Raw genomic sequence first — 57671 nt, forward strand, 5'->3', positions numbered from 1 at the left:
CTCCTGCTCGGCACGCCGTCGGTCGGTGATGTCGATCCCGAAAGAAACGGTCCCGACTTCCTCCCCGCCTTCACGGATCACGCCGTTTTGCCAGACGATGAAGCGCTCTTCGCCGGACTTGGTCAGAATCGGATTCTCATAGCGCGGTCGCAGCCCGGGGGACTCCGGCCCGATCGCCGCCACCACTTCCGGAAAGCGATCGCGCGGAACGAGGGTTTCCCAGCAATTCCGGCCCTTCAGCTCCTCGAAAGTGTAGCCGGTGATTTCCTCCGCCGCGCGGTTGAAGATGGTGAAGTTGCCCGCCTTGTCGAGACCCACGACCATCGCATTGGTCGTCTGGATCAGTTCCTCGGCGAATTCCTTGGCGCTGCGGATCGTTTGTTCGGACTGCCGGCGTTGGGTGATGTCGGTGTGTGTGCCGACCATGCGGGTGGGGGCGCCTTTTTCATCGCGCGTGACGACCTGGCCGCGGGCCAGAATCCAGCGGTAACTCCCGTCTTTCGCCCGGACGCGATGCTCGACCTTGTAATCCGGCGTCTCGCCGCGCAAATGCTGCTGGACCGCGTCGAGCGTCCGGTCGAGGTCGTCGGGATGCACCCGGCTGGTCCATTCGTCGAGCCGGTTGGCCAATTCCTCATCGGTGAAGCCGAGCATCGTCTTCCAGCGTTGGGAGAAGAATACTTCGTTGGTCTTCACGTTCCAATCCCATACGCCGTCGCGGCTTCCCTCGAGGGCGAAGTTCCACCGTTCCTCGGTCTCCCGGAGCACCGCTTCCGTTTGTTTGCGCTGCGCGACCTCCCGGGAAAGTCGCCGGTTGGCCATGAGCAGAGTGAGCACCACGCTGCCGATCAGGATCGGCAGCGCATAGATGAGCACGCGCTCCCAGGAGAGGCCTTCGCTGCGCATGACGATCCATTTGTGATGGATCGCGGCATGTTCCTCGGGGGTGATGGTCGCGATGGCCTTGTTGAGCAAGGCGACGGCTTCGGGCCAGTCTTTGCGCACTGCAATGCGAAAGGGAAATTGGTAAGGCGATTCGCCGGCGACTTTCAGGTTGCGGATACCGAGCCGGTCGATGGCTTGCGTCGCGGAAGCGAGATCGCCCACATAGGCGTCGGCATCGCCGAGGGCGACTGCTGAGATCGCACCTCCGACATCCTCCCGCGGCAGCAGCGTGATTTCCGGGTGATCCTTGACCAGCAATTCGTGAATGGGCCAATCGCGGGCCACGGTGGTTCGTTTGCCGGCCAGGTCGGCGAGTGTTTTGATCTGCCGATTGTCCACCCGCGTGATGATGGCGGGTGGAAGCACGATCAGCGGTTCGGTGAAGAGCAGGAAGACGTCGCGATCCGGGGTCTCGGCCGTGAGCAGCGAAATGTCGCACTCGTGGTGGCGCAATTGTTCGAGGCTGACCGGCCAGGAATCCGCCCGAACCGGCTCCAGCCGGATGCCAAGGCGGCTTTCGAGGATCGCCCGGTAATCGGCACCGATGCCGCGGAAAGTGCCCTTGTCATCGATCCATTGGAAGGGCGGCGCCGGTTCCCCCGCGATGCGCCACACCGGGTGCGCGTGCAGGAAGGCCTGCTCCGCCGGAGAGAGATTGAGTGCCGGCGCAGGCGCGGCGTGAACCGACACCGCAAGCACCAGCAGAGCGAGGAGAAGAAGCAATCGTGGCATGACGGTAAACAAGCAGCGCGACACCTGGATCATAGGCAATGCTGCTGGCAAAGTCATACCTGGATCATTTTAGTCCCTTCGCTAAGGAGCAGCTACGCGCAGAAAGGGAACTTCGAGCAGCGATTCGATCCCCGGTGTGAGGGCGATCTCTCGTTTGGAAGCGACAAAGGAAAGCGTTTCCCGGGCACTCCACCCGCGAGTGCGCATGAGGTGTGCGACTACAACGATGACCGAGCGACTGCGTCCTGCGTGGCATTGCACCAGAAGCTTGGGATGGAGCCTGGAGAGACGCCCAACGCTCTCAACCGCCCGGCGAAAGATGTCCGGATTATTGCCTGGCCCATCCTGCAAATCGTAGGTATCCAAGGCGTCCAGTTGGATGGATTCCGGCCTGACTCCACGCCACTTGCCGTTCAGACAAAGCATGGACCGAATATCGTTGGCACGGCGCAATTCCTCGTTTTCAGCGTCCAGATAGTTGCCGATGGCGATGCTTTCCGTGATCCAGTCCATACCGCCGCTGAGTAAACTACACTTCCGTCTCCGAACGCAAGGCGATGCAGTTGCCCTCGGAATCCAGCACTTCCGCGCGAAAGCCGTAGGGGTCGATCGAATGGATATCGCTCTGCACCTTGCCGCCGTTGGCTCGCACCGCCTCGACGGCGGTTTTGAGTCGGCCATTTACGCTTAGGTAAATCATCACGCCACCGGCCGAAGGCTTGAAATCCTTCGCCACGCACACGCATCCCATCTGCCCGCCATCCTCGGCGGGCAACCATCCGAGTGGGATATCCCCGACGGTCTCTTTCTTCACCGGCGCGCCGAGCACCGCGGAATAAAATTGGATGGCCCGATCGAGATCGAGCGCGGGAATGTCGTACCAGACGATGTTGGGTTTCATTGAATTGAAGATGGGAAAATTTCTTACGAAGTACGCGCGGCTCGCCCAGCAACATAGTCGTCAAAGATCCGACGATAACGTTCGACCAGTTCAGAGCCATGCCGTCGTCCCAAGCGCTCGATGCCCTGCCAGAATTTGTGTTCGTCGAAGTTTTCGAAGCGCCAGACCGAGAACAGGGCGAGGTTATGAAAGTAGTCCGCGAGCGCTTGGTTGAGCCGCAGTCGGGAAGTAGCCCGCCGCCATGCGAGCGGATTCCATCCGATTGTTTCCGTCCGGCCGGCACGCAGGTGAAGAAACACCGTGTAGAGCAAGTGCCGATAAGCTTCCTGACGTTCTGCATCCATAGGGGCTTTGGATACGTTGGCAGGAAGCCGACGAGACCGCCATCGCGTTTTCCCTGGCTCGACCGTCGTAAAATTATGCGCGAACGCAAAATTCCCTTCGCACCTCTCGCGATAATGCGCATGATGGGCGGTCACAATTAATGCGCGCTATTCTTGCACTTGAAGACGGCCGGTACTTTGTCGGCGAATCCTTTGGCTCTCCGGTTTCGGCGGTCGGGGAAGTGTGTTTTAACACTTCCATGACCGGCTACCAGGAGGTGCTCACCGATCCTTCGTATCGTGGCCAGATCGTGGCCATGACGGCGCCGCAGATCGGCAATTACGGCGTGAATAACCTCGACGACGAGAGCGCGGCGGTGCATGTGCGCGGATTTGTGATCGAGGAATTGAGCCCCGTGGCCAGCAGCTGGCGCTCGCGCGGCACGCTCGACGAGTATTTGAAGAAATGGGAGGTGCCGGGCATTCAGGGGATCGACACCCGGGCGCTGACCAAGCATCTGCGCTCGCGTGGCGCAATGCAGGGCTGCCTCACCACGGACAACATCACGCCCGAGGAAGCCGTGGCCCGCGCCAAGGCCGCACCGCCGATGGCGGGTTCGGATTTCGTGAAGGAAGTGACGCCCGAAGCGCCGTACGCCTGGGATCCCGAGGATCGCGAGAGCCGGGCGTGGACCATCGTGAAGGGGGATGGCGCGGCGACGGAAGTCACGGAAAACGGCGAAGTCTTCGAAAAGTTGCCGCCGGTCAAGCATCGCATCGTGGCCTACGATTTCGGTATGAAGCGAAATATCCTGCGGCGCTTGCGGCAGGAAGGCTTCCAGGTGCAGGTCGTGCCGGCCGATACCAAGGCGGCCGATGTGCTGGCGATGAAGCCGGAAGGCGTTTTCCTTTCCAATGGCCCCGGCGATCCCGCGGCGCTGACCTACGTGCATGAGAACCTGCGCGGGCTCATGGGCAGGACGCCGATCTTCGGCATCTGCCTCGGGCACCAGATGCTCGGCTACGCCTTCGGCGGCAAGACCTTCAAGCTGAAGTTCGGTCACCGCGGCGGCAACCAACCGGTGCAGGATGTGGCCACGGGTAAGGTGACCATTACTTCGCAAAACCACGGATTTGCCGTGGATGCGGATTCGCTCCCCGGCGAGGTGGAGGTCTCGCACATTAATCTGAACGACCACACCGTGGAAGGCCTGCGGCACAAGTCGCTGCCCATTTTCAGCGTCCAATACCACCCCGAGGCCGCCCCGGGGCCGAACGACGCCGGCTATTTTTTCAGAGAGTTTGCCAAACTCATTGAAACCTCCCAGCCGGGCCGTTAGTTTTCCCCGCCATGCCCAAGATCATTGTTTCCCTCCCTGAGTCCGGCGCCATCACCCATGAATTGACCGACGCCGAGGTCACCGTAGGTCGTGTCCCGGACAATTCTCTGCAGATCGAAGACATTTCCGTCTCCAGCCACCACGCGACTCTCACGCTGGGGGAAGGCGGTGATTACGTCTTGCGCGACATTGGCTCGACGAATGGCACGGAGCTGAACGGCAAGGAAATTCCCCGCGAGGAAGATCACAAGCTGCAGGACGGCGACAAGATTGTCTTCGGTAAGATCGAGGCGAGCTACGTTTCGGAAAATCCGGCGGAAGCGCGTCCGCTGCCGGAAGCGGAAGAAGTCAACGCCGTGGTGGCGTCTTCGAGCAAGCGTCCCGCGGATTTTGCCAATGCTTCGCCCTTCCAAAAGAAGAAGAAGAAGAAGGATCCGGTGGGCACGGCGCTGATCGTTCTCGCTGTCGTGGCCATCATTGGTTTCGGCGGGGTAATCATGGCGATCCTCAATATTCAGCCGCCGTCGCTGTAAGGGCGGACGCGCGGTCAAGCAGCTTGGGCTCGCTTTTTCGCGGCAGCGTTTTGAAGTGCGGTAGTCCTCTCTCAGCATTACCCACATCTTTGTGCGAAGCTTTGGTGCCGATAGCGGGTGACGCCACAGGGAGCGGCGACTTCCTAGTCGCTGACCGAAAAATCGGTGCGCGCAGCGCCTCTCTTTTTGGGCATCGCTACGGGACGCAGGGCGACTAGGAAGTCGCCCCTCCCAGTTGAGCCGCGGCCGACCTCTTCACTATTCCTGAAACCGACAAAAAGATGTGGGTAATGCTCAGAGTCCTCTACCGCTTTGGGACACAACTTTCGAAAGCGCCAGCGGACTGGCGCGCTCCAAAACGCAAGCGACTGCCTGGCGCTAGCTTTTAGCAGATGCTCCCGATGATGCGTTGCCAGCGGCGCGTGCTTGGTGAAGTAGCCGCGGAGCCGTCAGCCACGATATGGCAGGGGATCGAAGCGCACCCGTTTACCCTCGCCGCAGATGGCCGCGCTCCGCAGCAGGGCACGATGGTCAAGTCGGTCTGGAATGCCGCTGAGTGGCGCGTGCTGTTTGAAGTCGCCGATACGCATGTGTGGGCGACGTCGACGGAGCGCGGAGCCATGCTCTACGAGGAGGAAGTGGTCGAGGTCTTCGTCGATCCGTTCGGCGATTTGGAGCACTATTTCGAGATCGAATTAAACCCTCTGAATGCCGTCCTCGAGGTCGTGGCACGGCGGAGTCGCAGCGGTTACAAAAAGGATTTTGCCTGGCGCTGTGAGGACCTGCGCACGGCGGCGAGACGGACATCGACCGGTTGGTGCGGAGAACTCGCCATCCCTTTCCGCAGCCTGGTCGCCGAACCGCCTGTGGTCGGGGCGAAATGGCGGGCAAACTTTTGCCGCATCGACCGTCCGCCGGGAGTGGAGCGTGAACTCACTGCATGGTCCTCACCGCGTCGCGCCAATTTTCACACCCCCGAGCGATTCGGTTACGTCGAGTTTGTCGGCTAACCAATCGGAGCGGGAAAGGGGATGTTGGTGTTGGATGTTTTTCACAAATCCTTGTCGCCCGCGCGCCACGCTGCTAGCACAGGCACTCTCTCTTTTCTCCTGACCCCATGAGCAACAATATCGAGTCGCACCTGATCGAAAACCGCGTTTTTAAGCCGTCCAAAGAATTCTCCAAGAAAGCCCGGATCCAATCCATGGCTGAATACAAAAAGCTGTGGGAGGAATCAATTAAGAAACCGGACAAGTTTTGGGCGCGGGAAGCGGCCGAGCTGAAGTGGAATAAGAAGTGGTCAAAGGTGCTGGAGTGGAAGGAGCCGTTTGCCAAGTGGTTTGTCGGCGGCAAGCTCAATGTCTCCGAGAACTGCCTCGACCGGCATCTCGACGGGCCGCACAAGAACAAGGCGGCGATCATTTTCGAAGGCGAGCCCGGCGAGCGCCGTGTGATCACCTACCAGCAGTTGCACCGCGACGTCTGCCGCTTTGCCAATGTGCTCAAGCGCAACAAAATCAAGAAGGGCGATCGCGTCATCATTTACATGCCGATGATCCCCGAAGCCGCTGTGGCCATGCTGGCCTGCGCGCGTCTGGGCATCGTCCACTCCGTGGTGTTCGGCGGCTTCAGCGCCGAGTCGATCAAGGACCGCGTGCATGACAGCGGCGCCGTGGCGGTGATCACCGCGGACGGCGGTTATCGCCGTGGTGCGATCGTCCCGCTCAAGGCGAATGTCGACGCCGCGCTCAAGGATGGCGGTCATCCGGTGAAGCGCGTGATTGTTTTCAGGCGCGCCGGCAATGAAGTGCATATCGAGGAAGGCCGTGACGTGTGGTGGCATCGCGAGTTGGAGTACGTCGACGCGAATTGCCCGGCCGTGGAACTCGATAGCGAGCATCCGCTCTTCATTCTCTACACCAGCGGTTCGACCGGAAAGCCGAAGGGCATCCTGCACACCACGGGCGGTTATCTGCTCGGCGCCTACACCACTTGCAAATACGTCTTCGATCTGCGCGATGAAGACGTCTACTGGTGCACCGCGGACGTCGGCTGGGTGACCGGCCACAGCTACGTTGTCTACGGGCCGCTGGCCATGGGCGGCACCTCGCTCATGTATGAAGGCGCGCCGAACTGGCCCGACAACGGCCGTTTCTGGAAAATCTTCTAGGATTACGGCGTGACGATCATGTATACCGCGCCGACCGCGATTCGTGCGTTCATCAAGTGGGGCGACGAGTGGCCGAAGAAATACGATCTCAGCTCGCTGCGCCTGCTCGGCACGGTCGGCGAACCGATCAATCCCGAGGCGTGGATGTGGTACCACAAAGTCATCGGCGGCGGGCGCTGCCCGATCGTCGACACGTGGTGGCAGACGGAAACCGGCGGCCACATGATCACGCCGCTGCCGGGCGCGACGCCCACCAAGCCGGGCACGGCCACGCTGCCGTTCTTCGGCGTGGATGCCGCCGTCGTGGATGACAACGGCAAGGAAGTGCCGGCGAACGTCGGTGGCAAGCTGGTTATCCGCAAGCCGTGGCCGTCGATGCTGCGTTCCATCTGGGGCGACAAGGCGCGCTACAAGAAAACTTACTGGAGCGAACTCAAGGGCATGTATTTCGCCGGTGACGGCGCACGCCGCGACAAGGACGGCTATTTCTGGATCGTCGGCCGCATCGACGACGTGCTCAACGTGGCCGGGCATCGTCTCGGCACGGCGGAAGTCGAGAGCGCGCTCGTTTCGCATGCCTCGGTTGCCGAGGCTGCGGTTGTCGGTCGCCCGGATGAACTCAAGGGCCAGGGCGTCGTTTGCTTCGTCACGCTCAAGCAGGGCGTGGAGGCCAGGCAGGAATTGCGCGAAGAATTGAAGAAGCACGTCCGCACGGTCATCGGCCCGGTGGCGACGCCGGACGAAATCCGCTTCACCGAGGTCCTGCCCAAGACGCGCAGCGGCAAGATCATGCGCCGCCTGCTCAAGGAAATTGCCGCGGGCAAGGCCGTGAGCGGCGACACCACGACACTCGAAGACTTCAGCATCCTTGCCAAGCTGAGCGCCAGCCAGGAATAGGTGAACTACATCGCGCCGGGCCTGCGGGAGCTGGGCCGAATTTACAATCGCCAGTATCGCCGAGCTCGCCTCGTGCGGGAGCGGCGCAGGCTGGCGCACATGGAAAGTCAGCTCGGCCTGCTCGGCTGGCAGCAGGCCGATTTTGGCACCGACGCGCAGTTGCACGTCGATCGCCTCGCCGGCGTCGAGCGGGATCAGGTGCTCTTGACCAATGAGAGCGCCGCCCTGGGCCTTACCTTGCAGCAACTGGAAGAACGGCGCACCGCCGAGCGGGCGACCTACGAGACGCAGCGCGCGGAACGCATCGCAACGCGCGACCCCCTCGTGCCACCGGTGGAGGAGAGCGAGAAGCTGCTAAGCGCCAGGCAGAAAGAGCGCAAGGATGCGGAGGAGCACTTGAACGCCCTGGATCGCGAGAAGGTCACCAACGAGGAAAAGTACCGCGAGTTGCTGGCCAAGGGAAACCACACCTCGCAGCAGGAAGCCGAGGTGCAGCGCTTGCGCGCCCGCGTGATGCTGCTGCCGCAGGAGACCCATGAATGGCATCAAAAGCTCATGGCCACGCAGGTGGAGATTCCCCGGGTGGAGACGGAATTGGAACAGCGCCGGGCCATGCTCGCCGTGGAGACGGATGCATTGCGGATGCTGGAAAAGAACTTTGCCGAGAGCGACAAGGCATTCGCGGATGAGATCGCCAAACAAAAGCGCGACAAGCAGAAGCTGGAGCAGCAGATCAATGCGCTCGAGAAGTCGAAGACGAAGCCGTACCGCGAAATCGGCAGGATCCTAGCCGACCACGGAATCGAGCCCGCCAATCAACCCGAAGCGCTGGCCGGCGTGCTTGGTCAACGCGGACACATCGCCGCGGAGGAAGCGCAGATCATCGAATCGCTCGAGGCGAGCCGGCGGGAAAATCCCGTCGAATTGTGGGGCTCATGGTCGCTGCTCTTCACCCTGCTCGTGCTGCTCTGGGGAGTACTCTGGTTCACCCTATTGAGGGGACGATGAGATCAACGAGCTTGGCGTGGTGGGCCACGCTGCGGCAAGATTCCTGGGAATCGAAATGAACGAAGCTCCATCCACGGAAAATGCCCCCGAGTTCACGGGCCGTCCTGCCGCCGTCTACCTCGGTAGCGCACTGCTGCTCGCGTTCTTTCTCGTCCTCGTCTTTGCCTGGCGGGATAACGGGCAGCGGAAGACTTTGGAAACGACCGCTGAGTTAACCGCCGTCGGCGACGCACATTATTTCCCGATGCCACCGGTGCCCGCCCCTCCGGTGGAACCACCTTTTCCGGCAGTGGCGGCTTTCCACGGCCAGTCGTTATATCTGGCCGATTATCGGAAGCACACATATCAACCTGACGACATGACCCGCGTGGGTGTGACGGACGAGGGCGGCTACATCGTCTATCAAGCACCGAAGCGCGAAAAAGATGCCGACGAACGGAAGAAGGGAGAGATGTACTACCTCAGGCTTTCACCGTTGGAATATCTGAAGACTCGCGTGGTGAAGGCCGGGCAGGAGGAGAAGGAAGCAAAATGACGAATGACGAATGACGATTGCGTCCGATTCGGAGCGTTTTCTCCTTAGTCCTTCGTCATTAGACCTTCGTCATTTTTCAAGCCAGCGCCTTCCGGTGCACCCAGACACTGTTCACCAAGCCGAGACCGAACATCACCATCACGAGGAACGTGCCGCCGTAGCTGATCAAGGGCATGGGAATGCCGGTGATGGGCATGAGCGCGATGGTCATGCCGATGTTTTGGTAGACGTGGAAGAAGATCTGGCCGGTGAAGCCGACGGTTAAGAGCAGGCCTAATTCATCTGCCGCGACATGGGCGGTGAGCAGCATGGTGATGAGCAGCAGACCGAAGATGGAGATGAGCGTCGCCTCCCCGATAAAGCCGAATTGCTCGCCGATCGCCGTGTTGATGTAGTCCGTGTGCACGGTGGTGCCGGGGATGAAGCCCTGCTCCACTTGCGTGCCGGTGGCCATGAAGCCCTTGCCCGAAAAGCCGCCGGAACCGATGGCGATGAGCGCCTGGTTGATCGCCCAGCCGGCGCCCAGTCGATCGATGTCCGGGTCGACGAAGGCGATGATACGCGCCCGCTGATACGGCTTGAGACCGAAGTTCATTTCCACCGGGATGGCCGCGGCGGCCATGAGCAGCAGGGCGATGATGTAACGCTTCGGCAACCCATTGAGCATGAGCATGGCCATGATCGTCGGGATCCACACCAGCGTCATGCCGAGATCGGGTTGCTTGAGAATGAGCAACATCGGGCCGCCGACGATGGCGCCGGTGAAGACCAGCTTCAGCATCGGGTGCATCTTGCGGAACTGGCTGAGGAAGAGCCCCACCGTGAGTACGCCGGAGATCACCGCCATCTGCGCCGGTTGGAAGGTGCCGACGCCGGGCACGCGCAGCCAGCATTTCGCGCCGCCGTGCTCTTCACCCAGGTGTGTGTAGGTGAGGATGAGGAAAAAGACACTGGCGATATACATCGGCAGCGCCGCCCATTTCACCCAGCGGTAGTCGATGAGGCTGGTCACAATGAAGATGACGATGCCTGCGATGGCCCAGATGAACTGCTTGTGCCAGTATTCATCCGTGTGGAAAGCCGAGGCGCTGTAGACAGCGATGACCCCCAGCACACAGAGCGTGAACGCGGTGGCCAGAAGCAGCCAGTTCATGCCAAGCAGTTTTCGAATCAGTGGAGTCATGCGGAAAAGAGGAGCGCCGACAGTGCGATCACCGGGGAATTAACCGTGCTCCGGGGCATTGTCGAGGGGAATGAGAATGACGAAAAGTCGGGCGAGGAGGGTGGATCGTATCATCCCAGGCGACGGATCGCAGGCCCGGGCGGAATTATACCCCGATGCGGCGCAAATCGGGCACCGCCGCGAGGAGCTTTTTCGTATACTCGTGCTGCGGGTTTTCGTAGATGGCCTCCGCGGAGGCGGCTTCCACGATCTTGCCGCGATACATCACCAGCACCTGGTCGCTCATGTGTTCCACCACCGCGAGGTCGTGGGCGATGAAGAGATAGGTGAGGCCGAGCTCTTCCTGAAGGTCCTGCAGCAAGTTGACGATCTGGGCCTGCACGCTCACGTCCAGCGCGCTGACCGGTTCGTCGCAGACGATGAACTTCGGCTTCACCGCCAAGGCACGGGCGATGCCGATACGCTGCCGCTGGCCGCCGCTGAATTCATGCGGATAGCGCTCCATCATTTCCGGCTTGAGGCCGACCTGCTTGAGTAATTCCGCCACGCGGTCGCGCCGGGCGCTGCGGTTCATCTCCGGGAAATGGATCTCCAGCGCCTCGCCAATGATCTGCACGATGGTATGGCGGGGGTTCAGCGAGCCGAAGGGATCCTGAAAGATCATCTGCATCTCGCGTCGCAGCGGACGGAACTCGTCCTCCGACATCGGCAGGATGTCCTTGCCTTCAAACATCACTTCGCCCGAAGTCGCCGGAATCAGTTTGAGCAGTGTCTTGCCAATGGTCGACTTACCGCTGCCGCTCTCACCCACCAGTCCTACTGTCGTGCCCTCCTCGACATCGAAGCTGACATCATCGACGGCCTTGATGTCATCGATATGGCTACGAAAGACGCCGCCAGTGACCGGGAACCACGTGCGAAGATTGCGAACGGAGAGGAGGGGCATGGGAATGACGAATGACGGATGACGAATGACGAAGGAAGCCCGAATTATTCCTTCTTCGTCATAGGATGGTTCTATTGGCTCAGAAACGCCGTCAACGGACTGGTCGGCGAAGCCGTATCCAGCTCCGAGCCGAGGCCGAGGAGGAACGCTTCGCGGCCCGCCTCGACTGCCATCTTGAAGGCGCGGCCCATCCGCGAAGGATCGGGTGCAATGGCGATGGCGGTATTCACCAGCACGGCATCCGCGCCCATTTCCAACGCTTCGGCCGCCTGGCTCGGGGCGCCGAGGCCCGCGTCAACCACCACCGGCACGGTCGCTTGTTCGATAATGATCTCAATCTGCGCCCGGGTCTCGATGCCGCGGTTGCTCCCGATCGGTGAACCGAGCGGCATCACCGTAGCGGTGCCAACATCCTGCAGTCGCTTGGCCAGCACCGGGTCGGCGTTGATGTAGGGCAGCACCGTGAAGCCTTCGCGCACGAGTTGCTCGGCGGCCTTGAGCGTCTCGATGGGGTCGGGGAGCAGGTAGCGCGGGTCCGGGTGAATCTCCAGCTTCACCCATTTCGGCAATCCCGCCGCAGCAGCGAGGCGGGCGAGGCGCACCGCTTCCTCGGCGTTCAACGCGCCACTGGTATTCGGCAGGAGCAGGTATTTCTTCGGGTCAATGAAATCGAGGATGTTGGCGAAAGGATCGCCCTTGCCGGTCAGGTCCGCGCGGCGCAGGGCTACTGTAACGATCTCGCAACCACTGGCTTCCAGCGCGGAGGCCATCGCTTCATTCGATGAAAATTTGCCTGTGCCCAAGAGCAGGCGGGAATGAAATTCGCGGCCGGCGATGAGCAGGGGATCTGGCGTATTGGGCATGTCGGCGGCGACCGTAATGGAAGACCGCACGCATTTCCACTCCCGACGTAAGGAGAAAACTTGCGGATTTCTAAGGTGTTCTTAACTTTTAGTCGTGCGCGAATTTGCCTCATCTTCGATCAGCCTGGCGGGATCGCTGCTCATCGCGCACCCCGGATTGCTCGATCCGAATTTCCGCCGGTCGGTGCTCTTCATTTCGAGCAACGATGCGCAGGAAGGTTCCTTCGGACTCATCATCAATCGTCCCGCCAGCCGCACCGTGGCCGAATTGCTGCCGAACAAAGACCTCGGGATGCTCAGCCGCGTCCCGGTGTTCCTCGGCGGCCCCGTGGCCACGGATCAACTCGTCTTCGCCGCCTTTCAGTGGCACGAAGAAACCGAGCGGATGGTCTGCCGTCCGCATCTCGTCATCGATGAAGCCGCCGAGATCGTGCATGACGAAACCACCATCGTGCGCGCCTTTGTCGGCTATGCCGGTTGGAGCAAGGGCCAGCTCGAGGGCGAACTCGCGCAGCGCACCTGGCTGGTCCGCCCCGCCGCGCGCGATACCCTGGACCTGGAGCGTTGCCCCACGCTCTGGCGTGAAATCACCAGCACCTTTGGCCCTTGGTTCCGGCTGCTCGCCGAGGCGCCAGACGATACGACCTCGAATTAAAAATCATGATTGTTGGCGTTCCGAAGGAGATCAAAGCGCAGGAGAACCGCGTCGGCCTGTTGCCATCCGCAATTTATCAACTCGTCCAGCGCGGACACAAGGTGCTCGCGGAGAAAAGTGCCGGGGTCGGTGCCGGTTATCCCGATGAAGAATATGTCCGGGCCGGCGCGGAACTCGTCAACAAACACGCCGAGATCTTCGAGCGCGCCGACATGGTGGTGAAAGTGAAGGAGCCGCTCCCCGAGGAATATGGACTCCTCCGCGAAGGCCAGATTCTTTTCACCTACCTGCATCTCGCCGCGAGCAAGCCGCTCACCGAGGCGCTGGTGAAATCGCGCGTTACCGCCATCGCTTACGAAACGGTGGAGGTGAATCGCCGTCTGCCATTGCTCGAGCCCATGAGTGAGATTGCCGGCCGCATGTCCATCATCGTGGGCGGCTATTTCCTGGCGAAACATTGTGGCGGAAAAGGGGTGCTTCTCGGTGGCGTGCCGGGAGTGTTGCCGGGCAAGGTCATCGTCATTGGTGGCGGCACTGCCGGGGTGAATGCCGCCCGCATGGCCACTGGACTCGGTGCGGATGTGACCATTCTCGAGGTCGACGTGGAGCGGATGCGTTTCCTCGACATCACCATGCACACCGCGCACACGCTGTATTCCAGCCCCGCGCATGTCACCGAGCTGTTGCCCTCGGTTGACCTGCTCATCGGCGCCGTGCTCGTGCCGGGAGCGAAGGCACCGAAGCTCATCAGTCGTGACATGCTCAAGCTCATGAAACCGGGCAGCGTGCTCGTGGACATCGCCATCGACCAGGGCGGCTGCGTGGAAACTTCCCACCCGACCACGCACGAGAAGCCGACCTTCGTCGAGGAAGACGTCATCCACTATTGCGTGGCTAACATGCCCGCCGCCTACGCGCGCACCGCCACGCAGGCGCTCACCAATGTCACCTCGCGCTATGTCGAGTTACTCGCCGACCACGGCGTCCCCGGCGCCTTCCACCGCGACCCGCACCTCCTCGGCGGCCTGAATCTCATCGATGGCCACATCACGCTCAAAGCCGTCGCCGAAGCGCACAACCTGCCGTTCATGGATTACGGTAAGGGCTCGGGCATTCCGCCGCTGCGGTTGTAAAAGAAGTGTCGAAAGAATGTGGGTGCGCGGCCGCGGTTTCTTGGGAGGGGCGATCTCCAGGTCGCCCTGCGTTGTGTAGCAACGCCCCGAAAAATCGGGCGCTGATTTCGGTCGGCGACCTGGAGATCGCCGCTCCCAGAGCGCCTTCCGCAGCAGCGTTCAAGTGCCGTGAATAAAGGTCAGGGCATTGAACCCGGTCCGACTTCTCAGTGAGGACTATAGCGTGCCCGCTGGCGCCGCTACTTCCCGCACCAATTTACCTGCGATCCAGAACTTGCGTATCTCGCTGAGAACGAAGCCAATTCCGAGGATCCAAAAGAACGGAATCCAAATATGGCGATGGTGTTCCGGTGAGAGGTAAAAGCCACTGATGAAAATGAAACCGGCCCAGGTAAGAAAGATCCACAGGCCCCAGCTTCGCCAGGAAAGCGGCTTGGGCGTCGGATATCCAGGCGTCCGTTCGCACCACCTCCGCAGCAAGAGCATAGGAATGTAGGAAACGAGCAAGACGAAGGGAAAAGGCCAGTGCTGATAGTGAAGAAGAAACCAAAGTAATGCGACGATCGCGGTCAAACCAACCCACGAGAGAACGATGCGCCATCGCGCGCCACGGATGACCGCTTTTTCTTCGGCAGTGGGTTCCGGAAGTGTCATTGCGTCGCCCGGAGGAATCCGGATTTTCCTTGGGGGTGCAAGCCTTCATTAGAAGGGCAGAAAGAGATGCGTTGGCCCGCGAATGACAGAGATGGCACGAATGAAAGGCACCCTATTCGTGTCATTTGTGTAATTTGCGGGCGCTTTTCGCAATCTCTTGGAACCGCGGCAGGTTTTGTTGGTTCAAATTGAACCAATTAACCGCCAGCGCCATTGCCGAATGACGGCAAGTTGTTCTAGAAGACCCGGATGTCTTCCCCCGCCGTGCGTCTGCCTTGGTATCGCATCCTGTATGTGCAGGTGCTCATTGGCGTGGCGTTGGGTATTCTGATCGGACACTTTTTTCCGGCCCAAGGGGTGGCGCTGCAGCCGCTGGGCGATGGGTTCATCAAGCTGGTCAAGATGATCATTGCCCCGATCATTTTCTGCACGGTGACTCATGGCATTGCCGCGATGAGCGACTTGAAGAAACTGGGGCGGATCGGCGGCAAGGCGTTGCTTTACTTCGAGGTCGTGTCGACCTTTGCATTGCTCATCGGCCTGGTGGTGGTGAATACACTGAAGCCGGGTGAAGGGTTCCAAGCGGGCGCGCTTGATCCGGCGGCGGTCGCCAAGGCGCAACATTTTGCGCAGCAGGCGCATACGCTGAATACCGTCGATTTTCTGCTGAACATCATCCCCAAGACCTTCCTTGGCGCCTTCACCGGGGACGACTTGCTGCAAGTGCTCCTCGTGGCCGTGCTCACGGCCTTTGCCATCGGGGCGATGGGAGAACGCGGCAAGCCGATCCTCCACGGCATCGAACTGGCCTCGGAGGTCTTCTTCGGGATCATGCGCATCGTGGTGCAACTCGCCCCCATCGGCGCGATGGGCGCCATGGCCTACACCGTGGGCAGCTACGGCCTGGGTGCGCTGCGCAACCTGCTCGAGCTCATGCTGGGCTTCTATTTCACGGCTGGCGTATTCGTCATCGTGGTCCTGGGAGCGATCGCCCGGATGTGTGGCTTCTCGATCTTCCGCTTCATCGGCTACATCAAGGAAGAGCTGCTGCTGGTTTTGGGGACGAGTTCCTCGGAAACGGCGCTGCCCGGGATGCTGCGCAAGATGCGGGCGCTGGGCTGCGCGGAGAGCACGGTGGGGCTGGTCATCCCCACCGGCTACAGCTTCAACCTCGACGGCACGAACATCTACATGACCATGGCCACGCTCTTCCTCGCCCAAGCGACGAATACCCATCTGAACCTGCGTCAGCAGCTCACCATTTTGGCGGTGGCGATGCTGTCCTCGAAAGGAGCCAGCGCGGTCACCGGAGCGGGCTTTATTACCTTGGCGGCAACGCTTTCCGTCGTGAAAGAGATCCCGCTCGAATCGCTGGCCATGCTGGTGGGGATCGACCGTTTCATGAGCGAATGCCGGGCCCTGACCAACCTGGTGGGCAACGGGGTCGCCACGGTGGTGATCAGCCGCTGGGAAAAAGAGGTCACGCCCGAGCAACTCCGCGAGAACCTGCAAGCCAGGCGTTCGATCGCCACAACAGTGGAAGAAGAGCCCGCTCCTGTGTAAAGTGTCAGCGGAGATGTGCTTGAAAACAAAATTTCACATAATTCGAACAGTGCGTAAATCTGGCACGCCGTGTGCAGCTTTTCGCACTGTTCTCCATGCCCATGGCCGACCTTAAATTCTCATGCCCGGAATGCCGGCAACGCATCGCCGTCGACGATGGCGCCGCTGGTATGCAGGTGGATTGTCCAAACTGCCGGAGCACTCTCATCATCCCACAAGCCACCGACGGACCGGTGAGTATCACCGTGCGGAGGCGCCTGGTTTCGGCCAGCGGCCATGCGGATAGCGCTTACGAAGAACTGGAACGCAAGCAGCGCGAACTCGCGGTCGCTTTGCAAGAGACGGCCAAGTGGCGGGCGGATACGGAGAACTCGCGGGCGGAGTTGATCAAGCTGCGGGAGGATCTCGCGGCGACAGCGAGGGAACGCGATGGCTTGCGGGCCACGGGTATGGAGTTGAACCGGCTGAAGAGCGAGGAAGGCAGTGTCAGGACCAATCTGGAAAGGGCGCAGCAGGAATTGGCTACGGCCCGTGACGAACGGGAGAAGCTGGTCAAGGAACTGGCCAAGCGGGGAAGCGAGCCTCCTCCCAGCGGAACGAAACTGGGGCCGGGTCATACTGTCTTGCAGGACCGGCTCATCGAGGGGGAAAGAGAGCGCTCGGAATTGCGGGCGCAACTCGCGGATGCGTTGAAGCGCTCGGGACCCATTGGCGATGTGGATGTCCAGATCGCGCGGCTGCGGGAGCAATTGGCAGCGGTCTCCACCGAACGGGACAGTCTGCGGCACAGCGCGGGCAAGGATGAGGATGAGCTGAAGCATTTGCGAGCTGCGGCGACCGAGATGCAGCGACTTCTGGAGGCAGAGCGCACCAGGGCGGCGGAGGCTGCCGGGAACCTGACGGTCGCGGAGCAGAAGATCGCCAATTTCCAAACGGAATTGGAGAAGGCGCGGACGACGACCCTGGAGCAGGGGACATCGCAGGGTGAAAAGACGGGGCTGCAGAGCCAGTTGGAAACCGCGGCCGCGGAGCATGAGGAGACGCGCCGCAAACTGGGCGAGCAGCAGGCCGAGTTCAGCCGGATTTTGGAAATGCATTACACCGCGCAGGGCGAGTTGGAAGGCGAGCGGCAAAGGACAGCGGAGAAGCAGGCCGAATTGGAGCGCGTGCGGGAGTTGCACACCGCGGATCAGCGGGAACTGGAAAGCGTCCGGCAAAAGGCCGCGGATTATCAGTCCGAATTGCACAAACTGCATGACTCCCAGTCCGCGGCGCAACGCGAACTGGAAGGAGCGAAGCAGGAGCTGGCCAATTTGCGCGAGCAGCGAGGCAAGGGGACCAACGAACACGAGGAAGCGGTACGCAAGATTACCGAGCAGCACACCGAGATCGAGCAACTGCGCGCATCCCACCAGAACGCGCAGGGTGAAATCGAAGGGCTCAATCAGCGGCTGAGCAGCATGCGCGACAGCCATGCCAAGCTCAGCGCGGATCACGAAGAGACGGAGCGCAAACTTTCCGAACAGCAGAACGACCTGAATAGCATTCGCGAGGCGCACACGACCGCGCAGCGGGAACTCGAGAGTGTGCGCCAGGAGTTCACGAATCTGCGGGACGAGCACGCGAAGGTTTCCACGGAACGCGGTGAAGCGCAGCAGAAGGCTGGCGAGCAGACGGTTGAATTGAACCGTATGCAGGAAGCGCACGGCGCCTTGCAGCGCGAGCTGGAAGGCATGCGCCAGGAACTCACGAGCCTGCGGGACGAGCACGCAAAGGTTTCCACGGAACGCGGAGAAGCACAGCAGAAGGCCGGCGAGCAGACGGCGGAATTGAATCGCGTGCAGGAAGCGCACGGCGCCTTGCAGCGCGAGCTGGAAGGCATGCGCCAGGAGTTGACCGGTCTCAAGGACGAGCACGCCAGGGTCTCCACCGAACGGGATGAAGCGCGCAAGCAGGTGACGGATCGCGAGGAAGCGTTGCGCACTGCGTCGCTCACCATGGAGGCGGCGAAGAATGAATTCGATCGCACGAAGCTGGAGACGGCGGAGGCCGTGGCGGAGCACGACCGGCTAAAGGCCGCGGTGGCCGAGGCGGAAGACGAGGCAAAGGATTTGCAGCACCGCGTGGATGGGCTGCTCGATGATTTGCATCAGCGCGAGCACGAGCTTTCCGAGGCGAAGAAAAAGATCGAGGTCAACAAGGTCGAGCAGGAGCAGGTCCGCCAGCAATTGGTGGCCCGGGAAAACGAGTTGCGCACCGCGCAGGAGAAGATCGAGGCGGCGGATCGCGAGATTGAAGAACTAAAGTCGCGCACCGCGACCGATGGCGAGGCACACCAAGGGGAGGTCACGAAATCCAAAGCCCGCATCGAGGAGCTCGAGGGGCGAGTGGCGTCGTTGCTCTCCGAATTGCAGAACGCCAACAAGGATGCCGGCGACCTGCGGATGAACTGGCAGGCGGGGCGCAGCGAACGCGAACAACTCGTCGACAAGATTTCGGGCAAGGAAGCGGAGATCCGGCAATTGCAGGGCGAACTCGAGAAGGCTCGCGAACTGGAGAAGTCGCTGCGCGCGAAGACCGAGGACGCCGTGAAGGCGATGGTCGCCGCGCAGGAGAAAGGCCAGACGCTGGGCGGCGAACGCGATCGCCTCTCCGCCAATCTCGCGAAGGTCAATACCGAGCTGGGCGTGGCGCATGAGCAATTGCGCCAGGCGCGCTCGGAGCGTGAGGTTATGCGGTCGAGTGTCGGCTCGGTTGAGATTCAGCTCGAGCAGGGGCTCGATCAATTGCATGCCGTGGAATCCGAACGCGATGCGCTCAAGACGGAACTCGAAGCGGTCAAGGCCGGTCTCGAGCGCGCCAAGCAGCACGTGACGGTGTTGCAATCGCGGCGCGACCAGATGCGCGATGAAATCGCCAAGCTCAAGGTCGCCTTGGGTCAGGCGCCGGATGCGATTGGCTAATAGGGGGTACCGGAACTCCCTTCGAACAGAAAAATGGACCACCGATTTCACGGATTACGCGGATTTTCTGGAGGCCACGGAATCCGTGAAATCCGCGTAATCCGTGGTCAAACTCTCTTCAAGTCTTGAAGACGCCGCTCATCTCCATCGTCTTCTTCCTGCTGGCGGCACTCTTCGGTGCGGTTGGGCAGTTCCTTTACAAGTCCGGCGCGGAGCGGACGGGCGGGACGATCGCCGGGTATCTGTTGAATCCGCGATTGTTGGGCGGGGTGATTTGCTACGTCGCGGTGATGGTGCTCTTCGTGGCAGCTTTCAAGAAGGGCGGAGCGCTAGCCACGTTGTATCCCATCTACGCCACGACTTTCATCTTCGCCGCGCTGATTGCCCTCTGGGCTTACGGCACGCCGATCAAACCGGTGAATGTGGGCGGCATGCTTCTGCTTGTCGCGGGGATGTATTTCATGGGACGTTAGTTAATGCCCATTGAAACATCGGGACGCCGTCCGTTAAAAACGCGCGACTGGCTGTTTTTCAAAAATCTCGCCACCTGGCTGGCGAGCCATCGGGCGACGCCGAATGCGATTTCGTTCATGAGCATCGTCTTCGGCTGTCTCGCCGGAGCATCGCTGGCGGCGACGGCGCATGTGGAAGGCTGGGCGGTGCGCGCTTGCTGGCTCGGCGCCGCGGTGGGCGTACAATTGCGGCTCATCGCCAATTTGCTCGATGGCATGGTCGCGGTGGAGGGACGCAAAGGTGGGCCGGTTGGGGGATCTTTGGAACGAGGCGCCGGACCGCGTTTCCGATGCGGCGATTTTCATCGGTGCCGGTTATGCCGCGGGAAGTTGCCCCGCGCTGGGATTCAGCGCCGCGGTGGTTGCGCTCTTTGTCGCTTACGTTCGCGCTTTGGGTGCGAGTGTGGGCGTGGGGCAGATTTTTCTCGGTCCACAAGCCAAGCAACAACGCATGGCCGTGACCACCGGGGCGAGTGTGCTTTCCGCGCTGGTGCCCGCTGCGCAATGGGACGTGGGCGGATTTTCGCTGACCCTCATTCGCCTGGCGTTGGGCATCATCGTCCTCGGAGGGATTGTGACCGCCTGGCGTCGATTGACTCGCGTTGCCACACTGCTGCGAGAGAAAGCTCATTGATATGTTCGGAGTTGCACCCCGTCGCTTTTTGGATTGCCGCTGGCATCGCCGCTGGACTCGCGGTCACGCCGTTGATTTTCCTCATCCTCGACAAAACCGGAAAGCTGAAGCCCGCCCTCCGCAGCGATTTGTGGACGCGCTACAAATCGTGGCTGGTGCTCGCGCCGTTGATGGTCGGCCCATTGCTCGCCGGACGGTTGGCGGCGATCATCGGGGTCGGCGTGCTTTCGCTGGCGTGTTACCGCGAGTTTGCGCGGGCCACGGGCATGTTTCGGTATCGGGCGATCAGCGCGGTCGTCGCGCTTGGCATTCTGCTGCTCACCTTTGCCGCGGCGGATCAATGGTACGGCTTCTTCGTAGCCCTGAGTTCGTTGACTATCTCGCTCCTCGTCATCATCGCGCTCTTCGCCGATCAACCGAAAGGTTACATCCAGCGTGTGGCCCTCGGTATATTTGCCTTCTCGCTCTTCGGCGTGTGCCTGGGTCACTACGGCTATTTCGCCAATGACAAGGACGGGGCGGGGCAGGCTTTCCTCCTGGCCATCCTGCTCTGCGTCGAACTCAACGATGTCTTCGCCTACTGCACGGGCAAGATGTTCGGCCGGCGCAAGCTGGCTCCGCAGACCAGCCCGAACAAGACCATTGGTGGGGCGCTCGGTGCGCTGATCCTGACCAGCGCGCTCTTCGCCACGCTCGTGCACGCCATCGTGCATGGCAGCGCGCTCGATCAACCCGTGCATCTCGTCGCGATGGGCATGCTCCTTTCACTCACTGGACAATGGGGCGATCTCGTGATGTCGAGCATCAAGCGCGATCTCGGGGTGAAGGATCTCGGCGTCACCATTCCCGGACACGGTGGCTTACTCGATCGGTTCGACAGCCTCATCTTCGTCGGCCCAGCCATGTTTCATTACGTGAATTACTTCCTCGGGCTCGGCCTCGATCAACCGGTCCGCGGCATCACCGGGCATTGATGGACGACTGGCAATACAAACCGGCGGGGGACCACGGTCTCAAGCACGAGGAGAGCTTCAAAAGCTTGCGCCGCGAGGTGGGGCTCCTCGGCACGATCACGCAAACGGCGTGGCGCCTGGCGGTGCGCGGTTATTTGCGCGGCTATCATCGGCTGCGAGTGGATGGCGTGGAGCATGTGCCGGCGAAGCCTTCATTTGTCATGGTGGCGAATCACACCAGCCATCTCGATGCGCTCACCCTGGCGGCGGCGTTGCCGTGGCCGTTGCGGCGCTTCGCGTTTCCCATCGCGGCGGGCGATGTGTTTTTCGAGACGCCGGCGGTGGCGCTCTTTTCCGCGATGATGCTCAATGCGCTGCCCATGTGGCGGAAGAGTTGCGGCCCGCATGCCATGCAGCAACTCCGCGATCGTCTCCTCAGCGAACCGACGATCTATGTGCTCTTTCCCGAAGGGACGCGCAGCCGCGACGGCAGCCTGGGTCGTTTCAAGCCTGGCCTTGGGATGATCGTCGCCGAGAGCGAAGTGCCGGTGGTGCCTTGCTACCTGCACGGCGCCCATGCGGCCTGTCCGGCGAATCGGAAAATGCCGCTGCCGCTACCGCTTCACCTGCGGATCGGAGCGCCGTTGACGTTTGGGGCGGTCAAGAACGAGCGCGCCGGTTGGCAGGAGATCGCAGCCAAGCTCGAAGCCGCGGTGAGTGCCTTGCGTGACGCCGGGCAATAGGAGAACAGGAAGGATAGGCGCGATAGGAGTCCTATATCTCCTATTCCTCCCATACCTCCTATTGATTGTCCGGCGGCTTGTCCGCGGAAGAGCCGTCCGTCTTCTGGCGAAAATCGCCCCGCAAACCGCTGACCAACAACCCGACCCCCGTGCCGACAAGCGCGCCGAAGGGCCCGAAGAAGACCGCGCAAACGACCACCCGGGTGATCTTGGCGCTCACCGGAGGTGGTGTCCCCGCGGGGATCCCCGGCGCTTCGGCCAGCGGAGGAGCGGGCAACGGCGCCCGCTCGTGCCCATAGCCTCCGAGGACGGTGAAGAGCATGTAGATCTCCGCGAGGATAAATCCGGCGATGGCGAAAGGTTTGGCAAGGTTACGGCCCGGCATGGGTGCGAACTAGAGCCTCGAGGTGGTCCTGTGTCGAGAATGTGACGAAGAAAATTGAGCCAATAGGCAAAGTTCGTGCTATTTCGTATTTGCAATGAATATGACTTTTCGCCCCTTGAACTGCGCCACCGTGATGACGGGCCTCGCGCTGGCTTTGGGAGCGTGCGGCCATGTGCAACTCACCCACGTTCCACCCGGCGAATCCCTCGGGGGTCGCCATGGCTCGGAAGCCGGATCTGGTCCGTCTGCCGGCGCCGCCGCCTGGAGCCGTCGTCCAACAAGCATCTGCCTCCAATCCCAACGCCGGGATGCGGGAAGGCGACAGGATCTCCCACGTGGCGGACGCTTATTCCCGCGGCGAATTCTGCATGAACGCGGGCAAAGACGACGAGGCCATCGCGGCTTTCCAGGAAGCGGTGAAAATCGACCCCACTTTTACGGATGCCTGGGCGCGTCTCGCCGCTCTTTACGAGAAGAAGGGCGATAACAAGAAGGCCATCGACGCCTTCCGTCGTTCGAAGAAAGTCGCCAAGGGGTAAGCCCGCGATCGGAGTCAGACCTCGCGTAAGGCGCGTTCCACCGCCGTGGGGAGCGCCATCGCGCCATCACCACCCAGCGAGCGGTCGATGTCTTCCAGCCGGCGAATGAGGTCGACGACCTCGCCGCGCGCGTACGGGCCACCGGCGGCCGCGCAAAAGTGGGTGCGGCATCCGAATGGACGCCCTTCGTAGATGAGACAACGCCCCGTGGCGTGATTGAGCAGGGGGCAGGCGCCCTCGATGCTCTCCGGCATTTGCTTGCGCCCGGATGCCCGCACCGCTTTTGCCGCGACGAGCGCTTCGCCCTTGGTGAGAAAGGGAGTGCGGCCGGTGAGCCGGAAGCGGCAGCATTCGGTGCGCTGGACGCACTGGCGCTCGATGGGGCGCTCCGCCAATTCACGATAGATCGCCTTCACGGCCTCCACGGCGGAAGAGGGAGTCAGCGGAGCAGTGCGGCGTTTCATGGATTTCAAACGAACTGGCCGGCGGCATTGCCGGAGGCCCAGGCCCACTGGAAGTTATACCCGCCCAGCCAGCCCGTCACATCCACGACTTCGCCGATAAAAAAGAGTCCCGGCACCTGGCGCGCTTCCATCGTCTTCGAGGAGAGCGCAGCCGTATCGACGCCACCGAGGGTCACTTCCGCTTTCGCATAACCCTCGGTGCCTGGAAACGTGACCGGCCACGCATTCAAGGCCGAGGCGAGGTCCTTCAACTCATGCGCGTTGAGATGGGGCAGCTTCTTCGCCGGCGCATAGCGGGCGCACCACGTTTCGGCAAACCGTCGCGGCCAGAACCGGCTCAACAATGCCTCCGGTTCAATTGACTCGCGGCGCGCTTCGGCCAGCACCTGCGCGGCCTGCCTGCCCGGCAATAGATCAAACGCCACGGCTTCCCCCTCACGCCAGAATGAGGAAATTTGCAGCACCGCCGGTCCACTCACACCACGGTGCGTGAAGAGCAGGTTCTCCTCGAAAGACGTGCCATTGCTGCGCGCGACGACGGGCACCGAGACGCCGCTCAAATCACCCAGGCGCGAGTCTCCCGAGGCGAAGGTGAGGGGAACCAGCCCCGGCCGAATTTCCGTGAGCGGCAAGCCAAACTGCCGCGCCAGGCGATAGCCAAAATCGGTCGCTCCCAATTTGGGAAACGACAGCCCTCCGGTGGCGATGACCAGCGAATGACACTCCAGCGTGCCGGTGTTGGTGGCCAGGGAAAAGCGGTCCGCCTTCCGCACCTCGTTCACCCGGCAATTCAACCGAATCTCCACGCCCACCTGTTCACATTCCGTGAGCAGCAGATTGATGATTTCTCGCGAGCTACTGTCGCAGAACTGCTGGCCCAGCTTCTTCTCGTGGTAGGCAATCCCGTGCTTCTCCACCAGCGCCACGAAATCCCACGGCGTGAACCGGGCCAACGCCGACTTACAGAAGTCCGGCTGGCGTGACAGATAGTTTCCCGGCCCGGCGTTGAGATTGGTGAAGTTGCAGCGGCCGCCACCGGAAATGGTGATCTTCTTGCCTACGCGGTCGTTGTGCTCGATCACGGTGACACGCCGGCCGCGTTTGCCCGCCTGGATGGCACACATCAGCCCGGCCGCACCCGCCCCGAGGACGATCACATCGCGAAATTCCGGTTCAGTGCTCACTCGGAAAGAAGATCGATCTGCGGAGCATGGGTCGGCTTCCACGGGTTGCGTTCGTATTCACCGGCAATGATCTCCGCGCTTTGCCGCTCGCACAGTCGCAATACCGCGGCGACGTCCAGTTGCAGATGCCGCGGGGCGAAGGCGCCGAGGTTTTTTGCCGCCAGCTGAAAGAGCCGCACCGCCGGCCGCAAGCGCCGCCCATGCTTGGGATGCGTCGGATGCAGGAACTGCTTCTGCAGATGGACAAAGGCGCCCGCGACTTGGATCAGGCCTTTGAAAAACGGGTAATTTTCGTCGCGCCGCTCCAGCCACAGATTCTCCAGCACATCGTGGGCTTCGTAGTATTGTTGCTCGTTGAAACACGTAAAAAAGCCCTGGTAACGCGGGTCGAGCGCCAGCGCCGGGTTGGCGCCGAGCTGCTGGACAAAGGCGGAAATGCGTTCGTTTTTTTTCATCGCGCGGGCGGAGGGGCGAACTATTCTGTGTGGTCTTGTGTCTAGCAAGTTGCGATTGATTATAGAGGTGTCCTTCTCGGATGCGCCACGATGACCACGGGCGCGCTGGTAGTCATCGTCATTATCCTGCTCATCCTCGTCGCCGCCTCCGCGGTGTTCTCGGCTATTGAGACGGCGCTCTTTTCGCTGCAGCCCTATCACGTCGAGCGCCTGCGGAAACGCCGGGCGGATTTCGCCGCGGCTCTCGCTGAACTGCTGGAAAACCCGCGTCGCCTCCTCAGCGTCATCCTGCTCTGCGATGCGCTCAGTAATTTTCCGCTGATCCTCCTGTGCCTTTTTCTGTTGCGCGGGATGGAGGGGGCGGTCGTGCCGTTCTGGGTCGCGGCGCTCCTCATCTTCACCCTCGTCGTCTTCGTCTGCGACCTGGTTCCGAAGGTCGCCGCGCTGGTCGATCCCTATCGCTTTACCCGCATCGGCGTGCGGATCCTGCTTCCGCTCATGCCGGTCGTCGACCCAATCTCTCGCGTGCTGCAGCGCATCAGCGAGAAAATCGCCGAGGCCATCACGCCTGCGCCGCTCAAGACCGCCCACTATCTCAGTGAAGAAGAACTCGGCACCCTCGTGGACCTGAGTACGGAACAGGGGGCGCTGCACGAGACCGAGAGCGAAATGATCCATGAAATCATCAAGCTCGGCGACAAGACAGCGCGGGATTGCATGACGCCGCGCGTCGATACTTTTAACCTGCCCGACGACCTGACCAACGAGGAACTCATCCCGCGTCTCCGCGCCAAGCGTTATCGCCGCGTCCCGGTCTACGGCGAAACGCCCGATGACATCGTTGGCATTCTCGATGCCCGCGATTTCCTGCTCGATCCCAGCGCGCCCTATACCGAGCGGCTCCTCCCTCCGTCGTTTGTACCGGAGACGATGAAAGCCCTCGATCTGCTACGCAACTTCCTCAATCACCCGCAGGGCATCGCCATTGTGGTGGATGAACACGGGGGCACCGAGGGCGTGGTCACGCTGGCCGACATCGTCGAGGAAATCATCAGCGACGCCGTGCCCCTCGCCGAGCACGGGCTCTACATCGAGGCCATCGGTGACGGGCAACTCATCGTCAATGGCAGCGCGCGTCTGGAGGACATCAATGAAATGCTCGGTTCGGAGTTGTACGAGGAAGGTATCGATACCATTGGCGGTCTCATCTTTAATCGACTCGCCAGCCTGCCGCGTCCGGGCACGCAACTTGACATCGACGGCTTGAAAATCACCGTGCGCCGCACCTCGCGCAAGCGCGTGGAGGAAGTGCTCATCGTCCGCGAGACGCCGTCCGAAGGCAAAGTGACGGCGGAAGAGGAGGAGGGCAAATGATCTGGCTCGCGGTGTTGATTTGCTTTGTTGTCTCGTTCTGCTTTTCCGGCATCGAGGCTGGCCTGCTTTCCGTGAACCGCGTGCGCCTCAAGCACCGGATGAAACACCGCGACAAAGCGGCGATTACGCTCAACCGGCTGCTCGAGCAACCGGAACGCCTGCTCGTGACCGTGCTGCTGGTGACGAACCTGATGAACATCTTCGCCATGACCCTGGCGACGCAGCAGTTCGTCGAGCACTTCGGCAATGCCGGCTATTTCATCGCTCTAGTCGTCTTCCTGCCCATTTACCTCATCGGTCTGGAGCTATTGCCGAAATCGCTCTTCCGCCGTTTTCCCTATCGCTCGCTGGCGGCGATCAGCGGTCCCTTGCGCCTGGCCGACTTGATTCTTTCGCCTTTCCATTTCGTTGGCTGGCAAATGTCGAAAATGCTGCTCGGTGAGCGGGCCGGAGAAAGGCAAAAGCTCTTCGTCGCCCGCGAGGATTTCAAATATCTGACGATCGAAAGCGAGCGGCAAGGTGCCATCGGCAAGGACGAGCGCCAGATGATTCACAACGTCGTCGACTTCCGCGCCATCAAGGCATCCGACGTCATGCTGCCACTGGCCAATGTGCAAACCATTGCTGCCAGCGTTCCCGTTTCGGAACTCACCGAGCGGAGCCGCCGCTGCAACACCGACCGCTGGCCGGTGACCAATGAAGCTGGTGAGATCGTCGGCCTCATCAACGTGCTCGACATTGCTCTCGATGGCCGCTCCCAGAGCATGATCGAGTCGTATCAACGCCGCATCGTGAAAGTGAACTTCGACGAACCTGCCTACAGCATCGTGCGCAAGCTGCGCGCCGCTCGCGTGACCATGGCCGTCGTCCTCGACGCCACCGGCAAACAGATCGGTGTGGTGACGTGGGAGGATCTGATCCGCCGATTGGTGACGGTTGCCGTGGCGTAGGGACACTGGTCAAGTGAATTGACCAGGCGACGGAGGAAGCGCATGATGCTTCGCCGTGAGCCTGGCCATTCCACGTCCCTCCCTGGTTGAGCAAGCGGCGGAGACGTTGCGCCGGGCGTTGCGCGAGGGCGTGTGGGTGGAACGGATGCCGGGTGAGCGGGAACTGAGCCGGCAGCTCAACGTCAGCCGGCCAACGCTCCGCGCGGCGCTGGAGGTCTTGCACACGGAGGGCTGGGTGAAGGTGGCGCAGGGGCGGCAGCGCCAGATCGTCGGCCGGGCGAAGGGTGCGGCGGTGGAGCGGTTGCGCACGGTCGGTGTGCTCACGCCGTTACCGCTGCAGGAGATACCGCCTTTTGCACTGTGCTGGATGGATCGGCTGCGCGAATTGCTGGCCCAGGCGGGGCTGCAACTCGAAATCCACAGCGGACGCCGCTGGTATTCGCGCCGGCCGGAAAAAGACCTCGCGGCGTTGACCCAGCAGGCGCCGGCGGGAGCGTGGCTGTTGCTCATGACGAACGAGCGCATGCAGCGCTGGTTTATGAAGAGCGATCTGCCGGCGGTGCTTCTAGGTTCGACGTATCCGGGAATCGAACTGGCGTCGGTGGATTTCGACTACCGGGCGGTGTGTCGACACGCCGCCGGGCAATTTTTGCAACGGGGTCATCGTCGGATCGTGCTGTTGATGGAAAGCGAGGAAGGAGCGGGGGATCGCGAGAGCGCCGCGGGGTTTCTGGAAGCCTTTCAAACCAGGACAGGCAGGGTGGCGACGCCGATAATCGTGCATCACGCCGGCACGCCGGAGAGCATTCGACATCATTTGCAGCGGCTCTTCTCGGCCACCGAAACCCCCACGGCATTTTTGGTCGCGCGTTCGATGCCGGCGCTGATGACGGCCAGTGAATTGATGCGACGAGGTCTGCGCGTGCCGCGCGACGTCGCGGTCATCTCTCGCGACAGCGACTACTTTCAAGAATACTTTTCACCACAACTCGCCCGCTACAACGCTGACCCGGAAATCCACGCCCGCCGTCTCTCGCGCATTGTCTGCAAGATGGTCACGGGAGATACGAGCCGCTCGAATTGCGTGCGCATCATGCCCCGCTTTTTTCCCGGCGAATCGCTTGGCGAAGTGAGACGCGGCGCATGATATCGCATTGAATGTGCAGCTTCCCCCAGAACCCATGAGACAAGCTAATTTTCGCTCCGCTTCCGTCACGAATCCGACCAGCGAGGCGAGCAACTATTGTTTACATCCTGTATGTGGTGAATGACGGCAGGAGATTTTTTTCATTGTTCCGTGAAGAAGTTCACCGTACGGGAAAGGGCGAGATTTAAAGCCTAGGTATTTCATGGATCAAAGTCCTCCCAAGACGGTGCGCCGGAGAGAGACGACGAATGGAGTCATCGCCGTCATCTTAATTGCCTTGATCCTCCTCGTCGCTGGTTTCGCGTTCTGGAGCACCTCGCGCATGCTCGACACACTGCAATGGGTGGACCGCACGCGGGAAGTGCGCCTGGAGTTGGAACGCGCCACCGTCCAGATCGTCGACGCGGAAACCGCCGAGCGCGGTTTTCTACTCACCGGCAAGGCGGACTTTCTCGAGACGTTCGAGCCGAGTTTGCAGGCGGCGCACGCCTCGCTGGAGAGGTTGCGGACGTTGACCACGGACAATCCGGAGCAGGTGAAACATTTGGATCATCTGCAGCCTTTGCTGGAGCAAAGGATTACGCGGCTGCGAGACCAGATCAAAGCACGGGAATCGGGTGGACCGGACGCCGCAGTCGGCATGGTCGGAGGGTCGGAGGGACGTCAACTCATGCAACAAGTTCGCGAGGAGATCCGGCAGATGGGCGACGTTGAGGAAATACTGCTCGCCAAACAATCGGAGGCGACACGTTGGGCTTCGCGCACGACGCTCACCGCCGTGGTGCTGGGCAGCGCGGCGATGGTCGTTCTGATGCTGGTGTCGGTGATCACCACCCGCCGTGAATTGCGGGCGCGAAAGACGTCCACGCAGTTGCAGCAAGCGGCCCGGGACTATGCCGAAAGCATTGTGGACACGGTGCGGGAGCCTCTCGTGGTGCTCGATCGGGACATGCGGATCGAGCGCGCCAATCGCGCTTACTACGGCACCTTTGGCTCCAACCCGGAAGAGACGGAACATCACCTCCTGGTCGAAGTTGGCAGTGGTCAATGGAATGGACCGGAACTCGGGAAACTGCTGCAGGAGGCCTTGAAGTTCGACAAGCGCTTCGACGATCTGGAGTGGGAATATCAGCACGCCGACGGCAGCCATAGGACGATGTTGCTCAATGGCTGCAAGCTCTCCCGGCCTGAGAGTCAAAGCGAGGCCGTGCTGCTGGCGATGGAGGACATCACCGTGCGCAAAAAGGCCGAGCAGGAATTGCGGACGAGCGAGGAGCGCTATCGCACGATCGTGGATTCGGTGACCGGCTACGCCATTTTCATGCTTGATCCCGACGGCAAGGTGGCCAACTGGAGCCGCGGCGCTGAGCGCATCAAGGGTTACAAATCGACGGAGATTATCGGGCGCCACTTCTCCCGATTCTATCCGGCGGAAGATGTTGCCGCCGGCAAACCGGAACGCGAACTGACTGAGGCGCGGGAAAAGGGGCGCGTGGAAGATGAAGGCTGGCGCGTGCGCAAGGATGGGACGCGCTTCTTTGCCAATGCGATCATCTCCGCGGTGCGCGACGCCAATGGACAATTGAAGGGCTTCGTGAAACTCGTCCGCGACGTCACCGAGCGCCACCGCATCGAGCAGATGCACGTGCATTTCCGTGCACTGTTCGATTCGTTGCCGGGGCTCTACGTCGTGCTCACGCCCGATTTCGGCATCGTCGCGGTGAGCGATGCCTTTTTGAAAGCGACCATGACGGAGCGCGAGGGGCTTCTCGGTCACAAGTTCTTCGACGTCTTCCCGGATAATCCGAACGATCCGAACGCCACCGGTGAGACCAATTTGCGGGCGTCATTGAATCGGGTATTGAAGAGCCACCGCTCCGAGACGATGGCCATCCAGAAATACGATATCCGGAGGCCCGACGGAACCTTCGAGGAGCGTTACTGGAGTCCGGTGAATTCGCCGGTCCTGGGCGCGGACCGGCGCATCGAGTACCTCATCCACCGCGTCGAGGATGTCACGGATTTCGTGAAGCAGAAACGGGAGGCGGGACAGAACGTGGAAATCAAGAATCGGCTCGATAACATGGAAGCCGAGGTATTCCGCAGTTCCCAACGCGTGCAGGCGGCGAATAACCAGTTACGGGCGGCCAATTCGGAATTGGAAGCTTTCTCTTACTCGGTATCACATGACTTACGGGCGCCGCTGAGACATATCGATGGCTTCGCCGACTTACTCGGTAACCATGCGGGCTCGACCTTGGATGACAAAGGAAAGCGCTATCTCAAGACGATCTCCGATTCGGCCAAGCGAATGGGGGCGCTGATTGACGACCTGCTCGTATTCTCACGCATCGGTCGCGCGGAGATGAAGCGGACAAACGTTAATTTGAATGCGCTCGTCGACGAAGTCATACAGGAGCTGCGTATCGAAACCAGTGCTCGCAATGTCGTCTGGAAGCGACAGGAATTACCCGCTGCAGATGCCGATCCCGCCTTGTTGCGCCAGGTCCTTGTCAATCTTTTGGCCAACGCGGTAAAATATACACGTCCAAAAGACCCTGCCGTGATCGAAGTAGGATATGTGAAAAAAGGTGATGAAGATGCGCTGTACGTTCGCGATAACGGCGTTGGGTTTGATATGACGTACGTGGGGAAGCTTTTTGGTGTTTTTCAACGGTTACATCGGGCGGAAGAATTCGAAGGCACCGGCATTGGTCTCGCAAATGTCCAGCGGATCATCGTCCGACATGGGGGCCGGGTATGGGCGGAAAGTCAGCTGGGAGAGGGAGCTACCTTTTATTTCACCTTGCCAATTGCGAGCGGCTCTAATTTATCCATTGCCGAACCAGTTACTTCATCACATGACAGCCAAAGTTAAGCGTATTCTCCTGGTCGAAGATAGCGAGCATGACATCGAGCTGACCCTTGCGGCACTCGAGACCCACAATGTAGCCAATGAAGTGGACACCGCGCGCGATGGAGCTGAAGCGCTGGATTACCTATATCGACGCGGCAAGTTTGCGGATCGCCCCAACGATCTTCCCGTCGTGGTCCTGCTGGATTTGAAAATGCCGAAGGTCGATGGCCTGGAAGTCCTGCGGCAGATCAAGGCCGATCCGGATATGAAAAGGATTCCGGTGGTGATGCTGACGTCCTCGCGGGAGGAGCAGGATTTGGTGCGCAGTTACGAACTGGGGGTGAACGCTTATGTGGTGAAACCCGTGAACTTCACGCAGTTCATGGACTCCGTAAAGCAGCTCGGGTGCTTCTGGGCGGTCATCAATGAACCGCCTCCCGTGACGCCGGTGATTGCATGAACTCGTCGCAGCCAGCAGGGGACGGAATTCGCCGAGTGCGGATTATCCATCTTGAGGACAATCTGCTGGATCGGGAATTGGTAGCGGCGATGCTGGAAAACAACGGCATCGATTGTGAGATGGTTTACGCGCAGGATCGCGAGACCTTTCAAACGCTCCTCGAAAAAGAAGAAGCGGACCTGATCATTTCGGATTTCTCGTTGCCGGGATACGACGGCGGCCGGGCCTTGGAACTCGCGCGTGAAATGCGCGAGGAAGTTCCGTTCATCTTCTTTTCCGGCACGCTCGGTGAGGAAGCCGCCGTCGAAAGCCTGCGGAATGGCGCGACGGATTACATCCTGAAACAGCGCCCCGAGCGTCTGGTCGCCGCCGTGCGGCGCGCCCTGAAGGATGCCGCCGCCCGCCGGGCTCGCGAACGCATGGTCGAAGAGTTGCACGAGCGCGATGGGCTCCTGCGCAACATCATGGAGAATGTGGAAGACCTCGTGTCGGTGGTGGACCTTCAGGGCCGTGTGGTGTTGAGCAGTCCGTCGCATCGCAAGCTTTTCGGCATGGCCACACCGGCGATCGGGAGCGATTTCCTGGCCCACGTTCACCCCATCGACCAGGATCGGATCAAGGGCGTTTTCGAGCGCACGATCGAAGAAGGCTCCGGCCGCGCCGTTGAATATCGCATGCTGCTTCCGGACGGAGGCGTCCGCTTTCTCGAAGCGCGCGGAAAGACCATGTCCGACCCGGGCGGGGGCAAGCAAAGCGTGCTGTGGGTGGCTCGGGATATCACCGAGCGGCGACTGGCGGAACAGCAAATCCTCGAGCAGGCGGCTTTGCTCGACGAAGCGCGTGACGCCATCTGCGTGAACGATTTGGATCAGCGCATTCTCTTTTGGAACAAGAGCGCGGAGCGTCTCTACGGATGGAATGCCAACGAGGCACTGGGCCGCAATGCCAACCAATTGCTCTGTCAGGACCGGGTGGCCCTGATGGCGCTCAAGACCCTGATCCAAAAAGGGGAATGGCATGGCGAGTTGCATCAGTCGACCCGCGCCGGCATGCATCTGGTGGTGGCGAGTCGATGGACCTTGATCCGCGACGAAATCGGAGCGCCGAAATCCATTCTCGTCATCAATACGGACATCACCGAAAGCAAAAAAGCCGAGCAGAAAATCGAGGAGCAAGCCGCCCTGCTCGACAAGGCACGCGACGCCATTCTGGTGTGCGACCTGAACCAAAGCATCGTTTACTGGAACGAAGGGGCGAGCCGCCTTTACGGCTGGGCGCCCGAGGAAGCGGTGGGCCGGCAGGTGCATGAAATCCTTTTCGGCAAGGAGCCGGCTGACTGGACAGGCATCCGCCGTGCAGTGAAAGAAAAGGGCGAGTGGATCGGCGAATTGCGCCAGCAGACGCGGCAGGGTCGTGAACTCGTCGTGCAATGCCGCCAGACTCTGGTGCTCGATGCCTCGGGCCTGCCCACGTCGGTGCTTTACATCAACAGTGACATCACCGAGCAGAAAAAGATGGAGGCGCAATTCCTCCGCACGCAGCGCATGGAGAGCATCGGCGCGCTGGCCGGAGGCATCGCTCACGATTTGAACAACGTCCTCGGCCCGATCATGATGGCGGTGGAGGTCATCCAGAATGATCCGCGCAATCCCGGCAACAAGGGTTTGCTGGAACTGGTGGGCACCAGCGCGAAGCGCGGCTCTGAGTTGGTGAAGCAAATTCTTTCCTTTGCCCGCGGTATCGATGGGGAGAAGACCATTCTCAAGATGCCGCAGCTCGTGAGCGAAGTGGTGAAACTGGCGAGCGACACTTTCCCGCGCGACATCACCGTGCGCTCGAAGGTGGCCGAGAATTTGCCGCAAGTGGAAGGCGACGCCACGCAGATGCACCAGATTTTGCTCAACCTTTTCGTCAACGCGCGGGACGCGATGACCAGGGGCGGAAGCATCAGTATCGATGTGGGTGCCGTAACGCTGGACCGGCGGCTGACCAAATTTTATCGCGACCCGGTCTCCGGCCAGTTCGTGGAGATCAAGGTTTCCGATACCGGCAGTGGCATTCCGGCCGATGTCCTGCCGAAAATCTTCGAGCCATTTTTCACCACGAAAGAGGCCGGCAAAGGGACGGGCCTCGGCTTGTCCACTGTCCTGGGCATCGTGAAGGCGCATGGGGGCTTCTTGGAAGTGGCGAGCGAAGCCGGGAAGGGGACGACCTTCTTCATTTACCTGCCCGCCACGGGGATCAAGACGCCGGCAGACGCACAGGATGAAGGGCCGGAATCCCTGCATGGCCACAACGAAGAAATCCTGATCGTGGATGATGAGTCGGCGATTCTCGAAATCACGCGGGAAACGCTGGCCGCTTACAACTATCGCGTGCTCGCCACGAACAGCGGCGACGAAGCCGTTTCGCTCTTTGCGCAGCACCAGACGGAGATCGATCTCGTCATCACCGACATCCTCATGCCGGGAATGGATGGCCCCGCGCTGATCCATGCGCTCCGCCGGATGAAGCCGGATGTGCGACTCATTGCCGTGAGTGGCGTGCCCTCGAATGCGCAGCGGGCGGAAGTGCAGACCTTTCTGAAAAAGCCGTATAACACCGCGACCCTGCTGAAGGCGGTGCGCACGGTGCTGGATTCCTGAGATAAGAAGAATAGGAGCGATAGGAAGAAGAGGACGCCCATACCTCCTATCCTTCCTATCGCTCCCATCTTCCTCGCCCCAAAAAGCGAAGGCGCTCTCCTGACGGAAAGCGCCTTCATTTTGGCGGCGATAAGCCGAATTCTGTTCCGGCACAGTTGCCCGCGCCGGTGACGATCATTTCTCTCGACCCGCTTGCGCGGATCGCCGCACGCCTTGCGACGTGCTGGTGCGACTATTACCCGGGAGTGGCTCTACCCAAGGCTTTCGCCCGAGGTAGAGCCGGGCAGGCGGCCCAGCTCCCTGTTTTGCCTTGCACCGCATGGGGTTTGTCGTGCCCCGGGGCTTGCGCACCGGGCGGTGGGCTTTTACCCCGCCTTTTCACCCTTACCCGCGACTTGCGCCGCGGGCGGTTTGTTTTCTGTGACACTTTCCATCGCGCCAGGCTTGGGCCCGGCGCCTCCGCGTGTTTTACGCGGCATGCTGCCTTGTGGTGTTCGGACTTTCCTCTGCCAGCTCGCGCCGACAGCGATCATCTGCCACCGCTTGGACTATGCCGTGAAGGCATGCTTTCGGCAAAGGCAATTTATCCTCCAAGGGGGGAATGGCCACAAAGAGGCATAAAAGACACAAAAGTTTTACCGTCCGGATCCTTTTGAAATTGAGGCGACACGCGGGCAAAGTTACATCTCGCCGTTCCTATGGCCGAAAACGATCCTTCGAAGACTTCCACACCGTCTTCCGGCGGCGCAGGCATGTTTCTGTTTTTCGCCGTGGGGCTGGCGCTGATGTTCGTTGCGGTCGTGATTGGCTGGAAGCTGAGCCGGCCCAAACTGGACTCGAAGCCGATCGTGGCTGCCACGCCGACACCGGCGCCCGAGGCGCCGCCGGAAAAGCCCTCCGTGACGAGCGCGGAGCGGCAGGAGGTGCTCAAGCGCATCGACCGGATGCCAAACGTCACCGCCGAGAACAAGGAGCGACTCTACGCCTACGTGGAACGTGCGCAGAATCTGCAGCGTCTGCTCACCGTATCCTTCGAAACGGGCCGCACCCGTGTTTCGGAGAAGGAGACGGCGCGGGTGGTGAAAGCAAGCAAGCAAGCGTCGTTCACCGCGATGGCGCGGGATGCTGCGGCGATCTTCGTCGTGCTCGGTTACGCAGACCAGCACGGCGATGAGAAGAAGAACCTGCAACTCTCCACCGAACGCGCGACGAGTGTGATGGACCTATTGCGCAAGCAATGCGGCGTGCACAACGTCATTCAGACAGTGCCGATGGGCAGCCCGCTGCTCTTCGATCCGAAGAACCCCGGCGAGAATCGGGTCGCGGAGATCTGGACGCTGGTGCCGTAGCATTCCTTAATCCTTAATTTTTGATCTTTAATCGTTAATCCTTAATCCGGCCTGCGAGATTAAGGATTAAGGATCAAAGATTACGATTAAGAGTCATGCTCATGCCGTGCTTCCTCCCGAAGACGTCGGTTCCAATGTCACCGTGCCGCGGCGCTCGAGTTTTCCCCAACCGGTGCGCTCCCCGAGGAAGGCGCGGAGGACGGCTTTCCAAAGCACGGCGTACATGAGCTGCCGGTAAAAGAAGCGTTGCAGGAAGAGCCACGGGAGCAGGCGCCAGCCATCCCGATCGATGGCCACGGCCACGGCAGCGCCGGCGAGCTCGACGGCGTAGAAGAGTGCGTAGAAAAGCAACGTCTGCTGGAGCAATGCGCCCGGTGGAGTGGCCGCCTGGTTCACGATGCCGAGGTAGTGCTCCGAGAACCACGACGAACCAAAGGACCAGAGCGAATACAGTACCTGCAAATCGACCAGCGGCGCGATGACCTGGAAGAGAATCTGAAACAGCCACAGCGTGGGCAGTCCCACCCAGCCAAACCACCCGTAGCGGAAGAGCGCGCGGCGGTGCTTCCACAAGCATTGCAGTGTGCCGAAGCTCCAGCGAAAGCGCTGCTTGAAAAAGGCCTGTGTGGTGGCCGGCGCTTCGGTGAGCGCGACCGCCCCAGCCTCGGTCTCGATCTTCCAGCCCTTGCGGCGGATGCGCCACGTGAGGTCCATGTCCTCGGCCAGCGTGTCGGTGAGATAGCCGCCGACCTCATCGAGAGCAGTGCGCCGCCAGGCCCCGATCGCGCCGGGCACTACGGTGACCGCGTTGAGCTGCGCATAGGCGAGGCGATCCACGTTCTGGCTGGTGATGTATTCCAGCGCCTGCCAGCGCGTGATGAGATTGATGCGGTTGCCGACTTTGACATTGCCGGCCACGGCGCCCACCCGTGGATCGCGGAAGTGCCGGATAAGCCGCGTGATCGTCTCCTTGCGGAACTGCGTATCCGCGTCGAGCCCCACGATGATCTCACCCTTCGAGACGAGGATACCGTGATTCAAGGCCGACGCCTTGCCGCCGTTGACCTGGCGGACCACCCGCACCTTTTCGTGGCCGGCGAATTCCTGCTCCACGGCGTCGGCGGTGCCATCGGTCGAACCGTCGTCGACAAAGATGATCTCCATGTGGGGATAATCATTGGCGAGCACGCTGCGGATCGTGCGACCGACCACGGACTGTTCGTTGTAGGCGGGAATGATGATGCTGACGAGTGGCGGATTTTCAATTGGCCGACCGCGGGGCTTGGAGCGGAAATAGACCCAGATGGCGAGCGACGTGACAAACGCCACGCGAGCAATGCCCAGCGCAATGGCGACGACAAATGCGATGCTGAGAAATCGCAGGATGCCAAAGATCAGCGCGAACATCAGCCGGTCGATGGAAGTGATGAGCTTCTCGCTCGTGGTCAGCGAGGGCATCACCTGCTCACGGGTGGCGCCGGCGAGATCGGACACGCGCACGAATTGGTAACCCTGCGTCCGAAGCTTCGGCACAAAAATGGAGAGCGCCTTGACTGTCGCGGAGCGATCGCCACCCGCATCGTGGAGCAGGATGATATTCGCCTTGAGGCTGCCCACCTGGTCGATCACCGACTTGGCGATATCCTCGGGCGTCCGGCGGGTCTGGTAACCGAGTTCGCCCTGCCACAGGTTCCAATCCTGCGGATCGATGAGTTCGCCGACCATCGCATAACCGAGGTGCGCAGCGGTCACGATCGGCCGCACCTCTTCCGCGCTCGTGGGCTCCGCATCAGCCTGATAAGGCGGGCGAAACCAAATGGTGGACCGGCCGAGGATCCCTTGCAGCGCGCGCTTGGTGCCGTTGATTTCCAGCACTTCGCGGTCGGTGCTGACCACAGCGAGATTCGGATGCGTGAAAGTGTGGTTGCCGATTTCGTGACCGTCCTGCCAGATCTGCTGCACGAGCCCCGGATACGTCGCCGCATTCTGGCCGATGACGAAAAAGGTCGCAGGAATTTGTTGCTCGCGGAGGGCCTGCAAAATCGGCGGCGTAAACTCCGCGCTTGGGCCGTCATCGAAAGTGATGGCCAGTTTCTTCGGCTGATATCCCCGGCGCTGGATGACATAGCACGAGGGGAAATGCTGGTACTGCACGTCGGTGCACAGGCCGCTCTTCTCATCGAAGGTCAGCTTGCGACTGCCGGGACTGGGCTCCGCGACCACGGAGAGGATCTCGCCTTCGCCGGTGAATTCGACGGCATAGGGGAAGCTGATGTTTTCGAGAGCAGCGCCGTTCGCTTCCTTCATCAGGACATGGCGATCGAGCACCGACCACACCGTCGGATCTTCCGAGCCGAGCAGCCACAATGCTGCGCCGCGCACATTGGCCTGCCGGCCGAGCGACCATTGATTGAAAGCGGTGACACCATCGAGGAACCACACCTTATGCTTCACGCCTTTCTCGTCGGCATACTCGAAGCGCGGGTTCAGACTGTCGCTATCCAGGCGGACGACCTGCTCGGCCTGTCCCGCCGGACCGTAGTCTCGGGCGCGCAATAGTGCATTGTGATAGGTGATGTCCTCGGCGGTCTTCTGCCCGTCCGTCCAATCGTAGCCGTAGGCGCCGATGCCGAGCACGAGCTTGTTTCGCGGGACGACCTTGATCGCGTCGAGGAGGAGCTTCGACGTCCAACCCACCGAGGCGATCGGCCCAGGAGCCGCGCTGGAATCGTGCTCGTCGTAGGCCATGAGTACGATGAAGTCGTTGGCTTTGACGTAGACCGGCATCGCCTTGCTCTTCAAACGCTCAGCCTCGAGATCCATGCTCAGGCCGAGTTTGGCGGCGTGCAGCGTATCGCCGAGCAGCTTCACGAAATCGCCGAGCTTGAGGTAATCGGCTTCCTGCAAATTTTCGAAGTCGAGGTTCAGTCCCTGGTAGCCCTGCTGCACGAGCCAGTCGCGGAGAGCGGCGGCGACTTTCTGCTGATTCGCCGGGCTTTGCAGGAGCTTGTGGGCGCGAGCGGGATCGAAATTCGGATCGCTGTAATTGTTCAGGCTCGGCCAGATCTGCAGCGCGTGTTGTTGGGCAATCTGCTTGACCTCCACGGAGCGCGAACTTTCGGGCACCTGCCAGTCGGTGAGATCAAGCGCGGCGCCATCCGCCGAGAGGTGCACCCAGTCGGGAATGACGTGCGTAATGCGGTCGGCGTTATTGCGCAGTGAGTTGAGCCCGGTTTCCTGCCACGGAGCGTAGAAGCCGACCACGATCTTGGGCAACTCAGGTTGGCCGATGGGGGGCGTGACTTCCAGGGTCGACGCGGCCTTGGCGCCCGCCTTTTTGGCGGTTTGCTGCTTCTCGGCTTTCTCGATCGCCGCGAGGGAGTCCTGGCGGTAGCTCTCGAGCAATTGATTGCTCACCGGTGCGCGCCGCGTGGAGTAAATGATCGGCGATGTGCCCGGCTTGGGCGCGACCGGCGCGGTGGTATCGAGAATGGCGAGATTGGCCCGGCCGCCGGTGCGATTGCGCAGGCTGAAGAAGAACGCCGAGGCGATGACCACCAGCAGGAAGAGGAGCACTGTGGCCAGCAGGCCGATGAGCAGCTTTCGGCGACCGGTGGGATCGGAAAATATCTGCGGAGTATTCAAGGACGACGGCTCTTTTTACCTCGAGTCTGGCTCGGATGTTTCTGCGGTGAAAATGGCGGTCGCCTGGGGGAGGACGATCGGGAAGGAATTCGTAGCGGGCAGGGGGTGGAGTGTCGAGCGTGGAGGGTGCGGTGATGAGTAAGCAGTAATCAGTGAGGTTCGACTGATACTAAATACTAAATACTGATCACTCTGCAGGGCCGCCCCCGATTCCGCAGTCGTAAAATCTCAACACAGCTCAACCGATCACCTCGACGACTTTGCCCTCGGTATCCTTGATTTCGCTCTTTACGACCTGAACGACAAAATTGGGAAATTGAGAAATCATGTAGGTGCCTTGTTTGGGTATCACGGTTCGGACCAGCGCGTGTGCTGCGGCGGCAGTGAGATGAACAACCAGTTCTTCCTCGCCCATCGCATTCCACGCGCATTCGTCTGCGGGAGCGAAGTGGACACGTCCTTCCCTGGAGGCCACGTCCAGCGATCGACCAAACGGGATACGGTTGGGGAGCACGGTTACGAAATTACGGACACCATTGGCCCCCAGCGTGAGGACCAAGCGTTCGCTGCGCAGCAACGGGCGCTCGAGTTTCCAGCTTGTCGCGCCCACGAAAAGAAAGGCGGTCGACGAGCCATCCCGTTCGATGCCCGCCTGAATTGTGCACGCGATTGAAAGGTCATCGGTGAAAGACGACCGCGTCAGATCCGTGATCCACAATGGTAAATGCGGCTGGATGGTTTCGAGTAGTCGGCTTGTGTCCCACGCTTTGGCAGTGAAGAGCTCGTCGAGCGTAATGCCGACGACTTGCAGAAAAGTGAGCTCGCCGTTGGGCGTCTGGATTCGGCCCAATTCGGAATCCTGGGCGATGGCGATGGCACGAATCTTCGTCTCCACGCCCAAGGCAATCGGACCATTGAGATCCATGTAATGCCCGGCATCGAAGACATTCCCTGACGAGAAAACATAGCGCGCTAGATTCTGCAGAAAGTTCAGCACCCAAGTCGAAGGCGGCTCATCGAAAGTCTCGGTGCGCAGGCGAAAAGTAAGCTCAAAGCCGTATCCGCTGCATTCCGTATCCTCCGCTTCTTTCGCGTAGAGCTCGGAAAAACCGAAGGTCACGAAATGCCAGTGTGGGACGGGATCCGTCCGTCGATAGGCCGAAATTCCATCGAGCGGATCATTCCCCCCAAGAGAAAAGCGCATGATCGTTCCCCAATGCAGCGGCTCCTGCTCGCCGTAGATTGGCTTCAATGTGCGGTTGATTGCGTCCCAACCGGGGGTGGCATCGTCGTTACTCATGTCTTCAGCGAGTACGAGGAGACTCTCGCAATTCAATCTCGAAGTGCGCCGTCGCCGATTTGTTCAAGAGCTCACTGTCTGCGCCGCCGAGGCGAGGCCAAGATGCGCCTGCAACTTGCCGCAGAGGACGATCCAGCCTTCGGCGCCGCAGCGGCGGAAGATGGCGTGAGCGGCGTTGAGTTCCAGCGCGGCGGCATCGCGGTCTCCTTCGGCGGCGAGGAGCATGGCGAGGCGCATGCGCGTGTGAGCGGCGGCGATGGGGACTTCCACTTCCGTCCAGGCGCGCAAGGCGGCGCGCAACAGCGTGAGGCCTTCGGCACGATTTCCTTCGGCGAGGGCGAGTTCGCCGCGAGCTTGAGTCGCGTAGGCTTGCAACGCGGCGGTCGAGGCGAGATCGGGATCGCGCTCGAGCTCGGCGATGGCATTGCGCGCTTCGTCGAGCCGGCCGGAGGTGGCCGCGGCGATGCAATACTGGGCCAGCGTGCGACCGCGGCGCGAACGAACGGACCAGGCATTCTCCGCCAGCGTGCGTGAGAGCAAACTGGCGGCGCCATGGGCATCGCCTTCGACCATGCGGAGCAGGGCGTGATCGAATTGCGAATCCCAGCCGAGCTCGGTGGCGTGCGCGAGTGCTTTGCGTGCTTCCTCGAATTCGCCTTTGGCGAGCAGGATCTGGCCGAGCACGCGCCAGCCTTCTCCTTCAGCCCACGGCGCATCCTGGGCGAGCATTTCGCAGGTCGCGCGGATTTCCTTTTCCGCCTGCCGCAGTTCGCCGCGGGCGGAGAGCAGTTCCGCACGATGAATCTGGCACAGCCCCGGGTAAGCGGTGATGCCTTTGTCGCGACTCCAGCGGGTGAATTGCACGGTCCAATGACCGGCGCGCTGCCAGTCGGCCCGCGTGATGCACGAGTAGATCGCGCCGCAATAGATCAGCCCGCCGGCCCAGGGGCTGAGGTCATTCGCCGCCACGGAGGCACCGGCCTCGTCGATCGCCGCCAAGCCATCGTGGATGCGGCCGAGGAAAAGACGCGCCATGCCGATGTAGACCAATCCAAGGCTCTCGAGATCGGAGTCTTCGAAGCGTTCGCCGACTTCGCGTGCGCTTTCCGCCAATTTCAGGGCTTGTTCGACATTGTTCTGATACAACACCATGCGGCAGCCGAGCAGCGCGAGGTAACCCTGCTCGCGGCAGGGCGGCTCGTTTTCCAGCAGGCGTGCGGCGCGTTGATACCAGCCATTCGCGAGGATCGGCTCGCGCCATTCCAGGCGCAGTTGACCGAGGTGAATGGCCACCCAGGCGGCGCGCACTTTGTCGCCGATCTTCGTGTAAGCGGCTACGGCGCGTTCGAGTGGCGGGATGGCATTGCGGGATTGCCCGGCGTGTTGCGCGGCTTGTGCCCAGAAGTGCAAATCGTCGGCGCTGAGGCTCGCGATCTCGTCCATTTCCTCAAACGCCGCCACGGCCGACGCCCAATCGAAGCGACGGCAGGCGTCGTGTGCCCGCTCCAAGGCAGTGCGCGCGGCGGGATGCTCCGTTTCGGTTTCCGCTTCGCCGCAATCCGCATGTTCATCGCAAAAGCGGTAGCCCTTGCGAGCGTAGGTGCGGATCATATCGGCCGCATCCGCTTCGGCCAGAGCCGTCCGGGCGAGGCTGATCGCGCGTTGCAGCGAGCCGTCGGCGACGGTCACATCCGCCCAGAGCGTATCCAGCAGCTCATCCTTCGAGACGACCCGATCGCGGTTCTTCACCAGGTAGACCAGCAGGTCGAAGACGCGGGGCTGTAGGGGCAGCACGCGGTTTCCAGTTCGCAATTCACGCGCCGGTTCGTCGATCTCGAAAGATGGGAAACGGTGCACCATGGCGTGATTGTTTCGCCCGGTTTCAAGAGCGAATCATTACAGATAAGGAAATAATCAGGTCTTGAAAAGGACTTTGCGCAAACCGTCAGCGACGGTGTGGCACACGACGCCCTCCAGGCGTCAGACAAAAAACACCGAGACAACGACATGACTACAGCCACCCTGAAGAACCTCGAAACCCTGCACCAATGTCTCAGCGGCGACGTCCTCCTTCCCGGAGACCTCGCTTACGACGAGGCTCGCGCCGTTTGGAACCGCATGGTCGACCGCCGACCCGCCGCCATCGTCCGTTGCCGGACTGAGGCCGACGTCGTGCAGGCGGTGAATTATGCCCGCGAAAATCGGCTCAAGGTTTCGATCCGGGGCGGAGGACACAACATCGCCGGTTTCGCGGTCTGCGAAGACGGGCTGATGATCGACCTTTCGCCGATGAAGAGTGTGCGGGTCGATGCCGGCGGACGCCGCGCGTCGGTGCAACCAGGCTGCACGCTGGCCGACGTGGATCGCGCCACGCAAGTGCACGGCCTCGCCACGCCCACGGGGATCAATTCCACGACGGGCATTGCCGGCCTCGCCTTGGGCGGCGGTCTCGGCTGGCTCAGCCGCAAATACGGCCTCACCTCGGACAATCTCATCTCGGCGCGGATTGTCACGGCGGACGGTCGCACGCTGCACGCCGGAGCCGGTTCCCACTCGGACTTGTTCTGGGCCTTGCGCGGCGGCGGTGGAAATTTCGGTGTCGTCACTGAGTTCGAATTTGCCCTGCATCCGGTCGGGCCCGAGGTGCTCGCCGGATTGATCGTCTACTCCCGCGCCGAAGCCGGCGCCGTGCTGCGGAAGTATCGTGAATTCATTGCCACCGCTCCCGAAGACCTGAGCGCGTGGGTCGTGCTGCGCAAAGCGCCGCCGCTGCCCTTTCTCCCGCCTGGGGGCGCACGGCCGCGATATCCTGGCCATTGCCCTCTGCTACCTCGGGCGAGAGGGAAAGCGGCCGCAGGATCATTGCCCCGCTCTCGAATCTCGGCACCGTTCTGGGCGAACACGTCGGGCATGGTGCCCTTCACCCGCGTGGCAGCAGGCCTTCGATCCGCAACTCACTGCCGGCGCACGCAATTACTGGAAGTCGCACAACTTCACCGAGCTGAAGGATGGCTTCTTCGACCAGATCGTCGACCTGGCGGGAGAATTGCCCTCGCCGGAATGCGAGATCTTCATCGCCCAACTCGGTGGCCAGGCCGGGCGCGTGCCGGTGAATGCGACCGCCTACGGAAATCGCGACGCTCATTTCATGATGAACGTGCACGGTCGCTGGACCTCGCGCAGTGATGATCTTTCGTGCATCGCCTGGACGCGGGAAGTGTTTATGGCCACGCTGCCGTACTCCAACGGGGGCGCCTACGCCAACTTCCTCACCGCCGAGGAGACGGATCGCGTGAAGTGGGCCTTCGGTGCGAACTACACGCGCCTGGCGAAGATCAAGCGGACCTACGACCCGGAGAATTTCTTCCGACAAAACCAAAACATCCGACCCGAGTGAACCCAACCGAGGCGGTGATCCGCGCCGCCTTACCCAACCAACACACCCAGCGGCGGGCACAGCCATCTCCGCATTTCCGGGCTTCGACATCGTTTGCTACCCGGCAGGATGAGATGGTTCGGCACCATGCCTGCCGCAAACGGGCCTTGGGACGCATGAGATAGCCAACCAAGGCAAAAACTGTAGGGCGTCCTGCGCGGCGCCGGGAAAGACTGACTTGGAGCGGTCTTTTCCCACCGCACCCAAAGCAGGCGCCCTGCAGTCCGGTCGGCGGGCTATCGTTGTGGCGCAGCTTTCGTCGAGTGAAATAGAAGCCGCTGATGCACCACGCCAGAGCAATGCTCAGTGCGAGGAAGAGGAGAATGGCTTTATCCTACTTGTGCTTGGGCGTGATGTTCGTGGTAGCGCTCGACGTTCTTTCGCGCTTTCTCCGCCCAGACTTCATGGGTCGGCTTGACTAAAAATGTGCCCGTCAAACCTTGAGTGCCGATCTCGATACCGCGCTGGCGGCTAATCTGGTGCCCGTAGTAGAGAGCAAGGATGAATGAAAGGATTGCGATTGCCACCACTGTCCAGGAAGCAATGTCATCCCTGATGCGGACATAGGGGTCGGCCACGGCCCAAAGGAGGAAAAACATCGGAAGGAGCAACATGGAAATCCATTGGCGGATGCTCAAGCGACGTAAATCGCGAAAATGCTGTTTTTCTACATACATAAAAGGGCAGTTAGGATCCCAGGCATTCCGAGGAAATGTTCCGACTCTCCTTTGCCGGGCTCTAGAGTTGCTCGCGAACAGCGATTTAACCAATCGGACCCGCGAAAATCTCCGTGCCGCTGGTTTTCGGTGGCGGCCAAGCCTGATGGCACGCCGGGCATTCCTCCGTTTCGATGGGGCGCTTGCGAGAACAACTGGGGCAGGGTACTCGCGTCGGCCACGGCGCGGCGAGACGGAACGCGACCAGGCCGGGCAGGCTGAAGAGGAAGACAAAGAGGGTCCAGTGGATGGCTTCCCTTTTCGCCAGGCCAGCGCGGCGGGCCCACCAAAAGGTAATGGCCGCACAGGCCGCACTCAGTGCCGTCACCAGTCCCAAGAAAGATTTCGACGATGCCGCCCGACCCAAGTCGGAGAGAATGCTCGGAATGGTGTCATATGCTTCCGGGTGCCTGCCTCCACTGGCGGTATAAAGCGCACTCACGAAAGGCGGCACCAAGCCCAGGTAGAGGCTCCCATTCGATTCTGGCGGGGAGGCTTCTTGCGTCACGGCACTGTCGCTGCGCACCACTCGTCCCTGAAGATCGATCTCGTCGACGAAGGATGGCAGGGATGGATTTCCCGGCTTCATCTCGCGTTGGAAATTGGGATCGTAGAGGATGAAGACGCGCTCGCCGCCGGGAACCGTCGCCACAAAAAGACCGGGCCAGATGGCGGGATCATGTCCGTAGGGAGCGGTAGCCAGTGGCTTGCCGTGCAGGTCGAGAATTTGCACGGCATTTTCAAACGCGAGTAACAAATACACCGGGGTCTCGCCTGCACAGACCGGGGCGCTCGCGTAAATCCTGCCCAAGGGCGCCGTGTAGAGCAGCTTCATGGTGCGGTCGCCGAAATCCAGACTGTAGAGCTGATTGCCGCTCCAATAGTAGTACGGCGCGGACCGGCTGAAGATGGGATGCTCCAGGCGAATGGGAAAAGGTTTCGGCGCCGCATCCGCGGAGTGGAATCCCTCGACATCGCAGATCGCCACGCGACGGCGGGTGAGCTTGTCGTAACCGGCGAAATAGTTTTTCCGGACGAGATAATACCAATATTCCGCTCCATTGTCGTTGTTGCCCGCGGCGACTTGGAGATAACGGTCTCTTCGGAGCGGATCTTCGGCGAGAGCGGCATCAAAAGCGGCTTGCCAGTTTTTCAAATTCCAACCCACTGGAAAAAATTGCGCGAACCGATACGACGTCGCGTTTTCAATATAATTCTTGTCGGTAAACGGGCTGCCATCCGGATAAGTTAAATGAAGCCCCCCGTCATAACTAGACAGCAGCGGCTGGCCATCCTTCGTGAGCACGAAACGCCGGGGACTTCCCGATGACGGTGGGTTACTGGAATTCGGTTGCAGCGCGACCCACAGTACCAACAGCAACACCATCAGAACACCCATGAAAATCTCCGCGCCGGCAAACATGGCGAACGCCAGACTCCAGCGCGCGGCTGGGAAAGCGTGGCTGGCCGAACCATTGCCACACATGGCGCCGTAGGCGGCGGTGAGCAGGATCAGGGACATCCCGAGAGCTGGCAGGAAAATCCAGTCTGTCCCGAGCTGGAAAAAGAACAACGGCAGGACGGACAGCGCGAGCAGCGCACGTCGCCCATACCAGCGGCCGTGCGTCAAGGAAACGAGCAGGGCGCCGGCGTAAAAGACGATACCGAAGATGACATTGCTCGCCGCCGGTACGGCCATCGCGGGAAAGAATGGGGCCGCGACCAGGCCAGGCAGTGAGACGAAAAGCACGCTGGCCAGGAATGGCAGGCCCGCGGCCAGTGCATAAAGCAGCAATCCGGCGGTGACTTTACCAAGAAAGAGGGTCGAGCGCGGCACGGGCCGGTGCAGCAACGCGGCCCAGCGATCGCGATTGAGCTCGGGAAGGATTTGGATCGCTCCCAACGCGGCACCGGCCAGGGCGCAGCCAAACAGAAAAGTGATATGGGTGTTGCGATTGATGATCACATCCGGCTGCACATGCAGGACGTAAATTTGCGCGACAGTCAGGACGGCGGCAGCGAGTGCGGCCCACTTGAAGTTTTCGCGCAGTTCCTTCCAAAGGATCGTCTTAAAGGGTGTCGCCATATTTACCGGGGGGGCAGGATGAAAAGGAAAGCGCTTCGTGATCGAAAATCTCCGTGCCGGTGGCGGCGGCCGGAGGCCAGTCGTCCGCGCAATGAGGGCAGGTTTGCCGGCTGACGGGGCGCGGTCGCTGACAGGTCGCGCACGGAACCACCTGGGGCCAATCGGCCACAGTGAGGAAGAGCAAGAGGCCGGCGATATTGAAGACCAGGGCCACGCCCGCCCATAGTGCCGCCTGCGACCAGGAAAAGTGCAGGCGGCGGGCACCCGCCAGGGTTGCACCGGCGCACAGCAACGAACAGACCAGGATGAGCACCGCCGTCTCCCGAACCGCATGCGCGTTGCTTCCCATCCGCGCCTCAAACACGTCTTGAAGCTTTTGATTGCCCAGCAGTACCCCAAGCTTTTGATAAAGCAGGGTGCCGAAGAAAAACACCGGGCTTCGGAGTCCCTCGATAAGGTATCCCGCGGGCGTCGGCTTCGCCGGAGTGACCGGCAACGGCGGCAGCGTGTAGGAATGCTCGACCTTCCCCTGACGACTCATGACATCGACGTAGCTGGGCATCACCGCGCTCTCCTGCCAGGGAATCCAGACGCTGGGTTCATACTGGAGATAGAAGCGATCACCGGCGACATTCACCCCGACAGAGATTTGCCCCCAGCGCTCGACATCATGGTGGTAGGGTAGCGTGGCCAGCAGGTGCCAGTCTTTTTGATCGTAGATCGCCAGAGAACCGCGCAGCGCAACCGCCGAAATCTCGATTTGCTCCAATTCGTTGGCATTCCACGCATTGGCGACGCCGTGGATCGGCGGTGACGCCGGCAACGGGATTTCGGTGACGCTCCGTCCGGCAAAGTCGGCGACGCGCAAGCTCTCTCGCTGGAATTGCAGCAGCCGGTCGTGTGCCACCGTATCGAACACGACATCAACCGGAAATGGAACCGGCCGGTTTCCGGGCGGCTGGAAACCGTGTAAGTCGAGGATCGCTGCGACGGTCTTTCGATGTAGCGAAATGCCGACGAGGATCTTCGGTTGTCGGAGCAAAAACCAGCTCTCCGGCTGCGGCAGGTGATGGGTGCCCGCGGGCACGATATAGGTATGGGAGAGCCGATAGCGCTGCTCATGCTCCACGCGCGGATGATAGTGGTGAGAATCGCCGATGTAGGCAGTAGCTTCGTTCAAATAGACGGTGTGCGAGCGAACGCGGTCCCGCTTGTATTTCGCTTCGCTGGGCGCGCTGCCGTCCAATTCCTCGACGGAAATAATGGTGCCGCTCCGATAAATGATCTTCAACGGACGGCCTTCCTCGTTGACCCGGTATTCCGGGCGATCCGAGTTGTACCACCGGTCGGGCTTCCAGACGAAGAGGGCGAACTCGGCGAAGCCACAACACCCGTAAAAGGCGACGAGGAACAGAGCGAGCCGGCCGAACCAAGGCCGCCCGCGCAGCCGATCACGACGATAGATGGCACCCCAGCCCGCGAGAGAAAGCACCAGCGTCATCCCCAACACCGCCCACGCGGCATCGCTAAAATCGTCCGCCCTCTGGACGAAGGACGTAAGATACACCGCGGCCAGCAACGGCAACACCCGCCAGGCGATCCGGCCACCCTGCAGCGCGATGAGGAGCGCGGCAAAATAATAAGCGAGCCCGGTGGCGGTGTCCGCGATTCCGGCGAGAGCGAGACCCGGGACGAAAGGGCTGGCGAAATGGCCGGGCGTAGCCGTCTGCCAGACGCATACGAGGAGCGGAATCACCGCCGCGATGATATAAAGAAGCACGCCGGCCACCGCCTTCGCCCAGAAAAGTGCGCCCCAGGAGATCGGCCGGTGCAAAAGGGCCGCCCAGCGATCGCGATTTAACTCCGGCAGAATCTGGAGGAAACCGAGAAGAAGACCGATGGCCGGCGGCCCGAAAGTGGTGAGAATGAGAAACGCAGCGTGGCAAAGCGTGATGCCGTTATTGAATGAGTAATCTGCATCGGCCTCCGTGTACAGCGCGAGGAGTTCCGCCGCGCCGAGAGCGAACATGGCGAGCAGCGCCCATTTGAAATTCTCCCGTAATTCTTTCCAGAGGAGCGTGCTCATTTGTGCTCGAGGTCGCGCATGAAGAAGGTTTTTTCGCCGCGTTCGCCAACGTAGCTGACGAAGGCGTCTTCGAGGGTCATCTGCACCGGCTCGATGTCGGCCGGCTGAAGCCGCGCGAGTTGCGCCTCGGTGTCGGAAGTGGCATTGGCGAAGGTCAGGGCGAGCTCGCGGTCGGTGCGGAAGCTTTCGAGCAGGCCGGGAATGGCTGGAGCGGGTGGGGGAGTATCGTCGAATTTCAGGACATAGTGTCGCAGGCTTTCGCGGAAGCGTTCGACGGTGCAATCGGCGCGCAAAGCGCCCCCATCGAGGACGGCAATGCGGTCCGCCACGCGTTCGACATCGGAGAGCAGATGCGACGAGAAAAGGATGGTGCGATTTGGCTGGCGCGTGACGTAGAGCATTGATTGCAGCAGGCTGCGCCGGGCCACGGGATCGAGACCGAGCGCGGGATCATCGAGAACGAGCAGCTCGGGCTCGGGCGCGAGGGTCATTGCGAGGCAGAGCCCGGCGCGCTGTCCACGCGAGAGATGACCGGCTTTCATTTTCGGCTCGAGGCGGAAGTGGGTGATGACGGCTTCGAAAATGTCCTGGTTCCACTTCGGAAAGAAGCTCGCCTGGAAGCGGCCGCATTCTTTGACTGTCATCCATCCATAGACATGGTGGCCTTCGGGCAGATAGCCAATCCGGGCGCGCGTCTCGGGCGAAAGTGACTGGGAATCCTGGCCGAAGACCCGGGTGCCGCCGCGGGTGGGATCCTCGAACCCAAGGAGGATGCGAATCGTCGTCGTCTTGCCCATGCCGTTGCGACCGAGAAAGCCATAGATGGTGCCGGCGGGCACTTTCAAGCTCAGGTCGCGAACGATTTCGCGGGTGCCGTAATACTTCGTGAGACGGTCGATTTCGATAACCGGTGACGTGTTCATGAGTGGGCTCCTTTGGCGTCGGGGGATTTCGCGGCGACGGCCTTCCTCAGGCCGGACCAGGTTTCGTCGAGGGTGGCGTGGATTTGGGAGAGATCGAAATCGAGGAGGATGGCCTCGTGGCAGAGCTGCTCGGTGGCCAGGCGCAGACGGCGTTCGCGTTCTGCGTCGGCGAAAACCTGACGTTTTTGCGACACGAAGACTCCGCGGCCCGAGCGGCTTTCGAGGACGCCATCGCGGATCATGTCCTGATACGCGCGGGCGACGGTATTGGGGTTGATGACCAGCGTTTCGGCAAGAACCCGGATGGCCGGAAGCTGGTCGCCTACCTGTAGCCGACCGAGGGCCACCGCCTGCTGCACCTGCTGAACGATTTGCCGAAAATGGGGATATCGCTGGCTGGAGCGATGGAAATTCCGAGCGACATGAGTGTATTAATTAACTAATACACACAGTATGGCAAGACGTCTTTTGCGAAATATTTTCAAAAACTGTAAAAAAGTACCAGCAAAAGGGACGCAGCCTGATTATCTACACCGAAGTCCACCTCCAGAATCCCACCACAATGTTTGGCAATAAACAGAAAAAGAAAGCCGCTTGGGTCCAGAGTGCCCTCGAACGTTACGAACGCCCGCTCTTGCAGTATGCGATGAGCATCGTGGGCGAGATCGAACGGGCGCGGGATGTGGTGCAGGAGACCTTCATGCGCCTGCACAACCAGGAGCAGGAGAATATCGAGGGGCATCTTTCGCAGTGGCTCTTCACGGTGTGCCGCAATTGCGCGCTGAAGTCGCTGAAGAAAGAGGATCGTTACATTTACGTCGAAGCGCAGGAGTTTGAGACCAAGCGCTGCGAAGGCCTGACGCCGCTGATGGAGCTCGAGCGCAAGGAACGCGTGGAGCGCCTCATGGAGCTGGTGAAAGAGCTGCCGAAGAACCAATACGAAGTCGTCCGTCTGCGGTTCCACCATCACCATTCCTACCAGGAGATCAGCGAGATCACCGGGTTGAGCGTGGGCAATGTGGGCTTCCTGCTGAACGCGGCCATGCGCAATCTGCGCGGGAAGATGGATCGCGACGACAAGGACGAGAAGATTATTTACCTGAAGAAAGGGGTGGCTTGATCGTGAGAGGAAAACTGTCAGACCAAGACCTGACGGATTACGCGCTGAATGAGCTCGGTCCTGAGGAGCGCTTGTATGTCGAATCGATGCTCGCCGTTTCGGAAGAGTGCCGGGAAGACGTTTACAAGACGATCGACCTTGGGCTGATGATCGAGGAAGCGTTTGAACGCAGAGAGGGCGACGTTCCGCTTTCCCTCACCGATGAGCAGCACGTCAAGTTGCTCGATGTCCACGTGCCGAATCGTTTTCTGCACCGCTCCGTGCGTGTGCTCGCGGCCGCCGCCGCGGTGGCGCTGGCTTTCGTGAGCAAGGATGTGTGGCTGCCGAAGGCGGCGGTGGATCATGTGACGCGCGTTTCCAGCCAGGTGAACACTTCGGTCATGCAAGCCACGGCCGAGGGCGAAGATTTTGTCAGTCAGTTGGCGAACTTCCGTAAGCTCACTGAGGATCCCGGCAAGTGGCTGCCCTCGCAGCCGCCCGCTGGCGCCGCGGTGTTTGGTCCGCCGGCTTCCTTCAACGTGGAAGCGCCTCACGCGGGTTTGGAATTCACGCCATAATTTGCCCGCGAGTGCATTTCCGCACGCCCTTCACGCCGTTCGTCGCATTTCTTGCCGAACGGCGTTTTAGTTTCTAGAAACACTCTCTCTTCTTCCCATGTCCACCCGAACGCCCTCCAGTGCCGAAAGGCCCGCACCCGCGGCTAGTGCTCCCATCGATGACAAAGCCGCTGCGACCATGCTCGTGGACGCATACAAAAAGATCGTCGACGAAATGGGGAAATTCATCGTCGGCCAGCAGGACGTCATCGAGCAACTCGTCATCGCGGTGCTCGCAGGCGGTCACTGCCTGCTCGAAGGCGTCCCCGGGCTGGCCAAGACGGCGATGATCCGCTCGCTGTCGCGGACGATGGATCTTTCCTTCCGCCGCATTCAGTTTACGCCCGATCTCATGCCGGCGGACATCACCGGCACGGACATCATCCAGGAAGATCCGGCCACCGGCCGCCGACAGTTTATTTTCCAACGCGGGCCCATCTTCACCCAGATGCTGCTCGCGGACGAAATCAACCGCACGCCACCGAAGACGCAAGCCGCGCTGCTCGAAGCGATGCAAGAGCACTCGGTGACGGTCGGCGGTCACACGCTGAAACTCGAGGAACCTTTCTTCGTGCTCGCGACGCAAAACCCGATCGAGCAGGAAGGGACCTATCCGTTGCCCGAGGCGCAGAAGGACCGCTTCATCTTCCTCGTGAAGGTTGACTATCCGGAGCGGGAGCATGAGCGGCAGATTATCGCACGGACTACGGGCACTTTCGAGGCGGACCTCCAGCCGGTCATTCACGGCCAGCAGATCCAGGAATTGCAGCGCGTGGTGCGCAAGGTGCCGGTGCCCGATCACGTCATGGATTTCGTGCTCGATCTCGTGCGTTTCACGCGGCCGAACAATCCCGATGCCCCGGCGTGGGTGAAGGATCTCGTCGATTGGGGGGCCGGCCCGCGGGCCTGCCAGAACATCGTCCTCGCGGCGAAAGTGCGCGCGGTGTTGCGCGGACGCTTCCACGTCACCGATGATGATATCGAGGCGCTCGCGCTGCCGGTGTTGCGACATCGCGTCGTGCCGACTTTCAACGCCGAAGCCGAGGGCATCAAGGTGGACGACATCATCTCGCGCATCGTCAAGGCGGTGCCGCGCGGCGAATCGAAACGCGTGCTCTAAACCGTATCCTCGGAACCAATGACCGCCGATTAGCTCTTAATCTTAATCCTAATCTTAATCGTAATCTGCTCCGGACGTCCGGGAGTAAGATTAAGATTAGGATTAAGATTAAGAAGCAGAGCCCGATGAGCCCCCCGCATGGCGCACGTCTCGGATTTTCTTACACCGGCTGATCTGCAAAAGATCAGCAACCTGCAGGTCGTCGCCCGGCAGGTCGTCGAAGGCTTTTGCTCGGGCATGCACCGCTCGCCGCACAAGGGCTTCAGTGTCGAGTTCAAGCAGCACCGGCAATATGTGCCCGGCGACGAAATCCGGCACATCGACTGGCGCGTCTTCGGTCGGTCAGATCGCTTTTACATTCGCGAATACGAGGAGGAGACGAACCTCCGCGCGACGATCCTGCTCGATATGAGCGGCTCGATGAATTATGGGCGCAACGGGCTTACCAAATACCATTACGCCACGCGACTGGCGGCTTCGCTGGCTTACCTGATGATCGGCCAGCAGGACAGCGTGGGCATGGTCACGTTCGACACGAAGATCCGGAAATACATTCCGCCGCGGTCGCGCGTCTCGCACCTACGGGTGCTCATCGACGAGTTGCAGCGCAGCGAACCGGGCGGCGAAACGGAACTCGGCGACGTCTTCCACGATCTCGTGCCGAAGCTGCACCGCCGCGGCTTGCTCGTGATCCTGTCCGATTGCTTCGGCGATGTGCCGTCGCTGCTCAAGGCGCTTGCCCACTTCCGCCACGCGCATCACGAGATCCTCATTTTCCAAATCTGGGATCGTGACGAACTTGAATTCCCGTTCAAGCAATGGACGCAATTCGAATCGCTCGAAACCGCGGGCGTGAAGCACTTGCTCGACCCAGTGCTGTTGCGCGAGGCGTACCTCGAGAACCTGGAAAAATTCCGCGCCGAACTGCTCCGCGGCTGCCGGCGACATAAGATCGATCTGGTGCCATTTGTCACGGACCAACCCTACGCGGAGGCTCTCGCGGCGTATATCAGCCGCCGGAGGACGCGGGGATGAGTCTGCCATTCGGCTTCATCAACGGCGCCTTGCTCGCCGGCGCCTTCGCGCTGGCGATTCCGATCATCATTCATCTCTTTCACAAGAGCCGTTTCCAGATCGTCAAATGGGGCGCGATGCATTTGCTGGAAGCGGTCATCCGCACCAATCAGCGGCGCATCAAGATCGAGCAGATCATCCTCCTGATCATCCGCGCGGCGATTCCGCTGATCCTCGCGCTCTGCATGGCGCGGCCGGTGTGGAAAGGGGTCCGCAAGTTGATGGGCGAAACGCGCACCTCGACGATCATCCTGCTCGATAACAGCTACTCCATGGCCGCCAGTCGCGCGGGAACTTCGAACATCTCGCTGGCCAAGGACGAGGCCGAGCGGATTCTGAACGAGGTGCCGCGCGGTTCGGATGCGCAGGTTGTCTTGATGGGCGAGGGCGGCGCGCCGTTGCTCGATGAACCAACCTATGACCTGGCCCGGCTTACCCAATCACTGAAGCCCCTCGAAGCCACCTACGGCACGGCGACCGTGCCGGCGGGTCTGGACTTCGCGGCGAATGTCTTCGGGCAGATGCACGAGTCGACGCGCAATCTGATCGTCATGACGGATTTTCAGCGGGTCAGCTTCGAGGCGACCGAAGACGCCGAAGTCGGACAAATGCTCGACCGTCTGCACAAGCTGACCATCCCGCCGGAAGTCACCTTTTTCGACGTGGGCACCGAGGTGAAAGACAACGTGGCCATCGAGTCGCTCGATTACTCGCGGCTCATGGTTGGCATCGGACAAAAAATCCAGATCCGCGCGAACCTGCGGAACTTCGGCGACGCACCGTATCAGGACCTGCGCGTGTATTTCAAAGCGGACGGAAAGGAGCGCTCGATGGCCCAGATCCGCCTCGGCCCGCACGAAAAAGGGCAGGTGCTTTTCACTCACGCCTTCGATACCGCCGGCTCGCACGTGGTCGAAATCGTCGCGGATGCCGATCCGCTCAAAGCGGACAACAGCTATCTGGCAAGTATTCCGGTGCGCGACAAAATCCCCGTGCTGCTGGTGAATGGCGACCCGAGCGCGGAACCGCTCAAAGGCGAGACCGATTTCGCCGAGATCGCGCTGCAGCCCTACAGCAGCACCGGCCGTGTGGCCTTGGCCGATCTCATTTCCACCAAAGTCATCCGCACAGAAAATCTCGATGCGAAGGATATCAACGCGTCCGCGGTGGTGATGCTGGCGAACGTGCGTCAGCTCGATGCGGGACAACTCAAGGCGCTGGAAGACTTCGTGCGCAATGGCGGCGGCCTGCTCATCTTCCCGGGAAATCGCGTGGATGCTTCGTGGGCGAATGCCTCACTGTTCAAGGATGGCAAGGGCCTGCTACCGCTGGGCTATGGCGCGCTGGCCGGCGATCTGAAAGAAGGTGCGCCTTCAGTGGGTATCGTCTCGCAGCGCTTCGACCATCCCGCGCTCGATCTCTTCAACGACCCGCGCAACGGGACCGTCTCGGACGCGGCGATCAAGATGTGGTACCGCATGAAGGAACCGGCGAGCGCGAGTGCGAATGCACCGACGATCATCGCCCGATTGACCAGCGGTGATCCCTTCCTCGTGGAGAAGCAATTCGGCGAAGGCCGCGTCATCCAATGCGCGATCCCGTGCGACGCCGATTGGAGCAACCTACCGATGCGCCCGTTTTATCTGCCGATGATGCAGCGCCTCTCGATCTACCTGGCTTCCACGGTTTTTCCACCGCGCAATCTCGAGGTGAGCAAGCCGCTCGTCGCCTTCCTGCCAGCCGGCGATGCCGGAAAGAAGGCGTCGCTCTCCCTGCCCGACGGCACGGCGCGCGAAGTACCGGTGGTCAAGAAAGGCGAGCGCGGTGTGATCGAGTACCCGAAGACGCAACAGCCCGGTCTCTACACGCTCACTTCGCCGAGCGGCACAGCCACCCATTTCGTGGTGACACCTCGCGACGCGAATCGGATTTGCAAAAGCTGAGCGACGCCGAGATCGCGGATTTCGCGAAATCGCACGGCGTGTCGGTGGTCCACTCCGGCGCGGAATACAAGCAAATGGATCACTCCCGGCGTTTCGGCAGTGAGTTCTGGCGTTCGCTGCTCTGGTTGTTGCTGGCGCTGATTTTCGCCGAGCTTTTCCTCCAGCAGCGCTTCTCGCGGGTGCGCCGCGTGACGACCAATGAGGGCCTGCCAAAAGGTGTGCCGAGCAGGCAGGGAGTGCGCACATGAGCCCGGAACACGTGCAGACATCGCTGCGTTTCGTCGGCGACTGGCCCTGGTATGTGGCCTTCGGTATCGCAATCCTGCTCGGCGCCGCGGCCTGGTTTCTCTACCGGCGCGAGATGCATGGGCGTTCGTGGTGGGTGCAATGGCTCCTGCCGCTGCTGCGCTCGCTGACCGTGCTGATGATCGTCGTCATGCTTTGCGGTCCAGTCCTGCATCACCGCAAAATCATCGGCCAGCTTTCCCGGTTGCTCCTCTTTGTCGATGGTTCGAAAAGCATGAGCCTCACCGATACCTCGATGAGCACCGGGCGGAAAATCCTTATCCTGCAGCGGCTCGGCCTGTGGCGTTCCGATGCGGTGAAGATGGATCTGCCGCAGGCCGGCGAAGCGCTGGCCGAAGCCCAATCACTCGCGACGAAAGGCCACGACAGCGGCGCTACCAACGCCGATGCCTGGAAGGCGCTGACTCACGATTTCGAAGCGAAGATCGGCGTAGCGCGCGATGCCCTCACCCGGGCCGGTTTCGATGCCGAACGACTGGACGCTTTTGTCCGCGAACTCGGCGTCGCGTCGCGGGAGTTGGCCAGCCGGGAGCTGAAGCAACTCGACGATCGCAATCGCGCCGCCCAGGACCTCGGGCACCTGGGTGAAGCGGCCGCCCGCTGGCAGCGGGAAGTGAACGCGCGCTTCGATCAGAATTTGCAGGCGATTGCGCCGGGCGAGAATTCGCCGCTGAAAACCGCGCTGTCGAAATTCGATGGCCTGCAGCGCATTCACCGGCTGCAATCGCTCCTCCTTGAAGGCGAGAAGGAAAAGCTGCTCGGCAAGTTGAGCGAGAAGTTCGATGTCCGCTTGATCGAGATCCTCAATGCCGAGGCCAGGAATCTCTGGCAGCCGACGAGCCGCGATTCGACGCTGCCCACCAGCCTGCCGCAGCCCGAGGGCGAGATCACCAATCTCGCGACCGCGCTCAAGAACTCCGCGAGCGGCGACACGAAAGAGCAACAGCGCGGCGCCGTGGTGCTCTTCAGCGACGGCCAGCATAATGAAGGCGAGTCGCCCCTGGAAGTAGCCAAGATTCTCGCTGCTCGCGGCCTGCCGATCTACACCGTGGGCTTCGGCAGCGACATCCGCCCGCGCGATCTCGCCGTGGTGAAGATCGACGCGCCCGACGCGGTGTTTTTCGAGGACCGCGTCCAGGGACAGATCACGATCAAGGACGACCTGCCCGTGGGCCTTCCTTTCACCGTCACGGTGCGGGATGGGGACAAGATCCTATGGCAGCAGCAGCTCGTTTCCGAAGGCAGCAACCTGCGCAAAATTCCATTCTCCGCGCCGCTCAGCGAAACCGTGCAGGAGCGATTGAAGAACAAATCGCCCGACATGC

The 57671-nt window shown here is 61.0% G+C and carries 49 protein-coding genes, 1 other RNA gene and 2 pseudogenes (2 of these 52 running past the window's edge); 30 read left to right on the top strand and 22 right to left on the bottom strand.

Annotated elements, in window-relative coordinates:
- The 4 genes from CFE428DRAFT_RS32855 to CFE428DRAFT_RS03110 form a co-directional block, all read right to left on the bottom strand.
- Nucleotides 1–1677: the 5' portion of a PAS domain S-box protein gene (locus CFE428DRAFT_RS32855; RefSeq protein ID WP_162145224.1), read on the bottom strand. 1875 nt of this gene lie to the left of the window's left edge; 1677 of the gene's 3552 nt are visible here — the first part of the coding sequence; it begins with the start codon at nucleotides 1675–1677; the stop codon falls past the left edge of the window.
- Nucleotides 1678–1758: 81 nt separating this feature from the next.
- On the bottom strand, nucleotides 1759–2190 hold the full coding sequence (locus tag CFE428DRAFT_RS03100) for a dual specificity protein phosphatase family protein (protein WP_006977970.1): 432 nt from the start codon (nucleotides 2188–2190) through the stop codon (nucleotides 1759–1761).
- A 16-nt stretch (nucleotides 2191–2206) separates the two neighbouring features.
- Complete coding sequence (locus CFE428DRAFT_RS03105; protein ID WP_006977971.1) at nucleotides 2207–2578, bottom strand: VOC family protein; 372 nt, start codon at nucleotides 2576–2578, stop codon at nucleotides 2207–2209.
- Nucleotides 2579–2601: 23 nt separating this feature from the next.
- Nucleotides 2602–2922: a hypothetical protein gene (locus CFE428DRAFT_RS03110; RefSeq protein WP_006977972.1), complete on the bottom strand. Its 321-nt coding sequence runs from the start codon at nucleotides 2920–2922 to the stop codon at nucleotides 2602–2604.
- 140 nt (nucleotides 2923–3062) lie between these two features.
- On the opposite strand from CFE428DRAFT_RS03110, the gene carA reads away from it, so the two are divergent.
- The 6 genes and pseudogenes from carA (at nucleotide 3063) to CFE428DRAFT_RS03140 (ending at nucleotide 9384) form a co-directional block, all read left to right on the top strand.
- On the top strand, nucleotides 3063–4241 hold the full coding sequence (gene carA, locus CFE428DRAFT_RS03115; RefSeq protein ID WP_042724329.1) for a glutamine-hydrolyzing carbamoyl-phosphate synthase small subunit: 1179 nt from the start codon (nucleotides 3063–3065) through the stop codon (nucleotides 4239–4241).
- 11 nt (nucleotides 4242–4252) lie between these two features.
- Nucleotides 4253–4774, top strand: coding sequence for an FHA domain-containing protein (locus tag CFE428DRAFT_RS32860; protein WP_006977974.1), 522 nt, complete (start codon nucleotides 4253–4255; stop codon nucleotides 4772–4774).
- A gap of 401 nt (nucleotides 4775–5175) precedes the next feature.
- Nucleotides 5176–5784, top strand: a complete 609-nt coding sequence (locus CFE428DRAFT_RS03125; RefSeq protein WP_006977975.1) for a carbohydrate-binding family 9-like protein — start codon at nucleotides 5176–5178, stop codon at nucleotides 5782–5784.
- 107 nt (nucleotides 5785–5891) lie between these two features.
- Nucleotides 5892–7841 (top strand): annotated as a pseudogene (gene acs, locus CFE428DRAFT_RS03130) (acetate--CoA ligase).
- The gene (locus CFE428DRAFT_RS03135; protein WP_006977978.1) at nucleotides 7842–8849 is read left to right on the top strand and encodes a coiled-coil domain-containing protein; all 1008 of its coding nucleotides are present in this window, start codon (nucleotides 7842–7844) and stop codon (nucleotides 8847–8849) included. It abuts the pseudogene before it with no gap.
- 55 nt (nucleotides 8850–8904) lie between these two features.
- Nucleotides 8905–9384, top strand: coding sequence for a hypothetical protein (locus CFE428DRAFT_RS03140; protein ID WP_006977979.1), 480 nt, complete (start codon nucleotides 8905–8907; stop codon nucleotides 9382–9384).
- 76 nt (nucleotides 9385–9460) lie between these two features.
- Here CFE428DRAFT_RS03140 and CFE428DRAFT_RS03145 read toward each other — a convergent pair whose 3' ends face one another.
- From CFE428DRAFT_RS03145 to CFE428DRAFT_RS03155, 3 genes are all read right to left on the bottom strand, one after another.
- Nucleotides 9461–10537 carry an FtsW/RodA/SpoVE family cell cycle protein gene (locus tag CFE428DRAFT_RS03145; RefSeq protein WP_006977980.1) on the bottom strand — a complete coding sequence of 359 codons (1077 nt, stop codon included), beginning with the start codon at nucleotides 10535–10537 and terminating at the stop codon, nucleotides 9461–9463.
- A 175-nt stretch (nucleotides 10538–10712) separates the two neighbouring features.
- The gene (locus tag CFE428DRAFT_RS03150) at nucleotides 10713–11513 is read right to left on the bottom strand and encodes an ABC transporter ATP-binding protein (RefSeq protein WP_006977981.1); all 801 of its coding nucleotides are present in this window, start codon (nucleotides 11511–11513) and stop codon (nucleotides 10713–10715) included.
- A gap of 71 nt (nucleotides 11514–11584) precedes the next feature.
- A complete protein-coding gene (locus CFE428DRAFT_RS03155; RefSeq protein WP_006977982.1) occupies nucleotides 11585–12376 on the bottom strand; it encodes a thiazole synthase in 792 nt (263 codons plus the stop codon).
- Between the two features lie 94 nt (nucleotides 12377–12470).
- Between CFE428DRAFT_RS03155 and CFE428DRAFT_RS03160 the strand changes: the two genes are divergently transcribed.
- Both CFE428DRAFT_RS03160 and ald read left to right on the top strand, forming a co-directional pair.
- Entirely contained in the window at nucleotides 12471–13031 is a 561-nt protein-coding gene (locus tag CFE428DRAFT_RS03160; RefSeq protein WP_006977983.1) for a YqgE/AlgH family protein, read from the top strand.
- Between the two features lie 5 nt (nucleotides 13032–13036).
- A complete protein-coding gene (gene ald, locus CFE428DRAFT_RS03165) occupies nucleotides 13037–14164 on the top strand; it encodes an alanine dehydrogenase (RefSeq protein WP_006977984.1) in 1128 nt (375 codons plus the stop codon).
- A 216-nt stretch (nucleotides 14165–14380) separates the two neighbouring features.
- On the opposite strand, the gene CFE428DRAFT_RS03170 is transcribed toward ald, so the two are convergent.
- Nucleotides 14381–14737, bottom strand: coding sequence for a hypothetical protein (locus CFE428DRAFT_RS03170; protein ID WP_157447412.1), 357 nt, complete (start codon nucleotides 14735–14737; stop codon nucleotides 14381–14383).
- A 345-nt stretch (nucleotides 14738–15082) separates the two neighbouring features.
- On the opposite strand from CFE428DRAFT_RS03170, the gene CFE428DRAFT_RS03175 reads away from it, so the two are divergent.
- The 3 genes from CFE428DRAFT_RS03175 (at nucleotide 15083) to CFE428DRAFT_RS03185 (ending at nucleotide 19817) form a co-directional block, all read left to right on the top strand.
- Nucleotides 15083–16381: a dicarboxylate/amino acid:cation symporter gene (locus tag CFE428DRAFT_RS03175; protein ID WP_131989133.1), complete on the top strand. Its 1299-nt coding sequence runs from the start codon at nucleotides 15083–15085 to the stop codon at nucleotides 16379–16381.
- 101 nt (nucleotides 16382–16482) lie between these two features.
- Entirely contained in the window at nucleotides 16483–19344 is a 2862-nt protein-coding gene (locus CFE428DRAFT_RS03180; RefSeq protein WP_042724332.1) for a hypothetical protein, read from the top strand.
- Between the two features lie 125 nt (nucleotides 19345–19469).
- Complete coding sequence (locus tag CFE428DRAFT_RS03185) at nucleotides 19470–19817, top strand: hypothetical protein (protein WP_006977989.1); 348 nt, start codon at nucleotides 19470–19472, stop codon at nucleotides 19815–19817.
- On the opposite strand, the gene CFE428DRAFT_RS38665 is transcribed toward CFE428DRAFT_RS03185, so the two are convergent.
- The gene (locus CFE428DRAFT_RS38665; RefSeq protein ID WP_237705430.1) at nucleotides 19814–20095 is read right to left on the bottom strand and encodes a hypothetical protein; all 282 of its coding nucleotides are present in this window, start codon (nucleotides 20093–20095) and stop codon (nucleotides 19814–19816) included. The two genes, CFE428DRAFT_RS03185 and CFE428DRAFT_RS38665, sit on opposite strands and share 4 nt — an antisense overlap.
- A gap of 11 nt (nucleotides 20096–20106) precedes the next feature.
- Between CFE428DRAFT_RS38665 and CFE428DRAFT_RS38670 the strand changes: the two genes are divergently transcribed.
- The 3 genes from CFE428DRAFT_RS38670 to CFE428DRAFT_RS03200 are packed head-to-tail and all read left to right on the top strand — an operon-like array spanning nucleotide 20107 to nucleotide 22186.
- Complete coding sequence (locus CFE428DRAFT_RS38670; RefSeq protein WP_202797342.1) at nucleotides 20107–20490, top strand: hypothetical protein; 384 nt, start codon at nucleotides 20107–20109, stop codon at nucleotides 20488–20490.
- Between the two features lie 11 nt (nucleotides 20491–20501).
- Entirely contained in the window at nucleotides 20502–21464 is a 963-nt protein-coding gene (locus CFE428DRAFT_RS03195) for a phosphatidate cytidylyltransferase (protein ID WP_042724333.1), read from the top strand.
- Nucleotides 21464–22186 (top strand): lysophospholipid acyltransferase family protein, encoded by a 723-nt coding sequence (locus tag CFE428DRAFT_RS03200; RefSeq protein WP_006977993.1) that lies wholly within the window; start codon nucleotides 21464–21466, stop codon nucleotides 22184–22186. Before CFE428DRAFT_RS03195 ends, CFE428DRAFT_RS03200 begins: the two co-directional genes overlap by 1 nt.
- A gap of 58 nt (nucleotides 22187–22244) precedes the next feature.
- On the opposite strand, the gene CFE428DRAFT_RS03205 is transcribed toward CFE428DRAFT_RS03200, so the two are convergent.
- A complete protein-coding gene (locus CFE428DRAFT_RS03205) occupies nucleotides 22245–22571 on the bottom strand; it encodes a hypothetical protein (protein WP_006977994.1) in 327 nt (108 codons plus the stop codon).
- 170 nt (nucleotides 22572–22741) lie between these two features.
- Between CFE428DRAFT_RS03205 and CFE428DRAFT_RS03210 the strand changes: the two genes are divergently transcribed.
- Nucleotides 22742–23110 carry a tetratricopeptide repeat protein gene (locus CFE428DRAFT_RS03210; RefSeq protein WP_006977995.1) on the top strand — a complete coding sequence of 123 codons (369 nt, stop codon included), beginning with the start codon at nucleotides 22742–22744 and terminating at the stop codon, nucleotides 23108–23110.
- Between the two features lie 14 nt (nucleotides 23111–23124).
- Here CFE428DRAFT_RS03210 and CFE428DRAFT_RS03215 read toward each other — a convergent pair whose 3' ends face one another.
- Genes CFE428DRAFT_RS03215 through CFE428DRAFT_RS32865 form a run of 3 tightly spaced genes read right to left on the bottom strand, consistent with a single transcriptional unit; the run spans nucleotide 23125 to nucleotide 25213 of the window.
- Nucleotides 23125–23574, bottom strand: a complete 450-nt coding sequence (locus tag CFE428DRAFT_RS03215; RefSeq protein WP_006977996.1) for a YkgJ family cysteine cluster protein — start codon at nucleotides 23572–23574, stop codon at nucleotides 23125–23127.
- A 5-nt stretch (nucleotides 23575–23579) separates the two neighbouring features.
- Nucleotides 23580–24758 (bottom strand): BaiN/RdsA family NAD(P)/FAD-dependent oxidoreductase, encoded by a 1179-nt coding sequence (locus tag CFE428DRAFT_RS03220; RefSeq protein ID WP_006977997.1) that lies wholly within the window; start codon nucleotides 24756–24758, stop codon nucleotides 23580–23582.
- Nucleotides 24755–25213 carry a DUF309 domain-containing protein gene (locus CFE428DRAFT_RS32865; RefSeq protein WP_006977998.1) on the bottom strand — a complete coding sequence of 153 codons (459 nt, stop codon included), beginning with the start codon at nucleotides 25211–25213 and terminating at the stop codon, nucleotides 24755–24757. The genes CFE428DRAFT_RS03220 and CFE428DRAFT_RS32865 overlap by 4 nt, the downstream gene beginning before the upstream one ends.
- Nucleotides 25214–25303: 90 nt before the next feature.
- Here CFE428DRAFT_RS32865 and CFE428DRAFT_RS03230 point away from each other — a divergent pair, with 90 nt between their 5' ends.
- From CFE428DRAFT_RS03230 to CFE428DRAFT_RS32875, 6 genes are all read left to right on the top strand, one after another.
- Nucleotides 25304–26587 carry a hemolysin family protein gene (locus CFE428DRAFT_RS03230; RefSeq protein WP_006977999.1) on the top strand — a complete coding sequence of 428 codons (1284 nt, stop codon included), beginning with the start codon at nucleotides 25304–25306 and terminating at the stop codon, nucleotides 26585–26587.
- A complete protein-coding gene (locus tag CFE428DRAFT_RS03235; RefSeq protein ID WP_006978000.1) occupies nucleotides 26584–27537 on the top strand; it encodes a CNNM domain-containing protein in 954 nt (317 codons plus the stop codon). The genes CFE428DRAFT_RS03230 and CFE428DRAFT_RS03235 overlap by 4 nt, the downstream gene beginning before the upstream one ends.
- Before the next feature lie 55 nt (nucleotides 27538–27592).
- Nucleotides 27593–28684 carry a substrate-binding domain-containing protein gene (locus CFE428DRAFT_RS03240; protein ID WP_006978001.1) on the top strand — a complete coding sequence of 364 codons (1092 nt, stop codon included), beginning with the start codon at nucleotides 27593–27595 and terminating at the stop codon, nucleotides 28682–28684.
- A gap of 202 nt (nucleotides 28685–28886) precedes the next feature.
- Entirely contained in the window at nucleotides 28887–31562 is a 2676-nt protein-coding gene (locus tag CFE428DRAFT_RS35295) for a PAS domain S-box protein (protein WP_006978002.1), read from the top strand.
- The gene (locus CFE428DRAFT_RS03250; RefSeq protein WP_006978003.1) at nucleotides 31546–32001 is read left to right on the top strand and encodes a response regulator; all 456 of its coding nucleotides are present in this window, start codon (nucleotides 31546–31548) and stop codon (nucleotides 31999–32001) included. Before CFE428DRAFT_RS35295 ends, CFE428DRAFT_RS03250 begins: the two co-directional genes overlap by 17 nt.
- A gap of 35 nt (nucleotides 32002–32036) precedes the next feature.
- Nucleotides 32037–34646, top strand: coding sequence for a PAS domain S-box protein (locus tag CFE428DRAFT_RS32875; protein ID WP_049975525.1), 2610 nt, complete (start codon nucleotides 32037–32039; stop codon nucleotides 34644–34646).
- Nucleotides 34647–34763: 117 nt separating this feature from the next.
- Here the strand turns inward: CFE428DRAFT_RS32875 and rnpB are convergent.
- An RNA gene (gene rnpB / locus CFE428DRAFT_RS33025) (RNase P RNA component class A) lies at nucleotides 34764–35188 on the bottom strand.
- A 156-nt stretch (nucleotides 35189–35344) separates the two neighbouring features.
- On the opposite strand from rnpB, the gene CFE428DRAFT_RS03260 reads away from it, so the two are divergent.
- Complete coding sequence (locus tag CFE428DRAFT_RS03260; RefSeq protein WP_042724336.1) at nucleotides 35345–35995, top strand: OmpA family protein; 651 nt, start codon at nucleotides 35345–35347, stop codon at nucleotides 35993–35995.
- A 99-nt stretch (nucleotides 35996–36094) separates the two neighbouring features.
- Here CFE428DRAFT_RS03260 and CFE428DRAFT_RS03265 read toward each other — a convergent pair whose 3' ends face one another.
- The 3 genes from CFE428DRAFT_RS03265 to CFE428DRAFT_RS03275 form a co-directional block, all read right to left on the bottom strand.
- Entirely contained in the window at nucleotides 36095–39640 is a 3546-nt protein-coding gene (locus CFE428DRAFT_RS03265) for a trifunctional glycoside hydrolase family 18/polysaccharide deacetylase/glycosyltransferase family 2 protein (RefSeq protein WP_006978006.1), read from the bottom strand.
- A 238-nt stretch (nucleotides 39641–39878) separates the two neighbouring features.
- Nucleotides 39879–40940 (bottom strand): suppressor of fused domain protein, encoded by a 1062-nt coding sequence (locus tag CFE428DRAFT_RS03270; protein ID WP_006978007.1) that lies wholly within the window; start codon nucleotides 40938–40940, stop codon nucleotides 39879–39881.
- Between the two features lie 63 nt (nucleotides 40941–41003).
- On the bottom strand, nucleotides 41004–42800 hold the full coding sequence (locus tag CFE428DRAFT_RS03275) for a winged helix-turn-helix domain-containing protein (protein ID WP_006978008.1): 1797 nt from the start codon (nucleotides 42798–42800) through the stop codon (nucleotides 41004–41006).
- Between the two features lie 147 nt (nucleotides 42801–42947).
- On the opposite strand from CFE428DRAFT_RS03275, the pseudogene CFE428DRAFT_RS03280 reads away from it, so the two are divergent.
- Nucleotides 42948–44337, top strand: a pseudogene (locus CFE428DRAFT_RS03280) (FAD-binding oxidoreductase).
- Between the two features lie 368 nt (nucleotides 44338–44705).
- Here CFE428DRAFT_RS03280 and CFE428DRAFT_RS03285 read toward each other — a convergent pair.
- The 5 genes from CFE428DRAFT_RS03285 to CFE428DRAFT_RS35300 form a co-directional block, all read right to left on the bottom strand.
- Nucleotides 44706–45053: a hypothetical protein gene (locus CFE428DRAFT_RS03285; RefSeq protein ID WP_006978011.1), complete on the bottom strand. Its 348-nt coding sequence runs from the start codon at nucleotides 45051–45053 to the stop codon at nucleotides 44706–44708.
- An 85-nt stretch (nucleotides 45054–45138) separates the two neighbouring features.
- Nucleotides 45139–47178, bottom strand: coding sequence for a hypothetical protein (locus CFE428DRAFT_RS03290; protein WP_006978012.1), 2040 nt, complete (start codon nucleotides 47176–47178; stop codon nucleotides 45139–45141).
- On the bottom strand, nucleotides 47162–49264 hold the full coding sequence (locus CFE428DRAFT_RS03295) for an ABC transporter permease (RefSeq protein WP_006978013.1): 2103 nt from the start codon (nucleotides 49262–49264) through the stop codon (nucleotides 47162–47164). The genes CFE428DRAFT_RS03290 and CFE428DRAFT_RS03295 overlap by 17 nt, the downstream gene beginning before the upstream one ends.
- Nucleotides 49261–50187, bottom strand: a complete 927-nt coding sequence (locus CFE428DRAFT_RS03300; RefSeq protein ID WP_006978014.1) for an ABC transporter ATP-binding protein — start codon at nucleotides 50185–50187, stop codon at nucleotides 49261–49263. The genes CFE428DRAFT_RS03295 and CFE428DRAFT_RS03300 overlap by 4 nt, the downstream gene beginning before the upstream one ends.
- The gene (locus CFE428DRAFT_RS35300) at nucleotides 50184–50546 is read right to left on the bottom strand and encodes a GntR family transcriptional regulator (RefSeq protein WP_006978015.1); all 363 of its coding nucleotides are present in this window, start codon (nucleotides 50544–50546) and stop codon (nucleotides 50184–50186) included. Before CFE428DRAFT_RS35300 ends, CFE428DRAFT_RS03300 begins: the two co-directional genes overlap by 4 nt.
- Nucleotides 50547–50749: 203 nt before the next feature.
- Here CFE428DRAFT_RS35300 and CFE428DRAFT_RS03310 point away from each other — a divergent pair, with 203 nt between their 5' ends.
- From CFE428DRAFT_RS03310 to CFE428DRAFT_RS03340, 7 genes are all read left to right on the top strand, one after another.
- On the top strand, nucleotides 50750–51307 hold the full coding sequence (locus CFE428DRAFT_RS03310) for an RNA polymerase sigma factor (RefSeq protein ID WP_006978016.1): 558 nt from the start codon (nucleotides 50750–50752) through the stop codon (nucleotides 51305–51307).
- Between the two features lie 2 nt (nucleotides 51308–51309).
- Nucleotides 51310–51864 (top strand): anti-sigma factor, encoded by a 555-nt coding sequence (locus CFE428DRAFT_RS03315; RefSeq protein WP_006978017.1) that lies wholly within the window; start codon nucleotides 51310–51312, stop codon nucleotides 51862–51864.
- A gap of 97 nt (nucleotides 51865–51961) precedes the next feature.
- The gene (locus CFE428DRAFT_RS03320; RefSeq protein ID WP_006978018.1) at nucleotides 51962–53023 is read left to right on the top strand and encodes an AAA family ATPase; all 1062 of its coding nucleotides are present in this window, start codon (nucleotides 51962–51964) and stop codon (nucleotides 53021–53023) included.
- 138 nt (nucleotides 53024–53161) lie between these two features.
- Nucleotides 53162–54058, top strand: a complete 897-nt coding sequence (locus CFE428DRAFT_RS03325; RefSeq protein WP_006978019.1) for a DUF58 domain-containing protein — start codon at nucleotides 53162–53164, stop codon at nucleotides 54056–54058.
- On the top strand, nucleotides 54055–56040 hold the full coding sequence (locus CFE428DRAFT_RS03330) for a VWA domain-containing protein (RefSeq protein ID WP_006978020.1): 1986 nt from the start codon (nucleotides 54055–54057) through the stop codon (nucleotides 56038–56040). The genes CFE428DRAFT_RS03325 and CFE428DRAFT_RS03330 overlap by 4 nt, the downstream gene beginning before the upstream one ends.
- On the top strand, nucleotides 56028–56288 hold the full coding sequence (locus CFE428DRAFT_RS03335) for a hypothetical protein (protein WP_006978021.1): 261 nt from the start codon (nucleotides 56028–56030) through the stop codon (nucleotides 56286–56288). Before CFE428DRAFT_RS03330 ends, CFE428DRAFT_RS03335 begins: the two co-directional genes overlap by 13 nt.
- Nucleotides 56285–57671: the 5' portion of a VWA domain-containing protein gene (locus CFE428DRAFT_RS03340; protein WP_006978022.1), read on the top strand. 1379 nt of this gene lie beyond the right edge of the window; only the first 1387 of its 2766 coding nucleotides appear in the window; it begins with the start codon at nucleotides 56285–56287; its stop codon lies beyond the right edge, outside the window. Before CFE428DRAFT_RS03335 ends, CFE428DRAFT_RS03340 begins: the two co-directional genes overlap by 4 nt.

It is taken from the genome of Chthoniobacter flavus Ellin428 (assembly GCF_000173075.1).
GTDB classification, from domain to species: domain Bacteria; phylum Verrucomicrobiota; class Verrucomicrobiia; order Chthoniobacterales; family Chthoniobacteraceae; genus Chthoniobacter; species Chthoniobacter flavus.

Coding starts and splice junctions, on each gene's coding strand:
- CFE428DRAFT_RS03110 (WP_006977972.1), bottom strand. CDS start 2,922: ATGGATGCAGAACGTCAGGAAGCTTATCGGCACTTGCTCTACACGGTG.
- CFE428DRAFT_RS03105 (WP_006977971.1), bottom strand. CDS start 2,578: ATGAAACCCAACATCGTCTGGTACGACATTCCCGCGCTCGATCTCGAT.
- CFE428DRAFT_RS32865 (WP_006977998.1), bottom strand. CDS start 25,213: ATGAAAAAAAACGAACGCATTTCCGCCTTTGTCCAGCAGCTCGGCGCC.
- CFE428DRAFT_RS03325 (WP_006978019.1), top strand. CDS start 53,162: ATGGCGCACGTCTCGGATTTTCTTACACCGGCTGATCTGCAAAAGATC.
- CFE428DRAFT_RS03205 (WP_006977994.1), bottom strand. CDS start 22,571: ATGCCGGGCCGTAACCTTGCCAAACCTTTCGCCATCGCCGGATTTATC.
- CFE428DRAFT_RS03300 (WP_006978014.1), bottom strand. CDS start 50,187: ATGAACACGTCACCGGTTATCGAAATCGACCGTCTCACGAAGTATTAC.
- CFE428DRAFT_RS32860 (WP_006977974.1), top strand. CDS start 4,253: ATGCCCAAGATCATTGTTTCCCTCCCTGAGTCCGGCGCCATCACCCAT.
- CFE428DRAFT_RS03140 (WP_006977979.1), top strand. CDS start 8,905: ATGAACGAAGCTCCATCCACGGAAAATGCCCCCGAGTTCACGGGCCGT.
- CFE428DRAFT_RS03260 (WP_042724336.1), top strand. CDS start 35,345: ATGGCCGAAAACGATCCTTCGAAGACTTCCACACCGTCTTCCGGCGGC.
- CFE428DRAFT_RS03200 (WP_006977993.1), top strand. CDS start 21,464: ATGGACGACTGGCAATACAAACCGGCGGGGGACCACGGTCTCAAGCAC.
- CFE428DRAFT_RS03295 (WP_006978013.1), bottom strand. CDS start 49,264: ATGAGCACGCTCCTCTGGAAAGAATTACGGGAGAATTTCAAATGGGCG.
- CFE428DRAFT_RS35295 (WP_006978002.1), top strand. CDS start 28,887: ATGGATCAAAGTCCTCCCAAGACGGTGCGCCGGAGAGAGACGACGAAT.
- CFE428DRAFT_RS03145 (WP_006977980.1), bottom strand. CDS start 10,537: ATGAACTGGCTGCTTCTGGCCACCGCGTTCACGCTCTGTGTGCTGGGG.
- CFE428DRAFT_RS03270 (WP_006978007.1), bottom strand. CDS start 40,940: ATGAGTAACGACGATGCCACCCCCGGTTGGGACGCAATCAACCGCACA.
- CFE428DRAFT_RS03310 (WP_006978016.1), top strand. CDS start 50,750: ATGTTTGGCAATAAACAGAAAAAGAAAGCCGCTTGGGTCCAGAGTGCC.
- ald (WP_006977984.1), top strand. CDS start 13,037: ATGATTGTTGGCGTTCCGAAGGAGATCAAAGCGCAGGAGAACCGCGTC.
- CFE428DRAFT_RS03210 (WP_006977995.1), top strand. CDS start 22,742: ATGTGCAACTCACCCACGTTCCACCCGGCGAATCCCTCGGGGGTCGCC.
- CFE428DRAFT_RS03320 (WP_006978018.1), top strand. CDS start 51,962: ATGTCCACCCGAACGCCCTCCAGTGCCGAAAGGCCCGCACCCGCGGCT.
- CFE428DRAFT_RS03180 (WP_042724332.1), top strand. CDS start 16,483: ATGGCCGACCTTAAATTCTCATGCCCGGAATGCCGGCAACGCATCGCC.
- CFE428DRAFT_RS03275 (WP_006978008.1), bottom strand. CDS start 42,800: ATGGTGCACCGTTTCCCATCTTTCGAGATCGACGAACCGGCGCGTGAA.
- CFE428DRAFT_RS03235 (WP_006978000.1), top strand. CDS start 26,584: ATGATCTGGCTCGCGGTGTTGATTTGCTTTGTTGTCTCGTTCTGCTTT.
- CFE428DRAFT_RS03330 (WP_006978020.1), top strand. CDS start 54,055: ATGAGTCTGCCATTCGGCTTCATCAACGGCGCCTTGCTCGCCGGCGCC.
- CFE428DRAFT_RS03150 (WP_006977981.1), bottom strand. CDS start 11,513: ATGCCCCTCCTCTCCGTTCGCAATCTTCGCACGTGGTTCCCGGTCACT.
- CFE428DRAFT_RS03100 (WP_006977970.1), bottom strand. CDS start 2,190: ATGGACTGGATCACGGAAAGCATCGCCATCGGCAACTATCTGGACGCT.
- CFE428DRAFT_RS03250 (WP_006978003.1), top strand. CDS start 31,546: ATGACAGCCAAAGTTAAGCGTATTCTCCTGGTCGAAGATAGCGAGCAT.
- CFE428DRAFT_RS03230 (WP_006977999.1), top strand. CDS start 25,304: ATGACCACGGGCGCGCTGGTAGTCATCGTCATTATCCTGCTCATCCTC.
- CFE428DRAFT_RS03155 (WP_006977982.1), bottom strand. CDS start 12,376: ATGCCCAATACGCCAGATCCCCTGCTCATCGCCGGCCGCGAATTTCAT.
- CFE428DRAFT_RS03285 (WP_006978011.1), bottom strand. CDS start 45,053: ATGTATGTAGAAAAACAGCATTTTCGCGATTTACGTCGCTTGAGCATC.
- CFE428DRAFT_RS03125 (WP_006977975.1), top strand. CDS start 5,176: ATGATGCGTTGCCAGCGGCGCGTGCTTGGTGAAGTAGCCGCGGAGCCG.
- carA (WP_042724329.1), top strand. CDS start 3,063: ATGCGCGCTATTCTTGCACTTGAAGACGGCCGGTACTTTGTCGGCGAA.
- CFE428DRAFT_RS03215 (WP_006977996.1), bottom strand. CDS start 23,574: ATGAAACGCCGCACTGCTCCGCTGACTCCCTCTTCCGCCGTGGAGGCC.
- CFE428DRAFT_RS03290 (WP_006978012.1), bottom strand. CDS start 47,178: ATGGCGACACCCTTTAAGACGATCCTTTGGAAGGAACTGCGCGAAAAC.